The sequence below is a fragment of the Schaedlerella arabinosiphila genome (assembly GCF_003885045.1).
Lineage (GTDB): Bacteria > Bacillota > Clostridia > Lachnospirales > Lachnospiraceae > Schaedlerella > Schaedlerella arabinosiphila.
In genome coordinates, this window is record NZ_RHJS01000002.1 from 3170107 (window position 1) to 3227777 (window position 57671).

A 57671-nucleotide genomic window follows, 5' to 3' on the forward strand; every position below is an offset into this window, starting at 1 on the left:
AGCAGATCCGACCGAATGATGCAGAAATAGTCTCACTGAAAAAACTGGTCATGTAACTTACGTTATCAGTTAACGAATACAAGAGACGCTTTTCAAAAACAGAAGAACTTTCACGGATTTGACCGGAAAATAAGGGAATGGCGTTACAGTGGAAAAGGAATGAACGATAAGCATTATTTTCTGATAACTTCTTTATTATACCGGCTCAAAGCTGCACAGCAGGAGCTCTCCGCTTTTCGGTCAGGGGAGGTCATTGTAAAACTGAGCGCGGATTACGAAAGGATCATCCGCAGCCAGAACACCACGATAAAAAACTACAGAAAGAGCGTGAAAAAGAACTCCGAAAGCTCAAAAAGACCATTACCGAACTTTTCGACATTGTGGCAAGCCTTAAGAACCGCAATACGGAACTGAATGAAAAAAGGAAAAAGGCACTGTCTGATTACTACGAAATGGAGGCCAGGCTTGAGATTGCACAGTGGTTGATTGTAAAGCTTACCGTGCAGATCAACCATAATTATGAGAATTGGTCCCTTCCCTCGTCCATAATGCATTGACTGGAAGAAGATCGCGAACAACCAGGAAAAGACCGTAAAGAAGCCAGGTACCCAGCCAAGGCGTCCGCATCATCCCAAGAAACCTATGGAACCAAGGAAAGTTGTAGAGATAGAAATCGAAGAAAGATTTAAAGATGATCAGTGGTATGTCCCCACAAGAACTATCATTTCCAGCCAGGTCATAGGTGTCCATGTTGTCACGGTGTTCACCGAATATCATGCGGTGGAATTTTATGATAAAAAGAAAGGCGGGATGGTATCATCAAAACAAGCCATCCCTCGTCGGCCTCTGTATTATTGCCAAAAACTCCAATCTTATTCCAAAGGCTGGGCGTGAAAAGCAATGAATACAGAGGCTTAATAAATATGTAAAAAATTAAGAGTAACAGTATGAAATCCCTGAATGTGGTTATACTATAACTATAAAGAAATTTTCGACAGCAACTCGACAACAGCAAAACCGATAAAATAACAAAAAGCTTTTACATATCTGATTCTTATCAGGAAGTCCTAAATTTCATAAACACAAGATTGTTTACAGCTTCAACTGAATCATCGACTGTTACTTTTGTTGGTAATATTTCTAAAAGCTGAAGATTATCTTCAGTTTACATTCCTTATATGGCTTCTTTCACAGCATTACACACCCATTTAAGCTCCTCCGTTGTAATATTTGTACTGCATGGTAATGTTACTATCCTCTGCCATACCGATTCTGCAAGTGTAACATTTGATCTTGGGCAATCCTTATATGGTTTCTGTAGATGTATCGGTTTCCAAAACGTCCGCGCTTCGATATCCTTTTTTTTCAGCTTCTCTGTGAGAACCTTCGCAACGGCTAGATCTGTTCCCGGCTTCAGAACGATACCACTGAACCAATAAGAACTTCCATCTGTTGTCGGAAAACAAGTGATTGGCAGATTCTTAAACTGTTCCTCATAGAACGCTTGTACCTCTCTCTTCCGCTTAATGAAAGTATCCAGCCTCTCCATTTGTGCACATCCAACTGCAGCCTGAATATTCGTCATCCGATAATTAAACCCCACCATATCGAAATCATAGTCAGGCCATACCCGGGCTGTTGTTGTTATATGACGAAGTAAAGATATTAATTTTTCATCATTCCCAACTACTGCCCCACCGCCTCCGCATGTGATAGTTTTATTTCCGTTAAAAGATAGAACTGACAAATCCGCTAATGTACCAAAATTCTCATTTTTGTATTTTGCTCCTATAGCGCAGGCAGCATCAACGACGAGAGGTAAATTATACCTATCTGCAATGTCACGGAAAGAATCCATATCGGGAATATTCCCTAATGTGTATACCGGCATTATTGCTGCAACCCTACATCCACTCTTCTTATGTTTCAGTCTGCCGTTCTCTATCTCACATTTTTTTTCAATCTCTAATTGGACTATATTGGGGTCGAGGCACCAACTTTCGCTTTCTATATCCATCAGCCATGGAGCGGCACCACAATGCCTTATGGCATTTGCAGACGCGATAAATGTAAATGTTGGAAGTATAACAAGATCATCATACCCAACCCCTACTGCCGTTAATGCAGCATGTAGTCCGGTTGTTCCTGCAGATGTAGCAACTGCATATCTACTTCCCGTTGCTTCTGCAACCATACTTTCGAATCTCTTGACATATTCACCAACAGAACTGACATACGTAGTATCTATACAATTCTCAAGGTATTTCTTTTCATTCCCAGTAAGATTAGGCATAGCCAGTGGTATCATCATTATCCCCCATTACATTTTTCCATCCAACGATTTTCCCATCTCTATATGTTCAAAATTCGGCAAATAGGACTTAATAAGAGCTATTATTGTCTCTTTTGTAGTATTATCCTTTTCAAATATCGCATCTAACTGTTTTACTAATTCTTCTACAGCTATCCGAGAAGGCGCTGTCTTATCCACAATCACGCCAAGAGATAAAAAACGACCGTTATCTACAGATTCGAACTTTGTGTAAAATTCCTCAAATGCTTTTTCTCCAGATGTGTTGGATCTTGAGAAATAAACAGGATATTTTCGGCTACCATCTTTCAGTGCTTCTGCTTTTTCTTTTGCCTCCTGATCCGAACTACACTGTAATACATCATACCCATGCTCCTTAAGTAAATCCATTGCAATTGAGTCAAATGTCATCATCTGTTCTTCTTCGAGCTTTGGAAAGAATATTTCCCGATTCTCTCCTAATATTGCAGATAGCATACAAATCTGGCCACTTTCTGTTGGGCTAACAAAATATCTTTTTACATCAGACGGTGCAGAAATCGGTTGCATTTTCTCCATGCGGGCAATAAATCCTGCAGGCAGCGATCCATTAGAAAACGCCACATTAGCAAACCTTGCTGTTTTCACAGGAAAAATTTCAGAATACGAGAATATTAAGTCCTCCATTATTCGCTTGCTTGCTCCCATAATGTTGACCGGGTTTACTGCTTTATCCGTGGAAACACAAAAATATACACTGGGCGGATACTCAACCAAAAGGTCTAACAACTTTTTCGCATTAATTACGTTATTACGCAGAAGTGCCTCAACAGAATAAATATCCTTTTCTGATCTTACGTGTTTATGTGCTGAAAAATTTCCAATAATATCAAATCCACAATGCTTTCGGAACATTCTCCTAAATGTTGTGGAGCAGTAGTCCATCGGATACGAAACAAATTCATCCGGAAGATACAATCCGTTAGTTGACCGCAAATCCCTTATTAGCTCTGCCAATGCGTTTTCATTTATATCGACAATATATAGTGCCCCCGGATGGTAATTTAATACAGCCTTTATAAAAGAACTCCCTATACATCCAGCTCCACCGATAACAAGTATACTTTTACCAGCTATGGCTTTCTCCAATTCCTCATTATGAGATTCAATGTCAATTCTGAACATTGAATCATTTCTTTTAGTTACATATTTATTTATGAAATCATTTAATATCATCCAAAAAGCTCCTCCTATATTAATCACTCCTACGGTCATTTTACTAGAAATGCTCTTGATGCCTCATATACTTGCTTTATCCCCTCATTGTTCTCACAATAATACCGATGTAAAAATTCCATCATCTGAAAATCCTGTTCTGAATCAATGTCCAAAACAAGATAATCCTCCATGACAGATACTCCACAGCGATGATCCAATATAGTATTTGTAATTTCTTTCTCCAAGAATAACGGTCTATAGGCATATATGCTAGCATTTAATTCGTATGACTTCGGTGCCTCCTGTCTAGTAGTAAAGTTAGAATCACATATTTTATGATAAAACTCACCACGTCTCTCAACCATATTAAAATGAGGAGTTCTTCTGGCTGGAACCACACTAAAAACCAGATCGTACGCCTTATTCCTTTTATATTCCTTTAATACATTGTCTATATCATATACTCGCCGTAAAGGGGATGTTAAGTCCAAATCAATTACAACATCAAAAGGCCCTTCCTTATTAAGAGCATTATATGTATCTCTTATTACATCCACTTTAGCTACTTTATCTCCAGCGAGTTTTTCTTTTCTTGATACAAATCGAACCCCCTCAAGAACTGATTGTCTTTTTACTGATTCAATAAGATGTTGACTATCTGTGTTTAATCCTACAACAACGTTTTGATCCGGATGTTTACTTCTATATAGCTCTATTACCGCAAGCGTATAATACACCAACGGTACACCATTCATTTCTTTCAGATTTTTATTTTTGAATCCTTTTGAGCCTGCTCGTCCACAGATGGTAAATAATATATTCATTCCTCACCTCTTGCAAATCTCATCTTTATATGTCAATTACATTTGCTGAAATTCTTCGATCTCTCTATCCATCTCAGTTCTAATGCTGATCTCGTCACCACCATCCAGCCATACTTTTGTAAATTCTACAGTTTTTCTTATCGCTTCCCTGATATGCCAAACAGGCTTCCAACCAAAAGTCGACTTTAGCTTACTGCAATCCAGTTTTAGAAAATTTGCCTCATGTGGAGCATCAAACTGTGCTTTATTCTCCCAGGATAAAATAATTTCACTCCCCTGCTCATTCCAAAAATCACAAAAAATTGATACAAGATTTCCTGTTTCAACACAGTCAATATCATCAGGCCCCACATTATAGCAGCCACTATACTTTTTGTCCTCATATTGCGCCTTCACTATAAGCATATATGTAAACAGCGGCTCTAAAACATGTTCATATGGCCTCGTACTGTATGGATTACGGACAGAAATAACAGCTTTTCCTTCGCCGTTCCTGACTGACTGTAACGCCCTTACGCAATCAGGAATAATTCTATCATTAGCAAAATCCCCTCCTCCAATCACATTTCCGGCACGAGCTGTTGACACACAGACTCCACTATCCTGAAAGAATGAGTTCTTATAAGAGTGCGTAATAAGTTCTGAACAGGACTTAGAATTGCTATATGGATCAAATCCATCCAATTCATCAATTTCCCGATAACCATACTCCCATTCCACATTTTTATAGACTTTATCCGTTGTAACGTTTAAAAATGATTGAACTGAACTAGTTTGCCGGATTGCTTCACATATGTTTACTGTTCCCATAACATTCGTATCGTATGTATTCACAGGATCTTTAAAACTATCGCGAACAATAGGCTGTGCGGCAAGATGGAACACGATCTCTGGCTTAGTCGCCTTAAACACTTCGAGAAGTTTGTTCAAATCTCTCACATCAGCAGTAACTTGATTTAAGTTAGAATTATACTCCAAACCTGCAATTGTAAATAGGTTTGGTTCCGTTGGTGGATTCAATGCATATCCTGTTACTTCGGCTCCTGCCGAGAGCAAAATATGTGTTAGCCATGATCCTTTAAATCCAGTGTTACCAGTTATTAAAATCCTTTTACCTTTGAAAAAAGGAAATAATTGTTTGAATTTTTTAATTTTCATCATATCCTCGCAAATGTATAGTTTATTTTTCCTAAAAATAAATATTTACAGTTTTTGCATTATTTATAACCTACTAAATCTAAAACAACTATATCATTGTTTTCATAAACTATCTCTCCCGGTAAAATAATATTTGCATCCTGCTTAGATTTAAAAACAACTGCATGCGTCACCCCTTCTTCTACTAAAATATTTTTTGTTTCTTCATCGCCACAATAATAAGACTGGCATAAACTAATTCTATCAGAGACAAGTTGAGTATTAGGTAAATTTGTAGAGCCAAAGCCTTCAATATATACTTGTCTTTCAGTATACGCACTCGTTATAAAAGAACGAAATGAATCCGGATATAAAATTTTATTTGTAAGCAATACTGCATTATTTGGAGTATTATCTCTAATCCATCTCAAGCCCAAAATTTCATTTGCGGTCACATCATTTCCTGTTTGACTCACCGCTTCAAAATTTAATTTATAATCATTGCTATCAATAATGTAGATTGTTTTCCAATTATTAATAATGTTAACTATACATATAAAAATCAAGCAAAATTCAATAGTTATAACACATCGCCATTTTTTCTCTGATAAGTTCTGTTCTATTATGTATAAACTAAATAGTATTGCGAAACTAAAAATTTCGAAATAAAAATATATTTGAGAAAATCCAGGATGCGATATTAAAAAAAAGAGAAGGCCTCCAACAGATACCATCCAAAAAAGGCCCACTGAAATGATTAGGTGATCTTTACAGTCATACTTTATATGTTTTATTAGTATGATAATAGCTAATATAAAAACTGGAAATACGGCATAATTACTTTGAAAAATATACAAAATCAAAGTAATCATCAATGCTACATATTTTCCTAAAAATCCAACTGATAAACTTGTATAAATTTCTCTATAATGCCCGGTCAAAAACAATGATTTCGTTGCACTGACACTTAACTGATGACTACTTGTAGAAGATATCAAAGCATTTCCATCTATAATAAACACCTTGGAAACTAAATAGAATATCAAACAGCATCCTATCAAAAGTAAAACATTTGAAAGCAATTTTTTGTATGTAATACCATTCAAAAATAACATACTTGCAATACCAACTAATAACACCACACCACCTGAAGCTTTTAATCCGAGTGCGCCAGACAACATTACTAAAGTCAATATATATCCCCTTATATTTCTTTTGCTCAAAAATTTAAGGAATATAGAAAATGCAAAAATACTTAATGCACATCCCTCAATAAAGCCAAGTGAACAGCGGAAAATGTGGTATTGATAATATGCTCCAGTCCACGCATCAGCACCAGATGAAAATAATACCACAATACAAGCAGCTGCAATAGAAATTGGCCTGCTCATTAACTGCGAACCAAGTGTATAAATAGCTCCTATTAGAAGAAAAAGCTCCCAAATGAATGCCAAGCTAAAGCAAATGTCGTAAATTTCAATTCCTGTAGCATAATGAAGTAATGAAACTTGAAAACAGGAGAATAAGTGCCAATATAAGCGTAATCCTTTTATACTTAACTCTGGCAGAGGATATCCTTTTGTGGAAGCAACACAGTTTTTAAACCAATACGTCAGGTCTCTTTCTATGTCTGTATACCCTACATCTATGGCAGATCTATTAGGTATCTGATATATGATTACTCCAACAATATAAGCTATTAAAAAAATAATACAAATAAATATGATATCTACATCCTGTATATCTTCATTTATATCAATAAATACATCACCCAAAAAATGATTCACAATATATGATATTACTGATAGAGCTATAAGCATAGCTAAAGTATATTTTTGAAAACCGCATATCAACAATATTGCATAACACAATATGCACACAACATAACCTACGGCATATGATGAAAAATACAAAGAAAGTTTATTTCTAAAGGATATCCCTTTAATTCTACGAACAATAGTTAATCCTGGATAGAAAATAAATATTAGTTGTGCTATGATTAGTAATAATACTTTGTTTATCCCTATATGAATACCAGAAGTAAACAGAAAAACCAAAAATAAGATGATCGGTATTGCTGATTTATACGATTTTATAATTTCTTTCATCAAGCTAATGTAACTCCTATCTATACCTACTTATTCAGCAAAACTACTTGATCTTCTTTCATTGAAAATCAAACCAAAAAACTTATTGCTGTTTCCTCAATATTCTACGTATTTTTGTATCATCCCCCCATACCGCTTTAGAATCGTAAGGTCTCTCTGGAAATATACCATATTGCAGTCTAATATTAAATTTATTTTCTATAATAAAACGTTCCACTCGATCTGCTAATTTTTCAGGCCGACCATGACACACATTAATAATTCCTAATTCTTTATCTTGAAGAACTGTTGCGGCAACCATGCTGCAGAAATCGTCATAATCAATAAAGTCAAATTGATTCAATCCCATAGTAAAAGGAAATTCTGTCTTACCAGCTTTCTCAGCTTTAACAATTTTTGAAAATATCGAACTTCCGCATTCAGAATTTCCAACAATATAAAAGCCTCGTATCCACTGAAATGCAATATTACGCTGTTTACATATCATTTCCGTCAAACAACGTAATGCGTTTTTACTAATTCCATATGGTGTAGTTGGATTGCAAGGTGTATCCTCTTTAATGCTCCCTTCAAAAAAACCTACTTCGTGCATAGACCCCATGACTGCAATTCTAGCAACACCATGTTCAGTCAATCGTTTTATAAAAGCATAATGGCTGTTCAAGTCTTTAATATGGGTATCAGCGTAATGCACAAATCCATCCCTCCAAGCAAGATGAAGTAAGACATCTGGTATTCCAACTGTTTTTATCAAATTATCATTCTCAAATATATTTCCAACAAGCTTAATAGCTCTTTCATCAATGTAGTCTAATTCAAAATCTGCCGCTATAACTTCCGAGCCTTTATCCAACAAAGCTTTAACAATACCTTGCCCTAAATATCCATTTGCGCCAGTTACCAATACTCTCATAATGAGTTCTCCTTCTACTCTATAATCAACGCCTGAATTCTATTTCCACAACAGATCTGTTCATGTTTCTTAGTTCAATATGATTTGAATTTAATTATCCATGTTTAGCACTGTAAAATCTGCATACCTCTTGCAATCCTTAGAACCCTACATGCTTCTTCTAATCCGTTATCATTCTGAACATTACCCGCAATAATATCAAAAAAATGTTTCAGTTCATCCATCTGATACAAATCACGATTATCAGGAAATTTAATAGCTTTATTGCTGTGTAAAAATTGGATAGATTGATCAATCAAGTCCACAGAAATCGTATCTTTTTGGGTGAATATTTCCATTTTTCTAAGAGGATATCTCCCGAAATAATCTAAATGGATTTCTACAACCATATTTTCATATTCCGCTATATACACGGCAATATCATCAGAATCTATTTCTAAGTCTGATTTTCTACAAATTAGAGAGTGTACTGTATGCGGAAATCCAACAAGATATTGCATATAGTCCCATTCATGGATTAGATCAATTGAAACACCCCCACCCATATTTTTGTGTGCACTATAGGTATTTCTATAATCGATCCCGTTTCTCCATTCAGGAAGATAACTCGAAGATATACTCCTTATTGAGTATACTTTAGAAAAATCAATTTCGTTCTTTACATATTGAACAACTTTTGAATACCTTAAAGGAGATGCAACATAATATATATTATTTTTGCTGATAAATGGCGTTATATCTTCTAATCCAGAAATGAATACTGGCTTCTCAATAAAAAAAGCATCACTATATTCGTGATACTTTAAGAGTGTCTCGTAATGAATATCCGTCGGATTTGTTATAAATACCGCATCATAATAGGCTTGAATTTCTTTTATATCTGTGTAAACATTTTTAATTAATTGTTCTATAGTTGTCGATAGTTTTTTTCCTCTCCCACTTCTTATAACATCAATATTAACATCTGAAAACAATGACCTAATATTTCTTATATGTCGTTCTGCAATAGATCCAATCCCAATAAATAATATATTCATTGATAGTATTCCTCAATTTTATCAATCAGAGACAAAATATATTTATCTTTCATCAATGAATAACGCGGACTTTTCCCTTCCTTAATCATTAACAAAAACTCTTTTATCTCATTTCTGTATGGTTCCTCATTTATATTATCAGAGTATCCCTCTATATGATCGCCTGAATTATTTACATGGATTTTTTCCAACATTCCACTATCAATATTAAGATTGTACAAATCATCATACCCATCCCAGAATAAATGTATTTTCTCACCAATAATTTCTAATCTTGTTATAGCCTTTCTCGATACTACATCCGCAACAAAAACTCCTATATTACCATTCTCATGATGCAGACTCAAATTCACAGTATCAGGAAAATCAATATCCAACCTTGTACATTTCTGAGTTTGGCAGCTAAGACTGTCTATCATACCAAATGTGTTCACGATCCATGGTAATTGTATTGCTAAAATTTCTCGAATCCCATTTGTTTGCTTTTGTGATACAAAAAAATCTTTATAGCATTCCCAAGGATGCCAATCTGGTAGATACTGTCCCACATGATAAATATAGTTCATTGGAGAATTCTGCTTCTTTACAAAATCATTTACAAATTCAATTTGTTTTTTGTAGAGCAAAGTACTTGATATAAATACAGAAACATTCTTTATCTTAGACTTATCAATTATTTCTTCATAAAGATCACTTGTAAGATTTAATTCTGTAAACACCTGAATTCCCGAATCAATTAGTCTCAAAATGATGGATGCATGATGTCCAGGCGAAGTGCAAACAAAAGCAATTTCTGGCTTTTCATTAATTGCCTCATCCAAGTTACTGTAACCCAGCAAACCATTAGCTTTGATTTGCATAAGCCGTTCTGGATTACGATCAACACAAATAAATACTGCATTATTAAGAACTTCACTCACAAGTCTAATCCGTCTTCTTCCCATTGAACCATAACCTACTATTAACACTTTCATTGAGATACCTCGCAAAATAGTAATATAATAAATACTGCAATATACTTACTTATTGGTACTTGAATTTTTACTGCTTTTTAGTGTTTCTCTTTTATCACTATATTTAATCCTTGGCCAAAGACAATTGAATTATCGGGAATATTTGTATTAATCACATAACTGTTTGCTGCCATTGACACATTATTTCCAATTACTGATGCCCCTACAATCTTTGAATCAGAATACATCATTACGTCATCACCAATTATTGGATAAATTAGCTCTCCATCTTTATTATAGTTCCCCCCTACAGTACATCCTTGGCAAAAATAGAATCTGTTACCATACTTTGCACGCCCCATCACAGCACCAACAGGGTGTTCACATGACCATATATTCGGTAACTCAATCTCATACAATAAATCCACCGCATTTAGTGCTTTATTAAGATAATATATTTTATCGCACAGTTTTCTTTCTGCTTCTTTAAGCCAAATAATACGTCCAAGCCAAAATAGGAAAACACAATATATCACGCTATTATACGGATATATTTCACCATTGAAATATTTGTTATTAAAAGCAGATATACATTCAACAGTTTTCTTTTTTGCACTATAGATATATCGAATCAAAACAGTTTCTTCTTCTCTAGAAGTAAAAAACAAATTATTTAATTGATGTAAAACAATCCTTGTTAATTCATCCATAATACTTTTACTTACCACCTAATCTTCCAATATCATAAAATCCTTTTTTTAAGAAAATCCCATTATCAAATATATTTTTAATCTCTGTAACGATGCGTTTAGACGTTTCCCCGTTCCCATATATTCGAGTTTTATTTCTGTGTATCTTTCGGACTTGATCCAAGCTATCAAGAATTTTATTTCTATCACATGGACAGTTGATAATTGTATCCACCATTATTCTACCCTTTTGGCGATCCCCAATATTAACTGTTGGCGTTCCTAAAACCGGTGCTTCTAAAATACCACTTGAACTATTTCCCATAACAAATTCTGCAAACTTTACTGCACTTAAGTATTTCCTCATTCCAAGAGAATGGACAAGAATAGCATTTCTATACTTCTCAGAAAATTTCTCAAAAATACGATTTACGATTTCTCCTCCTTTATCCGCATTTGCTTTAGTAATTACAAATATAATGTCAATACGATTTGCAATCACATCACAAATCGTTCTAGCCTGATCTTCAGCAGTTTCGTCTTCCAGTGTAACAGGATGGAACGTAACAACAGAATATTTTTTATCTAGCGAAATACCTATATCATCCCTTATCTCATTCTCGTTCATTAGTTTTTCATTCAGAATGTTTTCCGTTCCTAATGATCCTACATTAAACACTCTATTGGGAGATTCTCCTAGCTGAATAACTCTATTTCTATACTCCTCAGTTGCTGTAAAATGAATATAACTCATCTTAGTTAAGGCATGTCTTATACAGTCATCAACAGCCCCCTCAGTAATTTCTCCCCCGTGAATATGTGCGATTGGAATCCGTTCATTCATTGCAGCAGAAGCTATCCCCAGCATTTCAGTCCGATCACCAAGAATCACGACCATATCAGGCCGATCATCTCGGAAACATCTCGCAAATCCCCTAATTGCATTTGCCATAGTTGCTGAAATGTCATAGGCAGAGTTTCCTCCTTCAAGTATAGGAATGATATGCGAGATCGGAAACCCGTCTTCATATATCGCATTAATCGTATACTCTTGTTTATCAGAAAGATGCGCACCTGTGACAATGAGTTCAAGTTTTAGTTCTTTGTCATTTATTATCCTTCGAATGAGTGGTGTAAGCAATCCATATTCTGCTCTGGTGGCGGTAACTATTGCTATTTTTTTCATAGCTCTATTAAATCATCCTCTAAAAAATCACGGATTGCGGTCATCCCCAATACTTCATTCCAGCGCATCGGATTGATCCCCGTCCCCGGACGTTTCGTAGTGAGATTATCTACCGTGAATACTTCGCCTTTTTTAATGTTTTTTGCTGCTACAATGCTTTTCCTGGCCACTTTAGCATTCTCAATCTCATGATCCACTGGCTTTTTTTCTCCTGTTCCTAATGCAATCTCAACATTTCTTATTGCTTGTATCATTTCAGCAAGTTCATTTGGTTCGAGGCTTGCCTTGTGATCAGGTCCCTCCATCATCCTGTCGATAGTAAAATGTTTCTCTATAACTTTTGCTCCCAGAACTACAGCCGCAATAGGAACTTCTATCCCCTGTGTATGATCAGAATAGCCGATATCACAGCCACAATGTTCTTTCATTGAAAGCATTGCCCTTAAGTTCACATCCTGTATTAACGCTGGATAATTTGTTGTACAATGCAGGAGCGTTATATTACCAGCACCGTTCTTTTTTAAAATATCTAATACAACATCTACCTCTGACATTGTGCTCATACCAGTAGACAAGATTACATCTTTTCCTGTTTTGGCAATTTCAACAAGGTATGGATAATTTGTAATCTCTCCAGAAGGAACCTTCCATATTTCTTGCAAATCATTTAAAAAGCGAATACTTTCAATATCAAACGGGGTAGCTAAGAATTTTATACCCAATTTTCTACAATATTCAGCAATATCTACAAAATCATCAAATGGAAGAAGAAGTTTTGATAACATCTCTTTTTGAGATTCTTCTTTTCCAATATTTTTCTTCTGGTATGTTGCCATCTGAGCTGACTTTGATACAAAAGAATCCAGTTTTGCTGTCTGAAATTTCACGATATCAGCACCGCTTTTTTTTGCAATATCAATTAATTTTTTTGCCAAATCAATTGATCCGTTATGATTAACCCCAGCTTCTGCAATTATTAATGTTCTGCTCATTTTACCTCATCTATATGCTCCAACAATAGTACTGTTTTCAGGTACGTCTGTAAGAATAATACTTCCTGCTCCAATGACACTATTTCTACCTATTTTAACTCCTTGGATAATTGTTGAGTTTGCACCAATAAATACATTACTATCTATTTCTACACCACCACAGACAGTTGCTCCCACTGCAATATGTGAAAAATCACCTATTTTGCATTCATGCTCTATGATGCAAGCAGTGTTTATTATTGCATAATTTCCTATAATGCTATCTGCATTTAAAATAGCATTCTTACCGACAAACACACCAATTCCCATATCCACTGAATTTGAAATCAACGCCGAAGAATCAATGATATTGGGTGATTGAAATCCGATTTTCTTACATTTCTCAAAAATATTACGCCGAACATCGGTACTCTTTATACTACCAACCGTTATGAAAGCACTCCGATAGCCATTTTTGTATAAATCTGGCAAAACCTCGTCTGTTCCAACTACCTTACATCCCAGAAGAGAACTTCCTTCTGGATTATAATAATCAGTAATGACTATTTCTTTAAAGCAGGCCATTCGCAATGCTGTGTCCAATACAGATTTGCAATGACCACCGCCGCCAACCAGAACAAGTTTACTGGACATATCCTCCATTAATCCTTTCTTCCATCTTCTTCATCTCCTCAAACTGGCCCATATCAAGAAATGACTTTTCACTTATAGGAAACATTCCAACTTTCTTCTTATTAACCATCACTTTATTTACCAGATCAGTCATATGAAAAATGATTCCTTGGGGTATCCATTTAAATAATTCGGGATTAATTACATACATCCCTGTATTAATGAAATGTGATAGCTGTGGCTTTTCCTCCATACATTCCACGATTCCTTCTGCTCTTGTATGTATTACACCGTACGGAATAATAGTATTTTTAAGGGATGAAACAATTGTAATATCATTTGATGAATCAATATGATAATTAAGAATCTTCTCATAATCAGCTTCTATAAGGATATCACAATTGGTAACAATTACAGGCCGATCAAATTTCTTCTTTATCAATCTGATGCTACCAGCAGTACCCAATGGTTTGTCTTCATCTACATAATGAATATCATAGGAATGAATAATTTCTGAAAAATATGATTTAATCATTTCTTTCTTGTAGTTTACTGTTAAATAAAAATCGGTTACCCCAAAATTGGAAAATCGATTTAATATCCTTTCTAATATAGGAACATCTCCTATGGGAATCAACGGTTTAGGAAGAATCTTCGTATATGGAAATAGCCTAGTTCCTTCTCCCCCAGCCATAACTATAACAACCGTATCTTTCAATGCGCTTCTTGAAATCTCTTGTTTCAGTTTTTTGTATGATTCAAGAAAAATGACATCCAGAATCATCATATGATCGTTTACGACAGCAATAGAATGAACCCGTTCCTCATTCATACGTTTTAATCCTTCTTTTGCCTCAGATTGAAACACATATTTGGGATTATGATTCATTGCATCGCTTACGGTTCCTGCTACCCCTCCAGATGTAATAATCCAGCGTCTTATATCCCCATCTGTCAAACAACCAACAAGCTTATCTTCAGAATTGACTATATAAACTAATCCACAAGCATTTTTATCGATAGATTTCATGGCATCTACGATACTCACATTATTATTACATTTATATTTTGATAATTCTTCACTATTCATCTTAAATTTTAATCCCTTAATTCATTGACTCAGTGTCCTAAAGAATTTTTCAAGTGCTGATTTTATAATTAATTTTTTTAAGACTAATGCAAGAGTCCTCTACAAAAATTAATATCCTTACTATAATCATGTATTATGCCTAATATAACAATACTTCTAATTTCATCTATATACTTATTTCATTCCATTTTGTCCACTATAATGATTCTAAAAAATCAATGATATCATAGATATGGCTTCTTCCTGCTATATCTCCATCAAATCCTACCTTTATATAGGAATTTGCTGATTTAATATAACAATTATTATCTATTCTCATCTGCTCTATTAGAATATCTGATACCTCATCTTCTTTAATATGATCGATATTGATTGTTTCTTTGTTTAATTTTTTACTTGTATTTTCACAATATGTAATATTTTTAGGTAGTTTATACAACTCATCTTGTATGATAAATATAATCGGTTTAAGATACATAACTCCATACAAAAAACTTGTTGATGCAGAAGTCATTATAAACTCTGCATCTCTAACCAATAAACTAGTCTTAAATTTTTCTATGCGGAATCCATTATATGATTCAGGATGCTTTTCATAGTCTGATCTCGGATGTGCTGCAATCACTACTTTATAACCAGAGTATTTCTCAATCCAGCAAAAGAATTGCTTTAATGAATTATAATATTTCGCAGGATCTATTCTATTTTTTCCTGATATGAGCTCTACATCTGGATGATAAGGAGCATAAAAATCAAGCCATACACAATACTTTTCCGGTACAATTCTCTGTTTTCCTTTATTCTCAAGAGCTTCTTCATAAAAATTAGAATGAATTGTTTTATAGGTTGTATGTTCATCACAAACTAAGCGCTTTCTAAAATCTGCCTCCTCATCAGGTGAATTACAAATAATGAAATCACAGGCCTTAATTCCTAATTTTTTTCTTGGTAACCTACGATATAATCCGTTTGCTATTCTTTTAAAAGAAAGTCCATAAAGAAAAGAACTTATTCTTTTTCTTGTTGTCATGAAACTTGCTGTTTGATAGCTTGTACCTAGAATCAAATATCCATAGTCTCTCCGGTTCTTTGATAAATATCTAAATAATTGAAAAAATTCCACAAGACAATCAAATGTAACTATTATAACTGCATCATAATACTCATCTAATAATTTAAAGAGTTCAATATTTGTATAAACTCTATGTACATATTTTTCTTCATAATTAATCAGACCGGTTACTGTATTGTTATATGCCGGCCGGTTAGAAAAATAAGAAGTATCTATCAGTTCTATATTATAACCTAAATTTAGAAAATCAGAAATCTTAAATAATGATAAATAACTCTTCGGTATTGGAGTATGAAATAAAAAAACGATTTTTCTCTTATTATTAGTATTCACAATTACTAGCTATCCTTTATATTTCCTTCTAAGTTTAATTAAGTACTTTTTATAGTTTTGATTACTTTTGCTGGAATTCCAACAGCCACACTATAGTCAGGAATGTCATGTGTCACTACTGCATTTGCTCCAATCACACAGTGCTTTCCTATTTTTGCTCCGATTATACATACATTTTCCCCAATCCAAGATCCCTCACCAATTTTCACATCACCTGCAAAATTAGTCCCTTGTTGAAATATTGGCCTTGCAATATCATTATAATTATGATTGCAATCCGATATATATACTCTATCTGCAATTAAAACAGAATCTTCTATTTGAACATTTTTTTTCCCTACTATATGTGAAAAATGTCCTATTTGAACATGGTTTCCAATAGAGAGTGTTACCGCATCTGCAACATTGTTATTTCCCATTAGCCATGCGTAATGTGCAATAAATGTTCTACTACCTATTGATATACTTTTAGTTTCTGATAACTGCATTGGCGAAAAAATCGTTGTTTTCATCCCAATATTTGAAAATCTATGTTTATACAAAAACTGCGTAAGTAATCTGTATATAGCTATCTTTACAATATTCATCTTGATTATGACCTATAAATCCTTTTCGCTAGACAAAATTTTGCTTTCATCCTCTATTTTCTTTGTTTTTGGAACTTGTGAAATATGCTCTTTTCTATTAGGCTGATTTTATACAGCATTTTATAAATCCAAATACCGAGAGGCGGTATTTCAAGACATTCAGACATATATACGCCACCGCTATCAACTATTAATTTGTTGATTTTTTCATAATCATCATATTCTTTATTCATGGATGAACATCCCAAATGTACTATTGGGTGTTTCATAAGAACAAACAGTTTTTTACCATTCTTATACAGTTTATGTGCATATAAATCTTCCTCATGATATAAATAGGTTTTCTCATTAAATCCACCCACTTCGTCAAAGACACTTCGTTTCGTCATAATAAAACAGCTAATCAAAACTTCTGCTTCAAAAGCGTCATGCTGAACAGCCTCTTCAACATCATAAAACCATAGAAATTCTTTTTTATTTCTGTAATATAGTCTCCTCGTAATTGGCATTACAGTCAGCATTAATTGTCCATAAGTAGGTCTTTTCCATGCAAAATCTCTGGCATAATCCTTTTCTTTTGTCAATTCCATAGGGCATACTGCCGCCACATTTTTGTGGCAATCCAAAAACTCTATCATATCTGTAATACTTTCTTTAGTTACAATTACATCCGGATTAGAAAAAAGGAAATAATCTATATCCGTGCATATCTTTTTCGCATATGTCGCTCCAAAGTTATTTCCTTTAGCTATTCCATTATTTCCAGTAGTTTGAATCACATGAATATGATCCGCTTCATACTCCTTAAGTTTTTCATATGAATCATCTGGAGAACAGTTATCTACGACAATAATCTCATCTAAAATATTAAATTGACTTACAGCTTTAACAAGATTAATCGTCGATTCACTATCTCTATACATAAGAATAATGATTGCACACTTACTCATTTTTCCGTCTCCCCAATAACAAAAAATTTAAAATTTTTATTTTAGATATCACTTTTGTAGTCAAATAGCTTATTGCTAATATGGCTATTGTTTCTATAATCATTCCCCACCATGTAATATTAAAGCGAACAGCAAGCCACCTTAATACAATATTTAATTGCATTGAAATGATATATATTCCCATAGAATTTTTCCCTATTTCCTGTATTACCCCGTTCTCTTTCAATGGAATAAAGATTCTAACTGATAGTAGAATACATACACTTCCTATGATGCCAATTATCGTTCTATATATATCCCATATAAAAATACCAACAGCTCCCTTTCTTAATAATGACCAATAGCCAATATAAATATATCCGTTTCTTTTGTAAAACATAAAAAGAGCTGTAAAGAGGACAGCCCCAATTAATAATCCCTTTTTATAGTCAAATGTATTTTTTATCTGATTTCCATATTCTTTCATATAATATCCCGATATGAAACATGGAAACATAAATTTATAACATTCTGAATTAAATAAATCAGGAGTAAAAAAGGTTGCTAATAACAAAAGTGTCAAACAAACAATTTGAAGCTTACGATTAACTATTTTAAATACAAGTATTGAACCAATTGAACAATATAATACGGCCCATAGAAACCAATAACTTACAATACAATGATATCCAAATTTTACAATTTTATATAATACCCCCCCCGCATTTACAAAATCTTTTCCATTGATAATAAGATTCCATGATAACAAAGGGATCAATAAACTGCTACATCTTTCAATTAGTATTTTTTTTGTAGTCTTTCTTTTTACTGTTGTGTTGAATAGATAACCGCTGATCATCATAAAAAGAGGCATATGAAAAGAATATATAAATTTAAAAACTATATTGTCAAAAAAACCATCGCTATTTCCATAAGATATTTGAATTGAATGACCTAAAATCATGAATATTATAGCTATACCTTTTGACACATCTAACTCTGGTACATGTATTTTTTTATTTTCTATTTTACACATAATTTATCTTCTAATTATTTTTTTTAGATATGTATTTTTGTCATTTTTGCTCATTCCAATTATTCTGGGAAAAATGCATATTAATGATAAGGAGATCACTGTATACACTATTCCTACGCTTATAGTTTGTAGTACAAGTTGTATCCAAGTTGCACATTGCCATATTTCTTCAAGAAGTAATTTTGTAATTATTCCAATTCCACCTAAAAATATAATGAGTACAATTTGAAACATATTATATTTCAAAAAAGATATACCTATTTTACGTGAGATTATAAATAATGTTGTTTCAACTGAAATAATATTAACCAATAAATAATTAAGAGCTATCCCTATTCCGCCAATCGTCTTCGGCCATATAAAATTGGGAATTTGAAAAAGGAAGACGAAGATAACTGTTAAAGCTTGTCCTAGAATTATAATTCGCGCATTTGTCTTTGTATTCTCTGTTGCATATAGGTATGAGCCTTCGATTTGTCCCCAAGACTGAAAAATCGTATATAGCATTATAAGTACCGTGATTGAAGTCGCTCCAATATACTTATCCCCATAAACAATTTCTATTATATTTTTCACTTCAACACATATAAAAACAACTATAAAGCTGGTAAGTGCAGTCACCAATTTCATCGATTGCAAAAATCGATGTTTTAGCAAATCCAATTTGTTATAAACTATTGCAAACTCTCGTCTCATTAAATCCGCATATGGAGAAAATACATATGTCACAAGAGTATTCAGTTGCCACGCTGCACCAAATTGAGCCTGTTGCACTGCACCAGACCATTTCATTAAAGCCCAGTTCATAAAAATCACAGTAAATTGCGAAAAAATACTTGATCCTATTAATGGTCTACAATATATATAATATTCTTTAGCATACTTTTTGATATTATAACGATATTCTCTTTGCTGATATCTTTTTTTTTGCTCAGTTAACGCAGCATAAAGCATCACAGCGGTTACAAGAGAGGTCACAGATATTTGTGTTATATAGAAAAAGACTAAATTGATATTTCCCAAAAGATAGCCAAAAATCACTGTTGCTGCTATCAATAACCTCATAATGATTTGACTCACTGCAGGAAATCTCGCTATCGCCATCGCATCATAAATCCCAATATTGTCAACAAAAAAACGAGATAGAATAGAAACCTCCAACGCTAGTAATACGACAAATAATGTTTGTCCTTCAAAGCTGCTCTGTAATAAATTTAATGAGAATAAAATAATCACGCCTATATTTAACAATACTGCAATTATACCGTAAAAAAACAAATAAAAAACCAACAGTCCTCTGTCTTCATTCCTTTTTGAAAACTTAGATACCATAGCTCCAGAAACAGACATATTTGCCATATTAACAATGGAGGTAAATACGTTAAGATTATATGAATAATATCCATATTCTTCTACTGATAATGCACGTGGTAATATGATCTGAACTCCCCCGTTTAAGAGTACAATTGCAACAGAGCTTATCAGTTTAATTGCATATCTACTTTTTAAATCATCCTGTTTCATAACTACATTTACGCTTTATTGCTCCTCATCATAGATGCTAGTCTCTTCGACATTTGTCTTGGAAAAAGTGAAGCTGTATAATAACATATTCCTCTAAAGTCATATAATAAATATGGTTTCATCAATTGCCTTACACGCTTGTTTTCACCTTTGGGCAAGATATCCTTAGCCTCAAAATAATCACTATAAAACTGCAGCTTTCTCCTCGCCTTGGGATAATTATTGTCAAAATTCCTATCCATTTTTCTCATGCATTCTAACATCATTGCATATTCCTTCGAAAAATGAGACTGACTTTTCGTTGTTGTCATTTCACTATGAACTCGTCTTTTTACAAATGGTTTACCTTGATAATATGTATTCCAATTATATGCTATCCGTAAAAAAAACTCTGCCTCTTGACAATATTTATAGTTTTCATTACAATAGATTTCCATTTTTTCAATCGCTTTTCTACGAATCATTGTAGAACTCGTACAGAAAAAAAACATATCTATATACTGTGAAAAACTCATTATTTTCTCTTCAAAGTTATTTTCCTTTATACTCAATTTTTTTTGCGGCATTATCATATCATAATAATTAGAAAACACCAAGCCGACATCAGGAAAACGCTCCATAATATTTACCTGTTTTTCTAATTTATCATAATCCCATAAGTCATCACTATCAATAAATGCAATATATTCACCTGTAGTTTTCTCGATAGCCCTATTACGAGCCGCCCCTAATGGTATTGTTTCTTCTCCTCTATAATATTTCAACCTTTTATCAAATTTCTTTGCAATCTTTTCTGTTGCATCTGTTGAGCCGTTATCCCAAAATATTATTTCAAAATCTTGAAACGACTGTTTTTTTAAACATGTCAATGTTTGTCCGAGATATTCTTCTCCATTCAAGCAATTAATTATTATACTTACTTTCTCCATATTCTCCTCTTTTAGAATCCCACTTTTGAATAAGATTATTGTAATCTTGAAAGCTCATAAGATTCTGATCTTTATCACTTATGATTATTTCTTCAACTCCTCCTATTTTTTCAAATGGCCAGAAAATATTGATGTCTGGATCGTTATACATAATTCCCGAATCGCCTTCGCTATAAAACACCTCTGCACATTTATAACTCACAACTGAGTCTTCCAAAACTAAATATCCATGCCCAAAGTACTCTGGAACCAAAATTTCATTTCTATTTTCGGAACTAAGATCAAACCCTCTCCATTGTCCAAAAGTTTCAGATTTCGGACGCAAATCCACTATAACATCATATATATGACCGCTTACGCATCGTACAAGCTTGGCTTGCTGTCTTCCCAATTGAAAATGTATTGCTCTTATAACCCCTTTCTTTGAAATTGTATAGAAAACTTCCTTCAATTCATGAGTAATCCCATGTTTATAAAAGACTTCTATATTGAAGTCTTTTATAAATCCACCTCTTTCATCAGTGGAATAGAATGGCCTGATCAAATATGCCCCCTGTAAATCTAATTTTTTAAAATTAAATCTCTCTATCATTGTTCTCCCATCTCTTGTATGTCATTAAACTCCGTTTTTCTTAGCCATTCAATTGTCCATTTGATTCCTTCTTCAAAGTCAATACTAGGCTTAAATCCCGTATCATGCATTAATTTCTGTCCATCATATGCTTCTGGTGGAAGCGGTTTACCATTAAATGGGATATCACCTAAATATAACTTAATATCTGGATCAATCATATCTCTTATTATTTTGATATATTCCTTTAATTTTCGTTCCTTATTACTTCCAAGATAGTATGCGGTATTTTTATTTCCATACTTAGCTGCAAATTGTAGTGCCCTCGCAGTATCAGTAACATACATGAAATCATATATCTGTTCACCTGCTGTGAATGATGCTCTTTTCCCACTGAGCATCAATCGACTTGCCATCATTACAAAATTATTTGTTGTACTCCCCGCCGCAAATGTATTTGATAAGTAACACCATATATGGTCTATTCCTAACCTAGTACATTCTGTTTTAGTCATAAAATGAGCAGTAAGTTTTGCTATACCATAAAAACTAACAGAATTTGGTATTGCCCCGTCCTCTGCATGGTAGTTCAGTACATCCTTTTCTGCTAATGTCCCTGCACCAATGAAACGCTTTATTCCCATCTTCGAAATAGCATCAATCGTATGGAGAGCATAAGTGACATTTCTCATCTGCATCTCATAATCTCCCCGCTCATCTCCGAATGATCCAAGCCACGCCAAATGAAAACAAGCATCTATATTTCTATCTTCAATAATTTCAGGAAGATTATGTATATCGCCCATATCACAATATACAATTGAAACATTTGGCAAATCTTTTATACGAGTAATACTAGAATTTTCACATCTTACAACAGCTATAACCTGAATCCCTTCACGGATAAGTTCTTTTAATAGTTCTGAACCTATAAAACCATTGGCTCCTGTAACGATTACTTTTTTCAAAAATGTTTTCCTCCTAATATAGAGAATACTTAATAAGCTCTTTTGCAGTATCCGAACTTTTTATATCTCCTGCCGTCAATTAATGTTCAATTCCATATTTTCCATAATGCATTCCCTGATGCCCACTTTTTCTCAAGGCTCTGTTTTTCTCGCAAAGTATCCATACATTGCCAGAATCCTTTATGTACATAACCAATAAGTTGTTTCTCAGATACCAACTTATTAATAGGTGCTTGCTCAAATACAGTTGCATCCCCTTCAATATAGTTAAATATCATAGGCTCGAAAACCATAAATCCTATATTAATCAAGTCTCCGTCAAAATCTGATTTCTCTCTAAATGCTTTTATTATTCCATTATCGTCCGCTTCAATAACCCCTTTATTCTGTGCATAACTGTACATAGAGATCGTACCAATTTTTCCATGCTTCCTATGAAAGTTTAACAGTTTAGATATTTCGATATTTCCTACCGCGTCACCATAAGTCAGCATAAATGTCTCATTACCAATAAATTCTTGTACCCTTTTTATACGTCCCCCGGTCATAGTTTCAAGTCCAGTATCAACAATTGTGACCATCCAAGGCTCAATATGCTTGTTGTGCACAATCATATCATTATTACCTTTTCTAAAATCAAATGTAATATCAGAAGTATGCAGAAAATAATCGGCAAACCACTCCTTTATCATATGCTGCTTATATCCTGCACATACAATAAACTCATTAAAGCCTTGCTGGGCATACCCTTTCATAATATGCCATAATATCGGCATCCCACCTATTTCTATCATAGGCTTAGGTTTTGAAACAGATTCCTCAGAAATACGCGTACCGTATCCACCTGCAAGGATAACCACTTTCATATGGTCGTAATTCCCCTTTCATCATTCTTTCGTACTCTATACCTAAAAATATAGCGTATCTTTTTGGGCCTGTGAATTATAAAACCAAAATCATCCGGTATCATCAGAATCGACAATATGAAAAATAGACGATACCCCTCAAGCGTCAAATGTAAGATACCGGCACAAAGTAAATAGCTGATAATTATAGAATCATTAATTCTTGATGATGCTTTATTAAATATCCTAGACATCATATACCAATAAATAAGTGAAAATACTATTCCATAGTATAAAATCATCAGTATATATGAATTGTGTGGTCCATTATTAGTTGCGAATGGGCTTTGAATAAGTTCACTATATTGAAGCCATGATATTGACGGAAAGCCAGTAAAAACAGGTCTGTACTTTGAAATCACTTGAAGTGCATATACTACTGTCATGAACCTCATTTGGTTTGAATCATCGAAGTACCCCTGATGTGTTGCATTAACCTTAAAAATATTTGTAAGAATTAACGTCCATAGTATGGCAAGTATAGTTACTGATATTGCAAATATAAGTATTAAAACAAAGTAATTATTTAACTGAATCAACTTCAGATATTTTTTTATTTTCTTATGAAAGAAATATATAAGGCAAAAAAATACTATATAAAATGTATACATTCTTGCTGGAAAAACAGCTATGGAAATTAAAGTAAAAACTAAAGTTGTGAAAAAGTGTTTTGTTTTTACACCAAAATTAAAAATAAAAATGAGCATAAATGTAAAATCTACATAATGCATATCAAATGGATACAAATACAAAACTCTTCTCTGTTCCCAATTTCCAAGTGAAACAACAATAAATCGTATTATTTCATACATTCCCCATATCCAAATTGTATAAAATAATAAATTGACAATAACTTTTACAGAAATCGATAATTTATTTACAGTTTTTGCTTCTCTATTCAACTGAATCTGTCGAAAAGCTATAAGCATACATGAAGATACAAGAGGAAGCTTCCATCTTTCATTTCCTGAAAAAGCATTTTCTGTAATGCTTAACATCACGATCAAAGATATTATTAACAATATCTCTAAACGAATTTCTTTATTAGTTCTAAAACCTACAACTAATATCGAAGTTATTGAGAAGATCAAAATTATAATTCCAGTCGAATAGAACATCGGAGTTATTATAAATAAAATCGACAATCCTATAGCAATCCACCAATATTCATTTTGAGACACACATTTATTGTAATTCATTTATCTTAATCTCTTTTTTAGTGTACAATTTTTGATATATTTCAATATTTTTGTCTATGTTGTATCCGCTATTGTCCAACTTATTCATAAGTTTATTTCTATCCATTTTTTTTATCTGATGCATTTTTAACAACCACTCTCTTTTATTTTTTAATTCTACAAAATCAACAAGTCCTGTTATATTGCATTCTTTATCTACATTTGTGCTTACCACACAATGTAAATTAAGAGCCTGAGCTTCAATTAACGTTAGCGGGATTCCCTCATAGTAAGATGGAAGCAAAAAACAAGTCGCATTTGCAATTATTCGTTCTGGATCACTTACAGAACCACAAAACTCAACACTATTCGAAATGCCAAGCTTATTTGCCAAAATTTCTATTTCTCCTCTTGTTGGACCATCACCAATAAGTATCAGTATTGAACTACTTTCCTTTTCGTGAAATTCTCTAAATAACTCTAGTAAATACTTGTGGTTTTTTACCGGCATAAACTTTGCTACACAGGCAAAAACAAATTTTTCATTATACTTCTTCTTATCCTTAACCTCATAAAAGCGTTTTAAATTGATCGCATTTGCTACAACCTTAAACTCATTTCTGAACATCCATATCCCGGCTTTTTTTGAGCAGGAAATCCTATCTATATTCATTCGAGATATTATTTCTCTGTTGACATAATGGATGGGTTTCATTATTGGTAGTCTCGTTCTTGTACTATGACTATGTACAATCACTTTTCTATTCAGTTTTTTTAATATCAATAATGGACTGATATAAAACAATGCATTTGCATGGATTTCTATAATTTTATATTCTTCATGATGTTCTAAAAATTGTTTCGTCTGAATATAATTTAGGATGGCATGAGTAGGAAAATAAGATACATAGAACACTCTGCCTCCTAATTTTTTTATTTCATCCAAATAAAAAGATTTCTGCCCTTTATCTCTAAGCAAAAAATCAAACTGTATACCCAAATCCACTACTGTACGGTAAACATTCATAATATATGTCTCCGCACCACCATCGGACATGCCATTGATTATGTGGAGCACTCTTTTTTCACACATATTTTCCAAATTTGTCCCCTAATGCTTTAGCACTAAATCCTATTTTTTATTAGAATCATCAAAAAGATTTATTAATCTCCGCCTTATATGTTGACAGACATCTCTTTAATCTTTAAATTGATTCTCCTATGCTATAGTCTCATATAGTCTGGTCATCTTTTTATTGACGGCAGATGTATCAAAACGATTAATTCGCCTTTGATTGGCTTCACGCATACCTGACGTATCTGAACATACGATTTGTTCCATTGCTTTAGTAAACTGTTCTGGTTTATCACAGTCTACCAAATATCCGTTCACACCATCAGCTATTAAATCCACATTCCCTCGAATCCTGCTTGCTACTATCGGTAATCCAACAGCCATTGCCTCCATAAGTGCAACAGGAAGTCCTTCTTGTCTTGAAGGAAATACAAACGCGTCTACGACATGGAGCAGTTCTTTTACATCAGATCTATAGCCGACAAATCTAACACAATTATCGACTCCCAACTCCTTCACAAGTCTTTTCAAGCGTTTTTCCTCTTCGCCAAAACCGACAATAAGGTATTTGATGTTATGGTCTTGAAGTAACGCCATAGCTTTTATTACTACCTCATGATTCTTCCGAAGACTTACTTGTCCTGTAGACATGAATACGAAGTCTGAATCTTGATAGCTTAATTCTGCTCTCTTACTGGCTCTATCTACTGCTAAATTCTTTATCTCATCAATATGTACACCAATCCCCGGGACATAGACTGTTTTCTTTGCTCCAAGTGTTTTCCCAATTTTATAGTCCTCTTGATTAATCGTTATCAGCAAATCCGTATATCCAGCGCAGAATTTCTCTATCGGATAGTAAAGCAACCACGCTTTCCGGCTCGCCCCACTAAAAAAATGAAAGCCGTGTGCAGTGTAAATCACCTTAGTTCCGCGTTTCCTTGCCTCCTTAGCTGCCAGTCTTGCTACAACCCCACCAATAGGACTGTGACAATGAATCATATTATAGTTGCCAGTATCTATGAGTGCCTTAACAATTCGGTAGGAATTAATGATATTTGAGATATCTTTCACATCCCGGGGAATTGGCACATGGAATGGGGTTATACCATGATCAGCCAATTCCTGCTTATATTCATCTACACGTTCTTGACTCGTAATTGATCCAAATTCAAAATTTGCAGCTACGTCTACTTTATAGCCAAGCGAAAGCAGAATATTAATATTATCTGTATTGAAAAGGTCAATTATCGATGCAACCGAAGCAATCATTAATATTTTTTTTTCGCTAATATCTTTGTTAATCTCATTAGAATTAGGCAGAATATTGACTCCATTATTTATATTTGATGCTGTATCAATTCTTTCCGTACGTCTTATAGATTCAGCAATATCTGTTATTTGATAATTTAACCCTTCATATCGGCTCAACTTTTGATCATATACAAAATTTCCGAAGGCTTTATCAATCAGACAAGATATCCGCCCCGGAATATGTTGTGCTACAATAACAGCAATGTTAAGAATTTTAATGTTTTTCATTCTATTCCCTGTAACATCTGATATCATCTTCGCCATTTGAGCTGTTTTTATATATTCAAAATTCTGTGGAAAATATATTCCACTTTCACCTGAGAGCGTTAGCAATGATACAAATTCACATAAGTTTTCAATATAAAGCATTGATCGACTGTTAGCCACATCTGGAAAAAAATAAAATTTTTTAGCCAGTTTTGCCAATGTCTGGTAATTGCCCTTAGCTCCGCATCCGTATATCATAGGCGGTCTTAAGATCGCAACATGGAAAATATCTGTTTGTAGTTCCCGAACTCCCACATCTGCTCTCCATTTGCTATCCCCATAAACGTTCATCGGCGCTGGAATTGTATGCTCATCAATAACCTTCTCTTTTCCATACGGAGCAGAATCCCCGTATATAATCATACTACTCATAAGTATAAATTGCTTTACACCACTATCTTTCGCTTTTCGCGCCGTCTCAATAGCAAGATCAGTATTGACAGCATAATACTTCGCTTTTGTTTCTTCAGAAACCTTTCCTAAATCAGTATGTGCTATTCCTGCCACATGAAAAACACAGTCGTAAGGACTGAAATCTGCTTTTCTCCAAGAGCCATCCATCATATCTATGGTATCAACGGCTATATTAGGGTAATGTTCAATTGTGTAACGCCTAAAGCTTTCACCTATATATGAACCAGCCCCAGTAATAAGAACACGAATTTCTCTGTTTTTTTCAATGTCAAAGTGTTTCAAATGACCATAATCTTCAAATCCAGTCTCACCTGCACTTGGAATTGAAATACTTGTAATCTTCTTTGTCTGACATACATTACTGGAAACCTGCAGCGCTCCTGTCCCTCCTTCAACCACTCCATCATGTTTTAACACAGTGCCGACTGTGCCAATGAAGCAACGGATGTCCTGCTCAAACGCTCTTATCCCACCTAACCTGAGAATTTTAACATATTCTCCATCTATTTTGGCCTTTTCAGAAATCAGCAACTCATCGCGTCCCTGTATCTGTGCCAGACCTGTTAATCCTGGATATATAGAATTTGCTCCATATTTTTGCCTCTCTGCCACCAAATCATCTTGGTTCCAGAGAGCCGGTCGTGGACCGATGATGGACATTTTCCCTCTAAAGATATCCCAAATCTGTGGTAATTCATCTAATGAAGTTTTTCTAAGAAATTTGCCAACTTTAGTTATATATTGCTCGGGGTTCTCCAACTGATGTGTAGGAATATCATGTGGAGCACTCCTCTTCATTGTCCGATATTTATGGAGCATAAAAAAATGACCATCTTTTCCTACTCTTTTCTGTGTGAAGAATATTGATCCTGGATCATCAACCCATACAATAATCGCTATCACAGCCATAAGTGGAAATAAAACGACGAGTCCCACAAAAGCCAGAACTTTATCCAATGTTGGCTTAATAAATTTCTCATAAGATGTGGAGACTATCGACTCGTTTTTTAAATATTTATTATTTTCGTCAATACTTTCATTTTCAGCATGCTTCTTCGCCACATTCCTACTAGCTGCATAAAGCCCAAGCATCCCTACATAAAACAATAAAAGATTTCTCGTGTTTTTTTTCAAGTTTTCTTTATCTCCCAAAAAGCTATATATCGGAATAGTTTGCATTAGTTTTCCCAAATAGACTTCTAAATTTTCATCAAAATGTCCCTATTGCCGTCTCATGGCAATATATGTTCCATCTAGGATACTTCTGTATTAAATTAATCCACCAACTTTTCCTTCTCAATCAAAACAAGACCTCACAATCTCAACAACCCGATCCTGTTCCTCCCCCGTCATCTTAATATCCGACGGCAGGCAAAGTCCCCTGTCAAAATTGTCCTTCGCCACATCGCACCTGACCCAGAACCCCTCCTGATCAAACTCCGCATACTCCCTCTTAGACCCATCCAGCGTGATCTGATCATAGTTCCTAAAAACCGGCTGCAAGCTCATCGGTTTATACACCGGACAGCTCTCCACGTTAAACGCCTCCAACGCGTCATAGATCTCCATCGGGGAAGCGGTCCCGTGCTGATTTGTGTAGGTATACTCCCGCTCCGACCTGGTTTCCTGAAACAAAATATTGCTCTCGCAGGTCATGCAAGACATCCAATAGTTCGGTTCTGTCCCTTCGCCTACCGGGTTCATATACATGGTATCCCCGTCCAGCTTCTCCAGATATCTTTCATAAATCATCCGTTTCTTTGCGATATGCTCATCCAGATGCTGAAACTGCCCCAGAATCAGGCCGGCAACGATGTCGCTCATCCGGCACTCTTCCCCCAACTCCTCATACTGTCGCCATGGCGCCGCAGCTCTGGAATGGGATGCCCGGCTTCTTGCTTTTTTCGAACTGTAATCATCATCCGTAAGGAACATTCCGCCTACGGAACCTGTGATGATCTTGTCACTGCCAAAGCTTAGGATGCCGTAATCGCCAAAAGAGCCGGTCTGCTTTCCGTGAACCTTTGCGCCCAGAGACTCTGATGCATCCTCAATGAGGAGCGCTCCGTGATCTCTGCAGATTTCCCTGATCTTCATGATCTGCCCTGGAAATCCGTATGCGTGGTTCATCATCACAAGTTTCACATCGGGATAACGCTGAAACGCGATCTCCAGCACTTCCGGGTCCATTGACCAGTCCTCGTCCGAAACATCCACAAACACAGGTTCCCCGCCCTCGCTGACGATAGAATCCGCCATTGTGGACGATGCAAAATCCGAACAGAACACGCGCTTTCCCTGCAATGCCCCCACTGTTCCAAGACCGCCGGAAATCGGAACTGCCGCGGCACTTCCGTAGAGCCGTTCTGCGGCCAGCTTCACCGCCATGTGCATTGCCGCGGTGCCGGAATTGAATGCCACCGCATGTTTTACGCCGATGTATTCCGCCGCTTCTTTTTCCAACCTGGCTATGTTCCTGCCAGTAAACCCTTCGTCAAATGCCTGGTTTATGAACGTTTTTTCATCGCTGTGCATGGTAGGCGATGCAAGCCTTACCCGCCTTTCAAATGTTCCTTTGTTCTGAAAAATACCTTTGAACCTTGGTTGTTCTCTGATGCACCTTGCTGCAATGTCTGTCATATTCGCTCCTTTTCGCATATATGCAAGCAAGGAACTGTATGGAAATATCTTGTCTATTTCTCCGACTGTTCAGGTCAAAAAGCCTCGATGCAGCCCGCTGCGCCTGCGTTTTTTTGACCTGTACACGCGAAAAAATATCCCGCGCAATCTGCACAAGTTATTTCCTGCAGTTCCTAACAATGAGTATATTCTATAGAATGCAATAAGGGGTTGCCGGAAAATTCCCGCCCCCCCCCTTGCATGATAGGATCTTATTCGTCTGATCTTTTCTGATCTGATGCTTCCCCTTTTGGACATAGCTTCGCCATCCGTGCCATAAGCTTCCCTTTCCTCATTCATACAAAACCTTCTGCTTTTTGGGCAGGCTTCGCCACCCGCAGGTTTGATGAATCCTTTCCGGAATCTCATCCCACGCTCCGATTACGCGCTATGACCAGAATCAGGGGTGGGGTAACGTATACAGCGACTACCCGTCCGTCATCATCTTTTCAAATCAAAGCATTCTAAACTAACGCATGATTTTTCTCCTTTATTCTACTGACTCATGATGAATCCATGGATGTCTGATCACATGATCTCCGCTCCGAAGGAACCTGTATGAAACAGCGCCCGAAAGGGTCCTCTTATCTTTGCTTCTTCGCCCCCATCATCATATTCCGGAGATTTTCCAGATTCACTTCTGTCCCGTCATGCAGGACCATGGGCGCATCGCTGTCATCGGGGAACCAGTACCGTTTCGGCTTGACTTCAAATCCTGCCCTTACGGCACGTCCGTTGATCTTGATGTCCAGATACGCTTTCCGGTCATGGGCGTTTACCCTGGCGATGCGGTTCTGGTATTCCTTCAGCGGCCCTTTCATGACAACATATTTCCCGCCTTCCCGGTATCCGTAGGACATCCGCAGAACGCCTTCCGTGGGAATCCTGAGCGCTGCCGCTGATTCTTCCCCATTGCTGTTTTTGCATATCCCGGCTTTTCGCGTATCCTCTCTGCATGTACCGTCTTTGACCTCTGCATCCCCGCCCGCTTCCTGACCCGTGTCCTCATTTCCGCAGGCCAGAAGAAAATCTAAAAACGCTTTCTCATCTTCTTTCAGATCCATCCGGATATATTGGTATTCGTTTGCCTCATCCGCTTGCTCAGCGGCATCGCCGCCGGAAATCTTTTTTTCACTGATACGCAGCTCCTTGATGAAGGACGATACGTCCCTCCGGTGCTCTCCTATAAAATGGTGGAGTTCCTCCGGTTCCATATCGGAACGGATAAACAGATATCCGGGGAAAAGCGCCCTGATCTCCGTTGCTTTTCTGTCATGCCTCCACAGCTCGATGCAGGGATAAAACACCGTGCCCCTTCCTTCCGGAAGTTTTTTCTTAAGTACCGTTGTGACTTCCCATTGCTTTAATGTCTGCGTGTAGAGGACACAGTAATGGGAGGAATGGTGCTTGTCATTTTGCTTCATTGATCATCGTCCTAAATCATGGATTTTGCTCTTTGTCTGCCGAGGCAGCTTACGTTTTGAATCGCAGATTATAACCATCTGCGAGAAATCCTTCAAAAGCCCGTGAAAACAGGATTCATGAAAAACAGACCGACTTATCAAACCACCTTATCACTTTAAAAATCACCTTATCTCTTCTAGCTATACGACTTTGAAGAGCTGAAACAAAATGCTTTCTGTATGTATTAGGGTTTCTTATTTTCGGGGCATCAATTCTGCAAGCTTGTCCATATTTTTCTGCTTTGTTTCCTTCGTAGGATGCACATAGCGATCCATTGTGAGCCTTACGCTGGAATGCCCCAGGATTTCGCTTAACGATTTTACATCAAAGCCAAGCTCAATACATCTTGTGGCGAAGGTATGGCGAAGCGCATGAAAATTGGCATCCGCAATCCCAACCGCGTCAATGACTGCCTTGAAATGGCTCTCCATAATGCGTGGTTCGATGAACATTTTCTTGTGTCTTGTCAGAAAATATGTGCCGTTCGGCCCCTTCATTTCTGACAGCAGATTGTACAGATTTGGAGGCAGCGGTATCCTTCGCAGGGAGCTGCCGCTCTTCGGCATTGTAGTGATCACCTCTGTCTTGTGGTCCGGATGGTCCGGGGTCTGGATTCTCAGCATGGTAGCGTGAATGTACAGCTCCCCTTCCTCAAGCAGGACATCCTCCCAGTGGAGCGCGCAGAGCTCGCCGAGGCGGATGCCGGTATAGAGGCAGAGCATGATCCCCAGGAGATCATTGTTAAAATCCATATTTTCATGGAGGTAATCTTCAATCATTTTCTGCTCGGTTCTGCTGAATACGCGGATTGGTTTGCCCTGATTTTTTATAAAAATCCCGTTCAGGTTGGCCACCGGGGCCTGCCTGTAGTCGCGGGCATACTCTACGACCGTCTTAAGCACGGATACAACGCTCCTTGCTGTGTTGGCGGACAGTCCTCTGCCGTTTTTGCCGCCTGACGCACAAAGCCGGGACGCAAAGGCATCTACATCATCTCTCGTGATATCCGTGACAAGCCGGTTCCCGTAAATCGGAAGCAGATGGATGTTTAGATTGTTGCGGTACCTGCATATGGTACTTTGCTTGAGTAAGAACTCTTTTTCCTTCATCCATTCGGATGCCACGTTGGAAAATAAAAGCTCCTCCGCGCCGCCTGATTCCTTTTTCACTGCATTTTCATATGCTTTGGCCGCCCTCTGTTTTTTTCTCAGTACGTCGTCGTAGCTGCTGCCGGAAATATATCCATATCTGATTCTGCCGTTCACTCGCTCCTTGATGTATTTCCCTTCCCATTTGCCGTTTTTGCGCTGATAGATATTCTCGCCTTGTCTGGCCATAATGCTCCTCCTTTTGTCATTGTAAATTCATGATTATGATTTCTGTATATTGAAATTGGAAAGCATCCGGATCAGCAAACGAAAGAGCCTGTCGGCGTTGCTGTTCACGCGGTGCCGTGCATTTTCTGCACGGCATCCGGCCAATTCAGTGATGGAGCGGGTATCCAGCCCCCGTCGCCAGACGGTCTCTCAATGGGCTGGATGCCGTTACTGTGAGCACCCGGCCAGGGCGTGAACAGTAACCTGTCGGCAGCGATAGGATGCCGGCAGGGAAAAAATGGGTGTTGACAAATCTACCTGTTAGGTGTATTGTAACAGATGTCGAGATATGCTATAAAGTTTTTTCGCAGATGGTTATAATCTGCGAGAATTGTATCGTGTGATTGTACTCTCTCAAGATTTCAATTCACAATAAAACAGCGTTTTCAAGTTAGACATGAAATCTGATTGACATAAGTATATGACACCGTTATAATGTAGTTTTTTTAATAGCTGTATGAAAGGGTTCTGTTGATTGCAGAGCCCTTTCTCATTTAGGGGGGAGGCGGCGGCTCAGTAACGCTTTGAAAGGCTCATTGAGGATATGAAGCAGGCTCAGGGCATAACAGAAGCCTAAAACTATTGAAATTTGTTTTGCATTTCTATATAATAAAAGCATACAATCAAAGTGTTTTGCATGTAGAAAGTTGGTGTTTATTTGAATAAAAGGGAACTTGCAAAAAAAGTAATTTTAAATAAAGGTGGCATAGCAAAAACATCGGACTTTGTTTTAGACGGAATTAAAAAATATGAAGTAGCCACACTGTGTAAAGAAGGCGTAATAGAAAGAATCCGCCGTGGCTTTTATCAACTTCCTCAAAATGCCATCGTGACAGATGAACGAATATTAAAAGAAATTCTTCCAGGAGGAATCATCTGCGTAGAATCTGCTCTATTTCATTATGGGTATAGCGATTTTTCTCCTCGTAAATGGTCGGTTGCAGTACCACGGACAGCTTCAAGAACAGTAAAACGGGTACAAGAAATACCCTTGAAACCATACTTTATCCAAAAGAATTTTTTGAATCTGGGTAAGACAATAGATAATTTTAATGGCATTTTTCTGGCCGTTTATGACCGTGAGCGGACGCTTTGTGATTGCTTCAAGTATCGCACGAAATTAGACAATGAAATTTTCAATAAAGCGGTCAATGCCTATGCCATTGATAATAATAAGAACCTTGTAAATCTTTCCAGATATGCAAAAGAAATGAAACTTTATACAAAAGTTATGAATGTAATGGAGGTGCTTTTGAATGGCTGATATAGCTGCGTCTGTGCTTGCAAGATTGAAAAACAAAGCCGCTGAAAGCGGCAGAACTTATCAGCTCTGTCTGCAACTTTTCTGCCAGGAAGAGTTCTTACGTCGTTTGGAGAAATCCAAATACGCTGATAATCTCATTCTCAAAGGCGGTCTGTTTATTTATTCTGTTACCAATTTCGACAGCCGTGTCACAGTGGATGTTGATTTCCTTCTTCGGAAAGTACCAAATACGCCCAAAGAATTAAAACCTGTATTGGAAGAAATCATCGGAACATCTACAGGAAATGATTTTATTAGCTTTGAAATCAAAGAAATTGCGCCGATTGCTGTTGCAAAAAAGTATACTGGTATCGGGGTTTCTCTTGTGGCGAGAATTAAAAATACCAGAACACCATTCAGTATTGATTTTGGTGTTGGCGATGTCATTGTACCAAAACAGGAAAAACGAAAAATCCCCACGCAGCTTGATGATTTTCCTTCCCCTACAGTGAACACTTATTCACTTGAAACAACAATTGCAGAAAAGATAGACGCAATACTCAGCCTAATGGAGTTCTCCAGTAGAATGAAAGACTATTATGACATTTACTACCTTGCAAATAGATTTGATTTTGACGGCGCGACACTTACCAAGGCTCTAGAAAAGACCTTTAAAAACCGGGGGCATGCCTTTACTGTTGGACAATTTGAACAGGTAATAGAATTTGGAAGTGACGAAGCAATGCAGAAAAAATGGAAAGCATTCTGCCGAAAAATTGATACAGATACAGAGGAATATGGAATTGTTTTGAGAAAGATAAACAGTTTCCTCGCCAAGCCGTTTATAGCGGCTGTTACCGATAATGACCTAACTGATCGTTGGATTTCCTCGGTAAATGAATGGCGAAAAAAAGGAGTTTCATATGGCTAAAATAATGGAAAATAATAAAATGAGACCCACATACTTGACATTTCCGCAAGAACATAGGTCTACATATTTTTTTACAGTATTCCTTTTATAGCCGCTATTCCACCCCCCGCAGCATCCGATCCAGCTTCTCCCGCTTCTCTTTCGTCACCCCGCGCCCGGTAAACGGCGCCCAAGTCAGCTCCTCCAGAGTACACAGTTCCTTCTCAAACGGAATCCTGTCGAAATAATACTCCTGCTCCAGAATCGCCAGGGTCTTCGGATTTTCATTCAGTTCCTCCCAGGTAGAATCCAGGCTGTAGGTCTTCCGGTACGGTGTGGTTGGCTCATAGCAGAACGCATAGCTCCCCGCCCCTGCAAGAAACACCACATGCTTCCCGTCCTGCCGGATTGCATCCTCTCCGGCTTTTCCGCAGGCCGCACCCCCAGCCTGCTGCCGGATCACCTCCGCCTCAGCATCCGGCAGCACGATCTCAGCCTCGGTATCAAAGGGCACCGTGAACCGGAATTTCAGCATCTTCCCGTCGATCTCCCACGCCGACTCAATGCGTCCCGAAGCGGCACGCAGCCGAACCTCAGATTTTCCGATCCGGTAGTTGGGCATGGGTGCGATCCGGAATTTCTTAAATCCCGGATATTCCTCGCATGGATTGATCCCGGCCATATTCCGGAACATCCATTCCACGATGGAACCGTAGGAATAGTGGTTCAGGGAGTTCATTTCCGTGCCGCTGATCTTGCCGTTTGGCTCCACGGAGTTCCACCGCTCCCAGATCGTAGTTGCGCCCATCAGCACTTCATAGAGCCATCCCGGGTAGCCCTTCTCCTGGAGCAGATGGTAGGCCAGGTCGTTCATCCCGTTCTCGGAGAGCATCCGGCACAGGTAAGGCGTTCCCACAAAGCCCGTATCCAGGTGGTAGAAGTTCTTTTTCAGCCGGTTTAAGAGCCCTCTGCACACCTTTTCATAGGCAAACTCCGGGGTCAGGCCCATGTACAGCGCCACCACATAGGCCGTCGTGGTATCCACCGCCAGTTTTCCGGAGGGTGTGAAATATTCCTTTACAAAGGCGTCGCAGATCTCCTGCGCCAGTGTTTCGTAGCTCTTGGCATCCCCGTCTTTCCCCAGGATCTTTGCCGTCTTTGCCACGATATTTGCCGAGTAATAGTAGTAGGCGGATGCGATCATATCCGGGTCTGTCGCCCCGTAGACCCCGCCGGGATAATTGCCGTCCAGAGCCAGCCAGTCCGCGTAATGGGTTCCGGTCTGCCACAGACGTTTCGCGCCGTCTGAGTCGTCCTCCCGTTTCATATAATCCACCCACGCCTTCATGCTGCCGTACTGGCGGCGCAGGATATTTTTATCGCCGTAATGCAGATACACGTTCCAGGGAATGATGGTGGCGGCGTCTGCCCAGGCCGTGGAGGCGTCCCCGGGGTAATTGGCAACTGGCACCACGTCGGGCACGCTGCCGTCCAGCTTCATCTGTTCCCCGTACAGATCCCGCCCGTACTTGGTATAAAATGCGCAGGTATCCATAAAGTAGCTGGCCGTTCCGGAGAAAATCTGGGCGTCCCCGGTCCATCCATACCGCTCGTCACGCTGCGGGCAGTCCGTAGGCACATCCACAAAATTCCCCTTCATGCCCCATTTGGCGTTCAGAACCAGACGGTTCACCAGCGGGTCGGAGGTGGTGATCTCTCCCAGCTCTTCCATGTCCGAGTGAATCACAAGCCCCCGGAAATCTTCCGGATCTGGTTCTCCCTCCCAGCCTTCCACCTTCACGAACCGGAATCCGTAGAAGGTAAAATGCTGCCGCACCTCCCGCTCCATTCCGTCCGATATATAGGTAAATTCCGCCTTTGCGGTGCGCAGGTTTTCATTGTAAAAATTCCCGTCCTGAAGGATTTCCCCGAACTGAAAATGCAGCCTCGTCCCGGCAGGAGCTTTGCAGTGAAACGCAAGCCAGCCCACCATGTTCTGCCCCAGATCCAGAACCGTTTCCCCGGCAGGCGTATGGATCACCTCCACCGGTTTCAGCCGCTCGTGGATCATAATAGCCGGGGAAAGCCTTGGGGAAAGGCGGTCATACCCCAGGTCGATGAGCTCGGTGCCGAAGGTTTCGCTCACATCCAATGACGCGTCGTAGACCTCCCCCGAATAAATGCCGCTTTCTACAATCCGGCTTTTTCTTGACTTCCAGCTCTCATCGGTGCCGAATACTTCCTTGGTGCCATCCGCATACCAGACATGGATCTCCGCCAGGGCCGCCAAACGGCTGCCGTAATTTTCGGACTTCACGCGCATCCCGTAGATGCCCTTGTACCAGCCGTCGCCCAGCACCAGCTCCACCCGGTTCTTTCCGGTTTCCAACTGAAGCTCCCAGGTCTGGTACTGCATCCAGCTGTCATAATCGCAGAATCCCGGAAGAAGGCACTCCTCCCCCTGCTTCTCCCCGTTTACATAAAATTCATAAAGCCCCAGTCCGGTCACATAGGCTCTGGCCCGGACTGCCGGCTTTGGAATCTGGATCTCCTGCCAGACCGCCGCCTGAACCTGCTTTTCCAGCTTGGGGGTGATCCACTTCGCCTGCCAGGTGCCGGCCTGCACGTCCTGACCGCAGTCCGCCGATTCCTGCCCTGCGCTTCCCTGCGCTGACAGACAGGAATCCGTCTCTCCCGGTCTGCAGACACCGCCCTGCCAGGTCACCGTTTTTGCCGTCTCAAACCACTGCGCTTCACTCCACGCACTATCCCCCGTCTCATCCTTCACCCAGACCTTCCAGTAATATCTGGTCATGGGTTTCATTGTAACAGGCAGTTCGAATCCGGTGCTGACAATATCGCCCCTCTCCCCGCTGTCATAGAGGATTTCCGAAAAATCCTCCTTCAGCGAGACCAGTACCCGCGCGGATGTCTGGCGCTTTCCGGCGGCCTCTGTCACCACATAGGAAATGGTGGGATTTGCCAGGTCATAACCCAGCGGATTTACCAAATGGTTGATTTTTAAATATTCGATGTTCATAGTCAATTCCTTCCTCTAAATTTGTAACCAATTTGCGCAGCAAATTGATTGCCCGCCATCTGCGAAGCAGATTTTAAATACGGGCACTATTCTCCTGTCCGGCGGGGACTGCCGGACGTCCTGCGCCCCACGGTCACCGCGAAGCCTCCGCCCTCCGGCACGTTTTCCATTTCAAAAATGCCTTCCTCAAAATACAGCAGCAGGCATCTGGCGTAGGTGTTCACGATTCCCATGCCGCCGATCTCCATCTCCGCCGGCTTGGCCCTCTCCAGGATATCCTTCTGCGCTTCCTTTAACCGCTCCTGCAGTTCCAGAAGCTTTTTTTCGGGTACACCGCAGCCATTGTCCTGCACCCGGATGGTCCAGCCGTCCTTTTGCACCCTTCCGGTCACGGAAATGCGCCTGCCCCGTTCCATGTTCTGAAAGCCGTGCTTCACGCTGTTTTCCACAAGCTGCTGGAGGGTCATCTTTGGAATCACCTGCTGCCGGATCTTTTGATCCACGTCAATGTGCACCTCCAGGGAGTTTTCATGGCGTGCCTTGAGCAGGTAAAAATAGCTGTCCAGGTATTCCAGCTCTTTCTCCACGGAAGCGTAACGCTCCTTGTTGTTGGTGGAATAGCGCAGCATCGTTCCCAGGGAGCCGCACATCTCGCAGATGGCCTCGTCGTTGTCCAGGATCGCGCGGGACGAAATCGTGTTGAGCACGTTGTAGATAAAATGCGGGTTCACCTGGGCCTGCAGCGTGTCGAACTGGGCCTGAAGCTGCAGCTTCGCCGCCTGCTTCTCGTTCTGCAGCGCCTCGTCCAGCCGCGCCATCATGGCCTGGTAGGCGCGGATCAGCTCCTGAAATTCGTCCAGCGCGCCCGCCTCCAGATGGCGGTTGTCCTGCAGATTCTCGATATTCGTATTTTCCACTGTTTCCTGGAGCCGCTTGATCGGCCGGGTCAGGACGCCTGCCCAGAAAATGACCATGATCAGGCTGACGCTGAATGTGGCCAGCGTTGACGCGAAGGAGATGGAAAAAAGCTGGCCCCTCTCTTTTTCAAGCAGAACGTTTGTCTTATACGCCAGCACCGTCAGGTCAAACTCCGCGGAACACGCCTTTGTGTAAATCGTGCCGTTTTGGGTCATCACCCTGCTCTCCGCCAGATTTTGAAGCCGTTCTCTCTCCTCCCCGGAAAGCTCCTTTTCACGCTCCTTGTCACTGGCGTAAAGGATCTCGCCGCCGTTGACAATGAGCAGAAAATCAATATCCGGATCCGAGGTTTCCAGGGAATCCAGGCTGTCCATCCGGTTCGCCACCTCCAGAAATCCCATTCCCTTCCCCCGCAGCGCTTTCATCAGGGAATACACCGGGTCGCTGTCATTGGCGCTCCAGTAATCCGGGTGGGAGGAAACGATCACGGAATCTCCTTCCGCCGCGATGACCGGTTCCAGATAGGGAATCTCCTCCACGTCAAATTCCGAGATCAGGCGCTGCTTCGGCAGAATGCCCGCGCCTGTCGTATAGGTGGCGCTGCTGGCCAGAAAAGACGCCTGGTTGAAAAACACGGTCCGGTAGGAATTTTTCATAATGTATTCCGTGGTCAGCCCGGTGCTCAGGTTCGATTTTGCATCCAGCACGTACCGGTTGGGGATTTCCTCGTACTGGTCCTCCGCCAGCCAGGTGATGCTGTCCAGCATGACGGTATCCGACAGGATGTATTTCATGATCGCGTCCATCCGGTTCAGCCGTTCGTCCATCTGGGCCACATAGGACTTGGCGGTGACCCGGAGATTATTTTTCTGGCTGGTCATCTCATATTGAAGACTGATCCTGGCCACCGCAATGCCCAGGATCAGACTGACTAAGAGTGCAACAGTGGTGTATGCAAGCACCATCTTACTGCGAAATTTCATAATTGTTACCTTAACCTTTAACCGAGCCGGCCACCATTCCGTCTACGATCTTTTTGTTGAAGATCACGAACAGCACCAGCATCGGGAGCGTGATCACAATGATATCGGCAAACAGCAGGTTGAAGCTGCTGGCAAGCTGCCCCTGATAGCTGTACAGGGTCAGTTGGACCGTTGTATTCTCGGAACCCGGCAGGAAATACAGCGGATTCGTGAAGTCGTTAAAGGTCTGCACGCCGACCAGGATGATGAGCGTCGCCTGGATGGGCTTGAGCAGCGGGAAGATCACCTTCCAGAAAATCTGCCATTTGCTGCAGCCGTCGATCCGGGCCGCTTCCTCCAGCTCTCTCGGGATCGAAGCCATGTACCCCCGGTACAGCATGATGGCAAAGGGGGTCTGCAGGGCGATCTCGATCATGACCATGGAAAACATGGTTTTGTAAATGTGCATGCTCTGCAGAAGGTTGATCGTGGGCAGAATCGCCGCCGGGATCATCAATCCCAGCATAATCATCGACTGGATGCCGGTCATCAGCTTATCCCGCCGCCTCTGGATCACATAGGCCGCCATGGCCGCGGTCACCAGAAGCCCCAGCACGGTGAAAAATGTCAGGATGCCGCTGTTTTTAAAGGCAGTCACAAGCTGATAGTTTCCGTGCTTAAACACTTCGATGTAATTTTCAAAATGCAGCTCGCTGGGCCAGCTGATGGACAGCTTGTTGGCCTCTGCCTTGGATTTCAGGGACTGCACCAGCATAAAATAGAACGGGACCAGAAAGATGACGATGGTCACCAGCACGCCCAGGATATCTCCCAGAACGAGCAGTCTTTTTTTCTTTTTCATCCCTGGATCGCCTCCTCTCTCTTATTCAGGAAATGCTGCAGCGGGAATGCGATCACGGAAATCAGGATCAGCATGACCACGTTGCCTGCCGTGGAAAGCCCGTAGAAGCCGGCCGCGTACTGTTTGTAAATCACGGATGCCAGGACGTCCGTGGAAAAACCGGGGCCGCCGCCCGTCATCGCCCAGATCAGGTCGAAGGAGCGCAAGCCTCCGATCAGGGACAGGATGATGATGGAATTTTGGGAGGGCGCCACCAGCGGAAGGGTGATGTGCTTTAACTGCTGCCATCCCGTCGCCCCGTCGATGGAGGCCGCTTCATAGTAGGTCTTGTCAATGGACTGGATGCCTGCGATGTAAATGACTACGGATATGGAAAGTCCTTTCCACACGTCAGTCAGGATGATGCTCAAAAGCGCGGTCTTCGGATCTCCCAGAAAATCAATGGGCGTTCCGCCCAGCGCCTGGATCGGCATATTTAAGAGCCCCTTGGTGGGATGCATCATATAGGAAAAGGCAAGTCCAACCGCCATCATGGATACCAGGTTCGGAAAAAATACCGCCGAACGGATAAAGCCCTTTGTCTTAATCTTGCTGGTCAGGAAAATGGCGATAAAAAACGCGAGAATGACTTTTAACGCGCTGGTTCCGAACGCATAGATCAGGGTATGTACGACTGAGGAGCTCATAGAATGTTCGGAAAAGAAAAGCTTATAGTTGTCAAGTCCGCAGAATTTCGCAGTCTCAAAGTTCCATACGGTCAAACTGTAGTACAAAGAAGATATGATCGGCCACAGGAAAAAGATCACGAAAATGATCAGGGACGGAAGGACAAACCAGACGGGGTACATACTCCGTTCTTTTTTTGTCTTCATAGTCAAAACCTCCTAGCATAATCATGCCGCGCCTCCTTACCCGGAGAGAAACGGCATATCCTTTTAACAAATGGCCGCCCGGCACATCTAGGCGGCCACACTTTCATCTCTCAAAATATTGGATTTTTCTTGTTCCCATCCGCGGCCGGCCGGGCCGTGAATGCGCTGTCTTTATTTCCAATCGTAACCAAGCTGTACCGCGGACTTCTTGCAGTCGTCGTCATACATGGCGGCCGCTTCCTCCCCGGACATCTGTCCAAGGCCCACTGCCGTGGTCATCTGTTCGCAGGTGGTTCCTTTGATCGGAGACTGGTATTCCAATGCCGGAACGGTCTTTCCGTCGTCAAAGTACTTCTGCATGTCTACACGTACCGCGCTGCATACGGATTCCGGAAGCTCGTAGCCCTTGATGCAGGACGGTCCGTTTGCCCCGTAGGTTCCGAAGTACAGATCCAGCGCTTCTTCGGAATAGTAGAACTCGAAAAATGCCTTGATCGCGTCTACATTTTCGGTGTCTTTGTTCACATACCAGCTCATGGGCTCCCAAACAGTCAGTCCATGGTTGTCCGCATCATCCCCGGGAACGCCGAATACGCCGATATCATCCGGATTTTCCGCATTTTCCAGGATCAGCGGAAGCTGCTGGGTGAGAATAAACCAGTGGGTCGCTTCGCCTGTCGCAATGGCAAAGTTTCCGTCTGTCACGGTTGCCGCGGATTTGTCCGCGTTCAGGTAGTCCACCAGATCCTCGTACTTGGTCCAGCTTCTGGTCGCCTCTGCAACATCCGCGTATTTTGCTTTTCCTTCTGTGTAATCATCCGCGAAGGTTGGATTTGCCGCCGCAATATTGTAGTAGTCGCCCAGGAAAAGAACCTGTGTCGCCCAGGTCTCGCCGCCGGTGAAGTATACCGGAGTCTTGCCTGCGTCTGAGAGGGCCTTGCAGTTGTCTACAAATTCATCCCATGTGTGGGGAACCTCCAGTTTCAGTTCTTCATAGTCGGGCTTGTAGTAAATCACCGCGCCGGCCTGTGTGGAGGACTGGGGTGCGCCGTATACCGCGCCGTCGATGGTCACGGAGCTTAAGAACGCGTCGTCAAATTTGTCCACGATGTCCCAGTCGGAAATGTCCATGAATCCTCGGGAGGGGTTCAGGTCATACAGCTTGGAACCGGAGTTGTAAGCCATAAAATCCGGAAGGTCGCCGGATGCCATCCTGGTTTTGATGATGTTGTCGCCCTCGGAACCGCCGGGGTTGACTTCCACTTCAAATTCCATACCCAGCTTTTCGGTGGCCGCTTCCATAACCGCCTGTGTGCCCGGGTTGTTCTCTGCGTTTCCTGCCCACCATTTCAGGGTGATTCCCGCGTAGGGCTTGTCCCCGTCTCCGCTGCCGCCTTCGTCGGAGCCTGTATCCTCCGCCGCGGTGCTTCCCCCGTCAGAGTCAGAGCCGCCGTTATCGGAGCCGCCGCTGCACCCGGTCAGCGCCAGGCCCAGTGTCATGGTACCTGCAAGAATCAGTGACAATACTTTCTTCTTCATAAATTGAATCCTCCTTGTTCTTTTTGTTTGGTATCTGTCTGGTACAGATCCCTTGCTTCAACATGGGTTTATTGTACCTGCTGAAAATCAAAAAGTACATGGAGGATTCAAAACAATGCTGTTGAAAATCTGAAACAGTTGTGATGCGCCCTGTGGCCTGGCACTCACTGCTATGGCCGGGAAATCGCCCGGACCGGCTTTTTCGCTGTATCTATTTTATGTAATCCGCGGGGCTCTGCCCGGTATAGGAATGAAAAATCCTGCTGAAATAGAACTGGTCGCGGTATCCCACCATCTCCGCTATGTCCTTGACAAACAGCGCCCGGTTCTCGTCCATGAGCTGCTTGGCCCGCTCTATGCGGATTCCGGTCAGATACTGGTTGTAGGACTGCCTGGTGTATTTTCGGAACAATTTGCTCATGTATGCCTGGGAAATGGCAAACAGGTTGGAGATGGCCTGCAGGGAAAGCGGTTCCGAGATGTGTTCGCTTAAGTATATTTTGATCTTTTCAAAAAATTCCGGAGAATCCACTTTATAGTTTTCTTTTTCCTTTTCCGTGAGATGTCTGAAAGGCGTATACAGATTCTGCCAAAGCATTTCCATGCTGGTGGAATAGTAGAAGGCATCCTCAAACTGGTACTCGCTCTCGATTAAGGACTCTTCCTCCCTGGTCTGCGTGCGGATAAAGCTGAGAATCCGGCGCATCGCCTGTTCCAGCCAGATCTGCGGCCGCTTCTCCTCCTCCCATCCTGCAAATGCTTTTGCGATGCATTTTTGAATCTGGTCGTATCTGCCCGTCTTGGCATACTGCTCCAACTCCTGCAGGATTCCCGTAAGCTCCGTGATATCCGGAGACGGGATCCTTTCCATCAAAAGCCGCTTGTTGTCCAGGTCCGCCACCTGGGAGAGGCCCACCGTGCTGAGGGTGTTCAGCCAGTAATACAGATCCCGTATCTTTTCGGAGATCTCCGGCCCGGAAAAGGGCTCCCCATAATATAGTAGGGTTGTGTAAGACCCTTCCGTCTTCTGCCGCCGCTCCACCCGGGTCATATAGTCGATCAGGGGCTGCTGCCCCAGCACCTCCCGGGGGATCAGAAACAATTCTTCCATGTTGTCCCGGCCGTAGACCATGTAGGCTTCATCCATGGTGCCGTAGAGCTCCGGCTCCTTGGCCGGGGAATACCTGCGGGGCAGGCCGTTTTCCCGCAGAAGCGCGGCGTAAAACTCTTTATATGGAAAGAACGCCTGGATCTCCTCCAGTGCGATGGTCTCCCCCATGCAGATTTTCCGGAAAATCCCGACCCTTCTGTCGTAGTAGAATTTCCGCAGCTTTTCTTCTACATTTTTCATGGTGCGGAGCATCTGGGACGGAACGATGGGCTTGGTCAGGTAATCCAGCACCCCGCCCCGAAAGGCGTCCCTGGCATACTCAAAATCCTGATACCCGCTGATGATGCAGAAGCACAGGTTGGGCTGTCTCCCGCTTGCCTCCCGAACCAGCTCCAGTCCGTTTAACACCGGCATCTCCACGTCCGTCAGCACCAGATCCGGGGAAGTCCTCCCGATCAGCTCCAGCGCCTCGCTGCCGTTCCCGGCCGTGCCCACTACCTCAAATTCGGGGCACTGATTTTCTATGATGCAGCAGATGGCTTTGACGGCCACCGCTTCGTCGTCTACTACGACGACTTTGTATCTGTTTCCGTTTGGTCCCATGTGTGGATTCCCCCTGACGTGATGGAACAGCGCCCTTATCGCCGTTTCCATTTTCCTTTAAATATACCCTACTCTTTTGTTTTATGCAATTGCTTTTTCCAGAATACTGTTCGCGGTGCCCTGCACCTGTTACTGTTTACACGGTGTCGTGCACTTGCTGCACGGCGTCCGGCCAATAAAGTAACATTTGCCATAATATCCAGCCCCTCGCCGAAGGCGACTTAAAATGGGCTGGATACTGTTACTGGAGCACCCAAAGGGTGTGAACAGTAACCTGCACCTTGCCGCAAAGCATCCGGCCGGTAAAACAGCGGCATAAATATTTTGAAGAAATCTGTGCAAATGCCCGTGAAAGATTTCTTGAAGATGAGGGCTGCCGGGATCGCTTTGAAGAAGAAAGATACTTTTCCAGTTAAGGTAATTATTGCGCAGATTTCAGAGATTGTAAAGATGTTAGATTATTCATCGCTTTCTAAAAATACTCCTTTTCAGTGAGAATTGTCATATCTTAATTCTTACCAAAAAGGAGCCATTTTCTACCAAAAAACTCAATCTAATTTACACACTTTACTTTCTGAAAAAAGTTTATAAGTGACTAAGCACCTCCATTATTCTTTCCCCGCCCATTCCATCAACGATAGAACGCTGCAATACTGCTATTCTGTTTCGTTCTTCATATTCACAGCTCAATCCCACAGCACTCCAGATTAATTCTTCTGCCAGATTTTCACACCCTTTTACCCTCACATCCCCAATATTTTTCAGAATACCCTGACGCTCAAACCCTTCTGCTCCTTGAATCTGATTGTCAGCTAAAATATATGTTATGGCCGGGGTCTGTGTTGCACACAGCTCATACAGGGTACTTCCTGCCGCACTAACAGCTACGTCGCATTTCTGCATCAAGGCACTCATGGATGTCACATTATGATAAAGAGTTATGTTTGGAACTTTTGACGCAAGAAGTTTTATTTTCTCCAAATCTCCATTCATTGGACCAATAATAAAATCAAACTGATATGTCCTGAATATTTCACCACCGTTTATCACAGCCTGTACCAAGGCTAAACCCAAATGCATACTATCTGCACCGCCTGTAGAGACAAGAATGTTAGCAGCATCCCTCCTTACAATACGCTCCGGCAGATTTTGAAATTCCTTTCTCAAAGGGGCATAGCCTGTTCCCAAAAGTAAATGTGGAACTTTCCTGTTTTTATTTCTACTGTATAATTCTTTATACTCCCGCTCTTTGTCCGAACCATAAATATTATAATTAATCAATACATCACATGAGTATGGAAAAGATAGTATATCATCTAAATAAACCAGCTTAACGCCAGCAATTGAGCACGTACTATACAATGAAGAAAGGTAAAAATCAGTCACGTAATACGAATCCACAAAAAAAACTGAAGGCTTATATTTCTCGACTAGCTTTTTTGTAGATTCTAAATCACTATTCAATTCTTTATAATCCGTATTTAAAATAAGATTTTTATGGCCATGCGTATGAATTATATTTTCAAACACATTGTCACATGTCAAAAACCAGCATTCATCTTCTTGAGCATCTGTGCTGTCTGCAATTGATAAGCATCTCATAATATGCCCTGATCCGATATTCATGTTGCCGTCACAACGGAAAAATACTATCACATTTTCTCCTTCCCACTTTTTCTATAGATACTAACATCCTCTGCATAAAATCGTATATTGTTTCATCCCAGTCTAGTCCTTTTCCCTCATAAAATCCTCCATATTTTTCCTTCTATCGTATGCTTCCACAAGCCTGCCTATCCTTCTACAGTTCTGCCTGCTCCCTGAATTTCCCGCCTCCCTGCTTCCGGCGCTTTTCACAACATCTCCTTAAACTGATCCGTCACGAATCCCCTGTGAAAAATGAATTCCCACCTTACCATCCCCTTCCGCTGCCGACCGCTGCTCCGCCCGTCTCAAAATATCATACTTCTCCGCTTCTGTTCCCAGCTCCACATACAGCACCTGCTTCGCATGGGGCGCGCTCTCCTGCTCCTCGCCGTCCTCGTTGACAATCCGCCCCACCCGGACCTCCACATTCCTGCCGTCCGGCTTCATGATCTCAATCTGTTCCCCCACCGAGAATTTATTCCGCTGCTCGATCCGGTACAGCCCGTCCCGTTCATCCCCGACGATCCCCAGATAGGTATAGTCCTTCACATACGTGTTCTCATGATAAATCTGCGTATTTTCATCCGGCCTTCCGAAGAAAAACCCAGTCGTAAACTGCCGGTAAGTGCAGTTGGAAATCTGCTCCTGATACCAGGGCAGATTTTTGCGGTAGGTCTCCGGGCTCTCCCGGTAGTCATCCAATGCCTTCCGATAGGTTCTGGCCACCGTGGCCACATACAGCGCCGTCTTCATACGCCCCTCAATTTTCAGGCTGTCCATCCCGGCCTCCACCAGCTCCGGGATATGCTCGATCATACACAGGTCCTTGGAGTTAAAAATATAAGTCCCCCGGTCATTTTCGTAGACCGGCATATACTCTCCCGGCCGTGTCTCCTCCACCACCGCGTACTTCCAGCGGCAGGGATGGGTGCAGGCTCCCTGGTTCGCGTCCCGCCCGGTAAAATAATTGCTCAGCAGGCACCTTCCGGAATAGGAAATGCACATGGAACCGTGAACAAACACCTCAATCTCCAGTTCTTTCGGAATCTTCCGGCGCAGCTCTGCCAGCTCTTCCATAGAAAGCTCCCGCGCAGCCACCACACGACTGGCCCCCTGGCGGTGCCAGAACCGGTACGTTCCGTAGTTGGTATTGTTGGCCTGGGTGCTGATGTGCCGTTCGATCTCCGGGCAGACTTCCACCGCGATATCATAGACTCCCGGGTCCGCAATGATCAGGGCATCCGGCCGGATCTCCTTCAATTCCTGAAAATATTCCCGCACCCCGTCCAGATCCCGGTTGTGGGCCAGAATATTGGCCGTCACATACACCCGAACCCCGCGGGCATGTGCAAACGCAATTCCTTCCTTCATATCCTCCGCCGAGAAATTTTTTGCTTTCGCGCGCAACCCAAAAGTTTCTCCTCCGATATAAACCGCGTCTGCGCCGAACATCACCGCTGTCTTCAACACCTCCAGGTTGGCCGCCGGGATCAATAATTCCGGATAATCTCTCATGTCAACCTTCCTTTCTCTTCACGCTGACCGCCACCCCGTCGCCCAATGGCAGGATGGAAGTCACAAGCCCTTCACGGTGCTTGATCTCATACAGATATTCCCGCATCCGGGCATGGATGGTCCGGTCTCTGCGTTCCACCGCAAACCGGGACTCGAATACGTCCCCGCCCTGCAGTACATTGTCCGAAACCAGAACGCCGCCTGCTTCCAGAAGCCTTAGCACCTCCGGCAGATAGTGGATATACTGGGCCTTTGCCGCATCCATAAACACAAAGTCAAAGGTTCCCTCCAGCCCTTGAAGCACCTCCTGGGCGTCCCCCTCAATCAGGGTAATCTGCTCTCCGCACCCTGCCCGGCGGAAGTTTTCCTTTGCCGCGGTAATCCGCTTTTCATAGTTCTCAATCGTCACAACCCGGCAGTCCTCCGGCGCATATGCGCACATGAGCAGCGCGGAAAAGCCGGCTCCCGTTCCGATTTCGAGAATTTTTTCAGGTCTTTGTAAACTAATTAGTGTCTTTAGAAAACTCTGTGTTTCCTTTCTCACGACCGGAACCCCGTTTTCCAGGGCTTCCCTTTCTATCTCCTCCAACACCGAACACTCCTCTGTTTCCAGAGACCGGATATACGTAACCACTCTCTCCTCGGCAATCATATTCACATCCCCCTTCTCCCTGAAACATTTTCCACCTGTAGGGTTGGATGCTCTAAAGAGCATCCAACCCATCTCATTCATTCGTAAAATCCGTGCTTCGCACTTTTGTGCCTGCTAACGCAGTCACATTTTACTCATTCATGAGGTAGGCTGCTAATCCAAAGTCACATTTTCATCGCAATAAATTGCATAAAAATGTGACTTCGGATTGCAACCGTACAGGTGGAAAAATTTCAGACAGACCATCCTCCGGCCTGTCTGAAACAATTTTCCAGCTGTGCGGTTGGATACTCTAAAGAGTATCCAACCGCACAGCTGACATATCACATTACATTTTTCAACGCCTTATACATCCATAATGATCGGAATGATCATCGGACGTCTCTTGGTCTTTTTCCAGATAAAGTCATTCATCGTATCCCGGATGGACGTCTTGATCTTGTTCCAGTCCGTTCTCCGGCCTGACAGACATTTATCCAGGCTGTCGGAGATTGCGTGTCTCGCTTCCTCCATCAGTCCTTCGGATTCCCGCACGTACACGAATCCTCGCGATACGATGTCGGGACCGGCCAGCAGCCGGTTGCTTCCCCGCTCCAGGGTCAGCACCACGATGATGATGCCGTCCTCCGCCAGATGCTGCCTGTCGCGGAGCACGATATTTCCCACATCGCCCACGCCCAGGCCGTCTACCAGGATCGCTCCTGTGTGTACCTTGTCCACAACCTTCGCCGATTCACTGCTCAGCTCCAGCACGTCGCCGGACTGGATGATGAAGATATTCTCCTTGGGAATCCCCAGGGAACGCGCCACCTCGGAATTGGCCTTCAGATGACGGTATTCTCCGTGTACCGGGATGGCGTACTTCGGTTTTACAAGGGAGTAGATCAGCTTTAATTCCTCCTGGCAGGCATGTCCGGATACATGGGCCTCCTGGAAGATCACATTTGCTCCCTTTGCAGACAGCTCGTTGATCACGCGGGAAACAGACTTCTCGTTTCCCGGAATCGGATTGGAACTGAAAATAATCGTATCCGTCGGCTGGATCGTCACCTTCCGGTGCACGTCCGCCGCCATACGGGACAGCGCCGCCATGGATTCCCCCTGGCTTCCCGTAGTGATCATCACCATTTTCTCCGGGGGATAGTTGCGCATCTCGTCAATCTCGATCAATGTATTTTCCGGCACATTCAGATACCCCAGCTCAGAGGCCGTGGAAATGATATTGACCATGCTCCGACCTTCCACCACGACCTTCCGTCCATACTTATACGCAGAATTGATCACCTGCTGCACACGGTCCACATTGGACGCGAAGGTGGCAATGATGATCCGGGTATTCTGATGTTCCGCAAAAATATGGTCAAAGGTGATGCCCACTGTCCGCTCGGACTGGGTAAATCCTTTGCGCTCCGCATTGGTACTGTCCGACATCAGGGCCAGAACGCCTTTTTTTCCGATCTCCGCGAAACGCTGCAGATCAATGGCATCCCCGAATACCGGTGTATAGTCTACCTTAAAGTCTCCCGTATGCACCACGGTCCCCGCCGGAGAATAAATTGCCAGCGCCGATGCATCCTGAATACTGTGGTTCGTCTTAATGAACTCAATGCGGAACTGCCCTAAGTTGATGGACTGTCCGTGATGAACCACCCTTCTCCTTGTCGTCCGCAGCAGATTATGCTCTTTCAGCTTGTTCTCTATAATTCCCATGGTCAGCTTCGTCGTATAAATCGGAAGGTTCATCTCCTTCAAAACATACGGGAGCGCGCCGATATGATCCTCGTGCCCGTGGGTAATCACAAATCCTTTCACTTTTTCGATATGATCCTTGAGATAACTGACATCCGGGATCACCAGATCGATTCCAAGCATATCGTCCTCGGGAAACGCCAGACCGCAGTCAACCACAATAATACTGTCTTCATATTCAAAGGCAGTAATATTCATTCCGATCTGCTCCAGTCCTCCCAGCGGGATGATACGCAGCTTTCCATTATTCTCTTTTTTCAAAAATGCACCTCCATTGTTTTATTATGTATGACGTACCCGCCCGGCAATCCTCATAGACGCGGCTGCAAATCCGTATGCCGCAGCTATCTCTGCCGAACAGCTACTATATTTTTTCAATCCCGTCCGCGTGTCTTTGTGCAAGGTATTTGATCCGGCCATACCTTACCCGCTTTCTGTAAACCGCAGCAGGACTTGTTTCACATTGTATTCCGAACAGCAGGCTTTGCTTCCGTCTGCTTTACAGATGGCCTTCGCTGCCGTATTGTTGTCTTACATCCTGATATCCGTATTCTCCAGCAGTTCCTCGAACACACCGGAGACAGCCTTTAGTTCCGTATCTTCCTCTACAATCTCATAAATACAGTCCCCGTCTTTTCCGCTTACGGACTCCCGCAGGATCAGACATTCCGCATCGCCCTCCTCGGAATCCGTAACCAGTATATATGTAGAACCGTTGATCTTTGTCTGTTCCAGCACAAAAAAATCAACCGTTTCCTTTGTATCCTCGAATGTAAATGCAATCTTTTCCATTTCTGATTCCCCTTACCGCCCCAAAAGCATACTTGCTTTCATCCGCCGGAACAAAGACCTTGGTCCGCGCAGGCGTGTCATTCCGGCATGCCGTTCACCCGCAGGGAATCCAGATATCCCTGCAGAATAAAGACCGCCGCGATCTTATCAATATACTTTTTCCTGTCCTCCCGCCTGACCTGGCTCTCGATCAGCGTCCGCTCGGCGGCCACAGTTGTCAGACGCTCGTCCCACATGACGACCTCCAAACCGGTCCGTCTCATGAGCATCTTCTGAAATTCTATAGATTTCTCCGCGCGCTCCCCAATATCATGGTTCATATGCCTGGGCAGGCCGAGCACGATCCTTTCCACTTCATATTCCCGGATCAGCTCTTCAAGCCTTGCGCAGGTCCGCCGGAGTTTATTTTCCTCTTTCCGCTCTATTGTCTCAATTCCCTGGGCAGTCAGAAGCAAGGCATCGCTGATCGCAACGCCTACCGTCTTCTCCCCATAATCCAATCCCATAATCCTCATAACAGATTATGCCCAGGAATTGTGCTCAATATACGCTTTTAACAATTCTTCTACCAATTCATCCCGTTCCACCTTCATCACAAGGCTTCTCGCTCCGTTGTAGCTTGTAATATATGTCGGATCACCGGACATCACATAACCCACGATCTGATTCACCGGATTATATCCCTTTTCCTTCAACGCCTTGAATACGATCTCCAAGATGTCCCTCGCAGAGATCTGCGGTCCCGGCTCTACCTGAAAGAATTGGGTATTACTTAAGTCGCTCATGTTTTTTCCCTCCGTTTCACTTCTGTTCTTCCTGTCAGTTCCAAAAACAGCAGAACCGGATTCCCCGATTCACTGCATTTTATACGGCTCGCCCCGAAACCCGCATATGGGCCTTATGTTGCTCATGGACGCAATATCACTGACACTTCCTGCTGCATATTGTAGTTTCAATCCCCAGCGGGGATACATTTCAAACGTTACGCTCACACCCTGGCCGGATGCGACCTGTAACTCTCAAACACACTCTATCTACTATTCTAATATAAACCCTTGCAAAATTCAATGAATAATTTGTAAATCATCGGTAATCCGGATTTTTCTGATGCAATTCTGCAGATTTTCTTCCGTTTCCAGCGCGATTTTCAAGTATTCCCGGGTGTGTCCCACCTGGTATTTTCTGCCGCCTGTTTCCATCTGCTCCTCCAAAAGCACTTCCACTTCCTGCCCTAGAAAGCTTCTCTCATAGGCCGCCTGCTTTTGTTTTCCAAGCTCGATCATCCGCTGGCTGCGTTCTGCTTTCACGGACTCCGGTATCTGGTCCGCCATTGCGGCCGCCTTCGTCCCCTCCCGCCTGGAGTATTTGAAAATATGGGTTTCGTAAAAATCAACCTTGTCCGCAAATTCCATGGAAGCGGCAAATTCCTCCTCCGTCTCCCCGGGAAATCCTACGATTATGTCCGTGGTCAGCGCGGGATTTTGGAAATACTTCCGCAGAAGGCAGCATTTTTCATAATATTCCTCCGTGGTATACCGCCGGTTCATCCGTTTCAGCGTGGCATCGCAGCCGCTTTGCAGCGACAGATGGAAATGCGGGCACAGCTTCTCAAGCCCCGCCGCCGTCCGGACAAATTCCTCCGTGATGATGCGGGGTTCCAGAGATCCCAGCCGAATCCGCCAAATCCCGTCCACCTCATGAACCGCCCGGATCAGGGACAGCAGGTCTGCCCCTTCCCAGCCTGCGCGGCTGCCTTCTGTCTCTTCTATATTCATTCCTCCGGAGGATTCTGTTTTTTCCCTGTTCTGCGCCGCCTGCCGGAAATCCATCCCGTAGGAGCTCAGATGGATTCCGGTAAGCACCACCTCCCGGTAGCCGTTTCGGGCCAGGCCGCGCACTTCCTCCACCACGCTCTCCATGCTCCGGCTGCGAACCCGCCCCCGGGCAAAGGGAATGATACAGTAGGAACAGAACTGGTTGCACCCGTCCTGCACCTTGATATAGGCCCGGGTGTGCTCCCCCGGCCTGGTGAGATGCAGTTCTTCGTATTCCTTCGTGTGGTTGATGTCGATTACACGGCTCAGAAGGATACTTCTCTGTACAGCGCCGTTTTTCCGACCGCCGGCGGCTTTCTCCTGCCTTGCAAAGGCCCTGGAATTTTCCGGTTCCGACTCCTGAGCAGCTTCCTCCTGCTGTCCTGATGGCAGTGGTTTTTCCGATTCTGGGTTCCATTTTTTTTCCGTTTCCCGCCCCTGCATATACTCATCCAGAATCTGCAGCAGATCCTTCTTCCGGTTATTCCCGATTACGATGTCCACCGAAGGGTCCGCCGGGTGGTGCTCCTCCTCCTGAGCCTGCACATAGCAGCCTGCCGCAACCACTACCGCCTTCGGATTCATCTTTCTGGCACGATGCAGCATCTGCCTGGATTTTCTGTCCGCAATATTGGTCACCGTGCAGGTATTGATAATGTAGAGATCCGCCTGCTCCTGAAAAGGGACGATCTCGTACCCGGCACCTTCCAGCATCTCCTGCATGGCCGCCGTCTCATACGCATTTACTTTACACCCCAGATTGTGCAGTGCCGCCTTTCTCATTGTCTTCCCTCCTAACCACAATAAGTCTGAATTGTTACTATTCACACAGTGTCGTGCACTCGCTGCACGGCATCCGGCCAATTCAGTGATGGGGCGGGCATCCAGCCCGTCTACACTCCGTTCCGGTCCGTCCTAAGCAAGCGTCGCTGGCGCTTAGGACCGCCGTAAGGCGACTTTTCAATGGACTGGATGCCGTTACTGTGAGCACCCGGCGGGTGTGAACAGTAACGAATAGTAACCTTGAATTTCATTTTTTTTCATCAGTTTCTTGACTTTTATAATACTATCCCGTAGAATGAAGGCAGGGCGGAAAGCCCCTTCAAACTCATCATTCAAAGGAGGGATATAGCATGATGAAAACAGTGCAGATTTCATTAAATTCAATTGACAAAGTAAAGTCATTTGTAAATGAGATCACCAAGTATGATAATGACTTTGATTTAGTATCCGGAAGATATGTTATAGATGCCAAGTCCATCATGGGCATTTTCAGTCTGGATCTGTCCAAACCGATCGACCTGAACATCCACGCTGACGGAGAATTGGAGGACATCCTGGCTGCCCTGGATGCGTACATTATCAAATAAGCTGTCCCGGCAATTCCGTATCAGCGCCGTGAGGCTCTGTGTACGGCACAGGACATACATAGCGTAACCCAATCGCCGTCGTATTTTTCGGCCCTCTGCATGGGTTACAATTCGGAAATCAGAGTTCGACTTCCGTATGCCAAGGCTGTCTCACACAGGAGACAGCCTTTTTCCACTGTGCGGCAATCGGCAGGAGTCACCAACTATCCATGCAAGCATGGCTACTTGGCTCGTTGCTTCGCAGGAGTCAACGAATCTCGATCACTTCCGTGGTTTCCACCGCGGTCTTTACAAGCTCCCCGATCTTTTCCTCCAGATTCCGCTCCGACTTTTCAATCCGCGCCAGATCCGGCCTTGTTACCGGATGCTTTGCCACGAAGATGGTGCAGCAGTCCTCAAAGGGCTGGATGGACGTCTCATAGGTATCGATCTTCTGGGAAATATCCACAATGTCCCTCTTGTCAAAACCGATCAGCGGCCGGTACACCGGAAGGGTGCACACGGCATTGGTGGACGCAAGGCTCTGCATAGTCTGGCTGGCAACCTGCCCGATGCTCTCCCCGGTGATCAGCCCCAGGCATCCGTCTGCCTTTGCAAAATGCTCCGCAATCTTCATCATATAGCGGCGCATAATGATGGTCAGCTCCTCGTGAGGGCATTTTTCATAAATATAAAGCTGGATATCCGTAAAATTCACCACATGCAGCCGGATCGGCCCGGCGTACTTTGCCACCTGCTTCGCAAGATCCACCACCTTCTCCTTGGCGCGCTCGCTGGTATAGGGCGGCGCATGAAAATAGGTAGCCTCCAGCGCAACGCCCCGCTTCGCGATCATATACCCCGCAACCGGGCTGTCAATCCCGCCGGAAAGCAAAAGCATGGCGCTTCCGTTGGTTCCCACCGGCATCCCCCCGGGCCCGGGAATGATCTCCGAATACACATAGACGTCCTCCCGGATCTCCACATTCAGCAGGATATCCGGCTTGTGCACATCCACCCTCATCTCCGGGAACGCCTCCAGGATGGCCTCCCCCAGGGCACAGTTGATCTCCATGGAATTGAGCGGATAACGCTTGTTGCTCCTGCGCGCCTCCACCTTAAAGGTCTGATTTTTCTCAGGATACCGCTCTGCCACATAGGCCGTGATGTCCTGTTTTAACTGATCGAAGCCGGCATTTGCCAGACGCACCACCGGACAGATCCCCACGATCCCGAATACCCGGCTGAGTGCCTCCGCCGCCTCCTCCTGGTCGTACTCCCCCTCGCAGTCCACATAAACCCTGCCGTGGGTCTTGCGGACGCCGAAGGTTCCGTCCACGTCCTTTAAGGCATACCGGATCTGGCGCATCAGAGCGTCCTCAAACATATACCGGTTTCTGCCCTTGATCCCGATCTCTCCGTACTTAATTAAAAATGAATGAAATTTCATGTTCTTCTCCTTTTGACTTTGTAACCAATTTGCGCAGCAAATTGATTGCCAGCTTGCCCGCCATCTGCGAAGCAGATTTTAAATGCGGGCAATACCCGTATCATTTTTTTCATGCGATACTTTACACTGCCCTGTCAGACAGCAGCGTCCCATTTCAGCGTCTCGTAAATTTCCGCAGCATCGGTACACAATTATATAATGTTTCCAGGGTATAGTCAATTTCTTCTTTGGTGGTAAACTCTGACATGCTGAACCGCAGCGTGGCGTCCAGATATTCCCTGGCCGCGCCGATCCCCTTGAGCACGCCGCTCACAGCCGGATGGTTGGAGGAGCAGGCAGAGCCGGAGGATACATAGATTCCTTTTTCTTCCAGTGCATGGAGCAAAACCTCGCTGCGGATTCCCGCGAAGCCCACGCTGATGATATGGGGCGCGCTGTTGGCGTCCGTCAGCCCGTGAATCGTCGTATTTTCGATTTTCGTGACCCCCTCCAGGAAATAATCTTTCAATTCCCGCATAAGCGCCACCTTCATGTCCAAATCCTGGTAGATCATCTTCGATGCCAGGCCGATTCCCGCGATCCCCGGTACATTTTCCGTGCCGGAGCGGATATTTTTCTGCTGCTCCCCGCCGTACACAATGGGCGTGATCTTCACCCGCTCATTAATATAGAGGAAACCAATCCCCTTGGGGCCATGGATCTTGTGTCCGCTGGCAGACAAAAGGTCTACCCCCAGACGTTTCGGGTAGATCCTGTATTTCCCGAAGCCCTGAACCGCGTCCGTGTGAAATAAAATCCGCGGGTTATAGTTTTTCACCATCCTGGCCGCCTGTTCGATGGGCTGCACAGCCCCCACCTCGTTGTTCACATACATCACCGAGACCAGGATCGTTTCCCTGCAGAGCGCGTCCCGCAGGGCTTCCAGCTTGATCTGGCCGTTGGCGTCCACCGGAAGGTAGGTGACCCGAAAGCC

The 57671-nt window shown here is 42.2% G+C and carries 50 protein-coding genes (1 of these 50 running past the window's edge); 6 read left to right on the forward strand and 44 right to left on the reverse strand.

What is annotated here, in order from left to right:
* Positions 1-380: 380 nt before the first annotated feature.
* Positions 381-557, forward strand: coding sequence for a hypothetical protein (locus tag EBB54_RS30185; RefSeq protein WP_154677794.1), 177 nt, complete (start codon positions 381-383; stop codon positions 555-557).
* Between the two features lie 85 nt (positions 558-642).
* Entirely contained in the window at positions 643-894 is a 252-nt protein-coding gene (locus EBB54_RS15265; RefSeq protein WP_125128067.1) for a hypothetical protein, read from the forward strand.
* A 280-nt stretch (positions 895-1174) separates the two neighbouring features.
* Here the strand turns inward: EBB54_RS15265 and EBB54_RS15270 are convergent, their stop codons facing one another.
* From EBB54_RS15270 to EBB54_RS15405, 28 genes are all read right to left on the reverse strand, one after another.
* The gene (locus EBB54_RS15270; protein ID WP_243127685.1) at positions 1175-2311 is read right to left on the reverse strand and encodes a DegT/DnrJ/EryC1/StrS family aminotransferase; all 1137 of its coding nucleotides are present in this window, start codon (positions 2309-2311) and stop codon (positions 1175-1177) included.
* 9 nt (positions 2312-2320) lie between these two features.
* Positions 2321-3526 (reverse strand): polysaccharide biosynthesis protein, encoded by a 1206-nt coding sequence (locus EBB54_RS15275; protein WP_125128068.1) that lies wholly within the window; start codon positions 3524-3526, stop codon positions 2321-2323.
* Between the two features lie 35 nt (positions 3527-3561).
* Positions 3562-4332, reverse strand: coding sequence for an acylneuraminate cytidylyltransferase family protein (locus EBB54_RS15280; RefSeq protein ID WP_125128069.1), 771 nt, complete (start codon positions 4330-4332; stop codon positions 3562-3564).
* A 36-nt stretch (positions 4333-4368) separates the two neighbouring features.
* A complete protein-coding gene (rfbG, locus tag EBB54_RS15285; RefSeq protein WP_330554523.1) occupies positions 4369-5493 on the reverse strand; it encodes a CDP-glucose 4,6-dehydratase in 1125 nt (374 codons plus the stop codon).
* A gap of 56 nt (positions 5494-5549) precedes the next feature.
* Positions 5550-7577 carry a hypothetical protein gene (locus tag EBB54_RS15290; protein ID WP_125128070.1) on the reverse strand — a complete coding sequence of 676 codons (2028 nt, stop codon included), beginning with the start codon at positions 7575-7577 and terminating at the stop codon, positions 5550-5552.
* Positions 7578-7659: 82 nt separating this feature from the next.
* Positions 7660-8490, reverse strand: coding sequence for an NAD-dependent epimerase/dehydratase family protein (locus EBB54_RS15295; protein ID WP_125128071.1), 831 nt, complete (start codon positions 8488-8490; stop codon positions 7660-7662).
* A 104-nt stretch (positions 8491-8594) separates the two neighbouring features.
* Entirely contained in the window at positions 8595-9527 is a 933-nt protein-coding gene (locus tag EBB54_RS15300; protein ID WP_125128072.1) for a Gfo/Idh/MocA family protein, read from the reverse strand.
* Entirely contained in the window at positions 9524-10501 is a 978-nt protein-coding gene (locus EBB54_RS15305; RefSeq protein WP_125128073.1) for a Gfo/Idh/MocA family protein, read from the reverse strand. The genes EBB54_RS15300 and EBB54_RS15305 overlap by 4 nt, the downstream gene beginning before the upstream one ends.
* A gap of 77 nt (positions 10502-10578) precedes the next feature.
* Positions 10579-11190: an LbetaH domain-containing protein gene (locus EBB54_RS15310; RefSeq protein ID WP_205128756.1), complete on the reverse strand. Its 612-nt coding sequence runs from the start codon at positions 11188-11190 to the stop codon at positions 10579-10581.
* Positions 11191-11197: 7 nt separating this feature from the next.
* Positions 11198-12355, reverse strand: a complete 1158-nt coding sequence (neuC, locus tag EBB54_RS15315) for a UDP-N-acetylglucosamine 2-epimerase (protein ID WP_125128074.1) — start codon at positions 12353-12355, stop codon at positions 11198-11200.
* The gene (gene neuB, locus EBB54_RS15320) at positions 12352-13347 is read right to left on the reverse strand and encodes an N-acetylneuraminate synthase (protein WP_125128075.1); all 996 of its coding nucleotides are present in this window, start codon (positions 13345-13347) and stop codon (positions 12352-12354) included. Before neuB ends, neuC begins: the two co-directional genes overlap by 4 nt.
* A 6-nt stretch (positions 13348-13353) precedes the next feature.
* A complete protein-coding gene (locus tag EBB54_RS15325; RefSeq protein WP_125128076.1) occupies positions 13354-13980 on the reverse strand; it encodes an acetyltransferase in 627 nt (208 codons plus the stop codon).
* Positions 13970-15049, reverse strand: coding sequence for a nucleotidyltransferase family protein (locus EBB54_RS15330; protein ID WP_125128077.1), 1080 nt, complete (start codon positions 15047-15049; stop codon positions 13970-13972). The genes EBB54_RS15325 and EBB54_RS15330 overlap by 11 nt, the downstream gene beginning before the upstream one ends.
* A 196-nt stretch (positions 15050-15245) precedes the next feature.
* Positions 15246-16454, reverse strand: coding sequence for a hypothetical protein (locus EBB54_RS15335; RefSeq protein ID WP_125128078.1), 1209 nt, complete (start codon positions 16452-16454; stop codon positions 15246-15248).
* Between the two features lie 38 nt (positions 16455-16492).
* Positions 16493-17041 (reverse strand): acyltransferase, encoded by a 549-nt coding sequence (locus EBB54_RS31605; protein ID WP_125128079.1) that lies wholly within the window; start codon positions 17039-17041, stop codon positions 16493-16495.
* Between the two features lie 53 nt (positions 17042-17094).
* Positions 17095-17991 carry a glycosyltransferase gene (locus EBB54_RS15345; protein ID WP_125128080.1) on the reverse strand — a complete coding sequence of 299 codons (897 nt, stop codon included), beginning with the start codon at positions 17989-17991 and terminating at the stop codon, positions 17095-17097.
* Positions 17984-19006 carry an acyltransferase family protein gene (locus EBB54_RS15350; protein WP_125128081.1) on the reverse strand — a complete coding sequence of 341 codons (1023 nt, stop codon included), beginning with the start codon at positions 19004-19006 and terminating at the stop codon, positions 17984-17986. Before EBB54_RS15350 ends, EBB54_RS15345 begins: the two co-directional genes overlap by 8 nt.
* 3 nt (positions 19007-19009) lie before the next feature.
* Positions 19010-20530, reverse strand: coding sequence for a lipopolysaccharide biosynthesis protein (locus EBB54_RS15355; protein ID WP_125128082.1), 1521 nt, complete (start codon positions 20528-20530; stop codon positions 19010-19012).
* A gap of 8 nt (positions 20531-20538) precedes the next feature.
* Complete coding sequence (locus EBB54_RS15360) at positions 20539-21459, reverse strand: glycosyltransferase family 2 protein (RefSeq protein WP_125128083.1); 921 nt, start codon at positions 21457-21459, stop codon at positions 20539-20541.
* On the reverse strand, positions 21434-22051 hold the full coding sequence (gene rfbC, locus EBB54_RS15365) for a dTDP-4-dehydrorhamnose 3,5-epimerase (protein ID WP_125128084.1): 618 nt from the start codon (positions 22049-22051) through the stop codon (positions 21434-21436). The genes EBB54_RS15360 and rfbC overlap by 26 nt, the downstream gene beginning before the upstream one ends.
* On the reverse strand, positions 22048-22998 hold the full coding sequence (locus EBB54_RS15370) for an NAD-dependent epimerase/dehydratase family protein (protein WP_162307157.1): 951 nt from the start codon (positions 22996-22998) through the stop codon (positions 22048-22050). The genes rfbC and EBB54_RS15370 overlap by 4 nt, the downstream gene beginning before the upstream one ends.
* Before the next feature lie 86 nt (positions 22999-23084).
* Complete coding sequence (gene rfbF / locus EBB54_RS15375) at positions 23085-23864, reverse strand: glucose-1-phosphate cytidylyltransferase (protein ID WP_125128086.1); 780 nt, start codon at positions 23862-23864, stop codon at positions 23085-23087.
* Positions 23861-25102 (reverse strand): hypothetical protein, encoded by a 1242-nt coding sequence (locus EBB54_RS15380; protein ID WP_125128087.1) that lies wholly within the window; start codon positions 25100-25102, stop codon positions 23861-23863. Before EBB54_RS15380 ends, rfbF begins: the two co-directional genes overlap by 4 nt.
* Positions 25089-26174 carry a glycosyltransferase gene (locus tag EBB54_RS15385; protein WP_148099369.1) on the reverse strand — a complete coding sequence of 362 codons (1086 nt, stop codon included), beginning with the start codon at positions 26172-26174 and terminating at the stop codon, positions 25089-25091. Before EBB54_RS15385 ends, EBB54_RS15380 begins: the two co-directional genes overlap by 14 nt.
* A gap of 126 nt (positions 26175-26300) precedes the next feature.
* Positions 26301-29303, reverse strand: coding sequence for a sugar transferase (locus EBB54_RS31230; RefSeq protein WP_162307159.1), 3003 nt, complete (start codon positions 29301-29303; stop codon positions 26301-26303).
* A gap of 144 nt (positions 29304-29447) precedes the next feature.
* On the reverse strand, positions 29448-30791 hold the full coding sequence (locus EBB54_RS15395; RefSeq protein ID WP_125128090.1) for a DegT/DnrJ/EryC1/StrS family aminotransferase: 1344 nt from the start codon (positions 30789-30791) through the stop codon (positions 29448-29450).
* A gap of 623 nt (positions 30792-31414) precedes the next feature.
* Complete coding sequence (locus EBB54_RS15400) at positions 31415-32254, reverse strand: transcription termination/antitermination NusG family protein (protein ID WP_125128091.1); 840 nt, start codon at positions 32252-32254, stop codon at positions 31415-31417.
* A 234-nt stretch (positions 32255-32488) separates the two neighbouring features.
* Positions 32489-33631, reverse strand: a complete 1143-nt coding sequence (locus tag EBB54_RS15405) for a tyrosine-type recombinase/integrase (protein WP_125128092.1) — start codon at positions 33629-33631, stop codon at positions 32489-32491.
* A 697-nt stretch (positions 33632-34328) separates the two neighbouring features.
* Between EBB54_RS15405 and EBB54_RS15410 the strand changes: the two genes are divergently transcribed.
* Together EBB54_RS15410 and EBB54_RS15415 are read left to right on the forward strand one after the other, a co-directional pair.
* Positions 34329-34934, forward strand: a complete 606-nt coding sequence (locus EBB54_RS15410; protein WP_125128093.1) for a type IV toxin-antitoxin system AbiEi family antitoxin domain-containing protein — start codon at positions 34329-34331, stop codon at positions 34932-34934.
* Positions 34927-35844 carry a nucleotidyl transferase AbiEii/AbiGii toxin family protein gene (locus EBB54_RS15415; protein WP_125128094.1) on the forward strand — a complete coding sequence of 306 codons (918 nt, stop codon included), beginning with the start codon at positions 34927-34929 and terminating at the stop codon, positions 35842-35844. The genes EBB54_RS15410 and EBB54_RS15415 overlap by 8 nt, the downstream gene beginning before the upstream one ends.
* A 94-nt stretch (positions 35845-35938) precedes the next feature.
* Here EBB54_RS15415 and EBB54_RS15420 read toward each other — a convergent pair whose 3' ends face one another.
* The 6 genes from EBB54_RS15420 to EBB54_RS15445 all read right to left on the reverse strand — a co-directional run bounded on the left by EBB54_RS15420 (position 35939) and on the right by EBB54_RS15445 (position 45730).
* Positions 35939-38863, reverse strand: a complete 2925-nt coding sequence (locus tag EBB54_RS15420) for an alpha-L-rhamnosidase (protein ID WP_125128095.1) — start codon at positions 38861-38863, stop codon at positions 35939-35941.
* Between the two features lie 86 nt (positions 38864-38949).
* The gene (locus tag EBB54_RS15425) at positions 38950-40764 is read right to left on the reverse strand and encodes a sensor histidine kinase (RefSeq protein WP_125128096.1); all 1815 of its coding nucleotides are present in this window, start codon (positions 40762-40764) and stop codon (positions 38950-38952) included.
* A 10-nt stretch (positions 40765-40774) separates the two neighbouring features.
* Entirely contained in the window at positions 40775-41605 is an 831-nt protein-coding gene (locus tag EBB54_RS15430) for a carbohydrate ABC transporter permease (RefSeq protein ID WP_004072739.1), read from the reverse strand.
* Positions 41602-42477: a carbohydrate ABC transporter permease gene (locus EBB54_RS15435; RefSeq protein WP_004072740.1), complete on the reverse strand. Its 876-nt coding sequence runs from the start codon at positions 42475-42477 to the stop codon at positions 41602-41604. The genes EBB54_RS15430 and EBB54_RS15435 overlap by 4 nt, the downstream gene beginning before the upstream one ends.
* Before the next feature lie 171 nt (positions 42478-42648).
* Positions 42649-44016, reverse strand: a complete 1368-nt coding sequence (locus EBB54_RS15440) for an ABC transporter substrate-binding protein (RefSeq protein WP_004072742.1) — start codon at positions 44014-44016, stop codon at positions 42649-42651.
* 211 nt (positions 44017-44227) lie between these two features.
* Positions 44228-45730, reverse strand: a complete 1503-nt coding sequence (locus EBB54_RS15445) for a response regulator transcription factor (RefSeq protein ID WP_125128097.1) — start codon at positions 45728-45730, stop codon at positions 44228-44230.
* A 324-nt stretch (positions 45731-46054) separates the two neighbouring features.
* Here EBB54_RS15445 and EBB54_RS30405 point away from each other — a divergent pair, with 324 nt between their 5' ends.
* Entirely contained in the window at positions 46055-46225 is a 171-nt protein-coding gene (locus EBB54_RS30405) for a hypothetical protein (RefSeq protein WP_162307160.1), read from the forward strand.
* A 90-nt stretch (positions 46226-46315) separates the two neighbouring features.
* On the opposite strand, the gene pseG is transcribed toward EBB54_RS30405, so the two are convergent.
* The 8 genes from pseG to EBB54_RS15485 all read right to left on the reverse strand — a co-directional run bounded on the left by pseG (position 46316) and on the right by EBB54_RS15485 (position 54682).
* Complete coding sequence (pseG, locus tag EBB54_RS15450; RefSeq protein WP_125128098.1) at positions 46316-47386, reverse strand: UDP-2,4-diacetamido-2,4,6-trideoxy-beta-L-altropyranose hydrolase; 1071 nt, start codon at positions 47384-47386, stop codon at positions 46316-46318.
* Between the two features lie 210 nt (positions 47387-47596).
* Positions 47597-48892 carry a peptidase U32 family protein gene (locus EBB54_RS15455; RefSeq protein ID WP_125128099.1) on the reverse strand — a complete coding sequence of 432 codons (1296 nt, stop codon included), beginning with the start codon at positions 48890-48892 and terminating at the stop codon, positions 47597-47599.
* A gap of 1 nt (position 48893) precedes the next feature.
* A complete protein-coding gene (locus EBB54_RS15460) occupies positions 48894-49544 on the reverse strand; it encodes an O-methyltransferase (RefSeq protein ID WP_125128100.1) in 651 nt (216 codons plus the stop codon).
* 345 nt (positions 49545-49889) lie between these two features.
* A complete protein-coding gene (locus tag EBB54_RS15465) occupies positions 49890-51554 on the reverse strand; it encodes a ribonuclease J (RefSeq protein WP_004072749.1) in 1665 nt (554 codons plus the stop codon).
* 270 nt (positions 51555-51824) lie between these two features.
* On the reverse strand, positions 51825-52085 hold the full coding sequence (locus EBB54_RS15470) for a DUF1292 domain-containing protein (protein WP_004072750.1): 261 nt from the start codon (positions 52083-52085) through the stop codon (positions 51825-51827).
* Between the two features lie 77 nt (positions 52086-52162).
* Complete coding sequence (gene ruvX, locus EBB54_RS15475; protein WP_125128101.1) at positions 52163-52600, reverse strand: Holliday junction resolvase RuvX; 438 nt, start codon at positions 52598-52600, stop codon at positions 52163-52165.
* A 6-nt stretch (positions 52601-52606) separates the two neighbouring features.
* Entirely contained in the window at positions 52607-52870 is a 264-nt protein-coding gene (locus EBB54_RS15480) for an IreB family regulatory phosphoprotein (protein WP_004072752.1), read from the reverse strand.
* A 279-nt stretch (positions 52871-53149) separates the two neighbouring features.
* Positions 53150-54682 carry a MiaB/RimO family radical SAM methylthiotransferase gene (locus EBB54_RS15485; protein ID WP_125128102.1) on the reverse strand — a complete coding sequence of 511 codons (1533 nt, stop codon included), beginning with the start codon at positions 54680-54682 and terminating at the stop codon, positions 53150-53152.
* A 353-nt stretch (positions 54683-55035) separates the two neighbouring features.
* On the opposite strand from EBB54_RS15485, the gene EBB54_RS15490 reads away from it, so the two are divergent.
* Positions 55036-55269 carry an HPr family phosphocarrier protein gene (locus EBB54_RS15490; RefSeq protein WP_044984597.1) on the forward strand — a complete coding sequence of 78 codons (234 nt, stop codon included), beginning with the start codon at positions 55036-55038 and terminating at the stop codon, positions 55267-55269.
* A gap of 247 nt (positions 55270-55516) precedes the next feature.
* Here EBB54_RS15490 and thiI read toward each other — a convergent pair whose 3' ends face one another.
* Together thiI and EBB54_RS15500 are read right to left on the reverse strand one after the other, a co-directional pair.
* On the reverse strand, positions 55517-56698 hold the full coding sequence (gene thiI, locus EBB54_RS15495) for a tRNA uracil 4-sulfurtransferase ThiI (RefSeq protein ID WP_125128103.1): 1182 nt from the start codon (positions 56696-56698) through the stop codon (positions 55517-55519).
* Between the two features lie 154 nt (positions 56699-56852).
* A protein-coding gene (locus EBB54_RS15500) for a cysteine desulfurase family protein (protein WP_125128104.1) crosses the window boundary here: on the reverse strand, positions 56853-57671 show its 3' portion. The gene runs 339 nt beyond the window's last position; the window shows 819 of its 1158 coding nt (coding positions 340-1158); its start codon lies beyond the right edge, outside the window; it ends in the stop codon at positions 56853-56855.

What these genes read in the sequence shown, in the direction of transcription:
- EBB54_RS15400 (WP_125128091.1), bottom strand. Translation starts at nt 32,254, where the DNA reads ATGAAGCAAAATGACAAGCACCATTCCTCCCATTACTGTGTCCTCTAC.
- EBB54_RS15270 (WP_243127685.1), bottom strand. Translation starts at nt 2,311, where the DNA reads ATGATGATACCACTGGCTATGCCTAATCTTACTGGGAATGAAAAGAAA.
- EBB54_RS15490 (WP_044984597.1), top strand. Translation starts at nt 55,036, where the DNA reads ATGAAAACAGTGCAGATTTCATTAAATTCAATTGACAAAGTAAAGTCA.
- EBB54_RS15470 (WP_004072750.1), bottom strand. Translation starts at nt 52,085, where the DNA reads ATGGAAAAGATTGCATTTACATTCGAGGATACAAAGGAAACGGTTGAT.
- neuC (WP_125128074.1), bottom strand. Translation starts at nt 12,355, where the DNA reads ATGAAAAAAATAGCAATAGTTACCGCCACCAGAGCAGAATATGGATTG.
- EBB54_RS15420 (WP_125128095.1), bottom strand. Translation starts at nt 38,863, where the DNA reads ATGAACATCGAATATTTAAAAATCAACCATTTGGTAAATCCGCTGGGT.
- EBB54_RS15345 (WP_125128080.1), bottom strand. Translation starts at nt 17,991, where the DNA reads ATGAGTAAGTGTGCAATCATTATTCTTATGTATAGAGATAGTGAATCG.
- EBB54_RS15395 (WP_125128090.1), bottom strand. Translation starts at nt 30,791, where the DNA reads ATGACAGACATTGCAGCAAGGTGCATCAGAGAACAACCAAGGTTCAAA.
- EBB54_RS15265 (WP_125128067.1), top strand. Translation starts at nt 643, where the DNA reads ATGGAACCAAGGAAAGTTGTAGAGATAGAAATCGAAGAAAGATTTAAA.
- ruvX (WP_125128101.1), bottom strand. Translation starts at nt 52,600, where the DNA reads ATGAGGATTATGGGATTGGATTATGGGGAGAAGACGGTAGGCGTTGCG.
- EBB54_RS15325 (WP_125128076.1), bottom strand. Translation starts at nt 13,980, where the DNA reads ATGTCCAGTAAACTTGTTCTGGTTGGCGGCGGTGGTCATTGCAAATCT.
- EBB54_RS15300 (WP_125128072.1), bottom strand. Translation starts at nt 9,527, where the DNA reads ATGAATATATTATTTATTGGGATTGGATCTATTGCAGAACGACATATA.
- EBB54_RS15425 (WP_125128096.1), bottom strand. Translation starts at nt 40,764, where the DNA reads ATGAAATTTCGCAGTAAGATGGTGCTTGCATACACCACTGTTGCACTC.
- EBB54_RS15290 (WP_125128070.1), bottom strand. Translation starts at nt 7,577, where the DNA reads ATGAAAGAAATTATAAAATCGTATAAATCAGCAATACCGATCATCTTA.
- EBB54_RS15310 (WP_205128756.1), bottom strand. Translation starts at nt 11,190, where the DNA reads ATGGATGAATTAACAAGGATTGTTTTACATCAATTAAATAATTTGTTT.
- thiI (WP_125128103.1), bottom strand. Translation starts at nt 56,698, where the DNA reads ATGAAATTTCATTCATTTTTAATTAAGTACGGAGAGATCGGGATCAAG.
- EBB54_RS15280 (WP_125128069.1), bottom strand. Translation starts at nt 4,332, where the DNA reads ATGAATATATTATTTACCATCTGTGGACGAGCAGGCTCAAAAGGATTC.
- EBB54_RS15455 (WP_125128099.1), bottom strand. Translation starts at nt 48,892, where the DNA reads ATGAGAGATTATCCGGAATTATTGATCCCGGCGGCCAACCTGGAGGTG.
- EBB54_RS15360 (WP_125128083.1), bottom strand. Translation starts at nt 21,459, where the DNA reads ATGGAGAAAGTAAGTATAATAATTAATTGCTTGAATGGAGAAGAATAT.
- EBB54_RS15445 (WP_125128097.1), bottom strand. Translation starts at nt 45,730, where the DNA reads ATGGGACCAAACGGAAACAGATACAAAGTCGTCGTAGTAGACGACGAA.
- EBB54_RS15460 (WP_125128100.1), bottom strand. Translation starts at nt 49,544, where the DNA reads ATGATTGCCGAGGAGAGAGTGGTTACGTATATCCGGTCTCTGGAAACA.
- neuB (WP_125128075.1), bottom strand. Translation starts at nt 13,347, where the DNA reads ATGAGCAGAACATTAATAATTGCAGAAGCTGGGGTTAATCATAACGGA.
- EBB54_RS15295 (WP_125128071.1), bottom strand. Translation starts at nt 8,490, where the DNA reads ATGAGAGTATTGGTAACTGGCGCAAATGGATATTTAGGGCAAGGTATT.
- EBB54_RS15275 (WP_125128068.1), bottom strand. Translation starts at nt 3,526, where the DNA reads ATGATATTAAATGATTTCATAAATAAATATGTAACTAAAAGAAATGAT.
- rfbG (WP_330554523.1), bottom strand. Translation starts at nt 5,493, where the DNA reads ATGATGAAAATTAAAAAATTCAAACAATTATTTCCTTTTTTCAAAGGT.
- EBB54_RS15485 (WP_125128102.1), bottom strand. Translation starts at nt 54,682, where the DNA reads ATGAGAAAGGCGGCACTGCACAATCTGGGGTGTAAAGTAAATGCGTAT.
- EBB54_RS15385 (WP_148099369.1), bottom strand. Translation starts at nt 26,174, where the DNA reads ATGTGTGAAAAAAGAGTGCTCCACATAATCAATGGCATGTCCGATGGT.
- EBB54_RS15405 (WP_125128092.1), bottom strand. Translation starts at nt 33,631, where the DNA reads ATGGCCAGACAAGGCGAGAATATCTATCAGCGCAAAAACGGCAAATGG.
- EBB54_RS15415 (WP_125128094.1), top strand. Translation starts at nt 34,927, where the DNA reads ATGGCTGATATAGCTGCGTCTGTGCTTGCAAGATTGAAAAACAAAGCC.
- EBB54_RS15480 (WP_004072752.1), bottom strand. Translation starts at nt 52,870, where the DNA reads ATGAGCGACTTAAGTAATACCCAATTCTTTCAGGTAGAGCCGGGACCG.
- EBB54_RS15430 (WP_004072739.1), bottom strand. Translation starts at nt 41,605, where the DNA reads ATGAAAAAGAAAAAAAGACTGCTCGTTCTGGGAGATATCCTGGGCGTG.
- EBB54_RS15440 (WP_004072742.1), bottom strand. Translation starts at nt 44,016, where the DNA reads ATGAAGAAGAAAGTATTGTCACTGATTCTTGCAGGTACCATGACACTG.
- EBB54_RS15380 (WP_125128087.1), bottom strand. Translation starts at nt 25,102, where the DNA reads ATGAATTACAATAAATGTGTGTCTCAAAATGAATATTGGTGGATTGCT.
- EBB54_RS15355 (WP_125128082.1), bottom strand. Translation starts at nt 20,530, where the DNA reads ATGAAACAGGATGATTTAAAAAGTAGATATGCAATTAAACTGATAAGC.
- EBB54_RS15435 (WP_004072740.1), bottom strand. Translation starts at nt 42,477, where the DNA reads ATGAAGACAAAAAAAGAACGGAGTATGTACCCCGTCTGGTTTGTCCTT.
- EBB54_RS31605 (WP_125128079.1), bottom strand. Translation starts at nt 17,041, where the DNA reads ATGAATATTGTAAAGATAGCTATATACAGATTACTTACGCAGTTTTTG.
- rfbF (WP_125128086.1), bottom strand. Translation starts at nt 23,864, where the DNA reads ATGAAAGTGGTTATCCTTGCAGGTGGATACGGTACGCGTATTTCTGAG.
- rfbC (WP_125128084.1), bottom strand. Translation starts at nt 22,051, where the DNA reads ATGATAGAGAGATTTAATTTTAAAAAATTAGATTTACAGGGGGCATAT.
- EBB54_RS15330 (WP_125128077.1), bottom strand. Translation starts at nt 15,049, where the DNA reads ATGAATAGTGAAGAATTATCAAAATATAAATGTAATAATAATGTGAGT.
- EBB54_RS15350 (WP_125128081.1), bottom strand. Translation starts at nt 19,006, where the DNA reads ATGTGTAAAATAGAAAATAAAAAAATACATGTACCAGAGTTAGATGTG.
- EBB54_RS15305 (WP_125128073.1), bottom strand. Translation starts at nt 10,501, where the DNA reads ATGAAAGTGTTAATAGTAGGTTATGGTTCAATGGGAAGAAGACGGATT.